We start from the raw sequence: 56383 nt of genomic DNA, 5'->3' as shown, positions 1-56383 counted from the left end.
GGGGGGCTGGGGCCCGGCCGGTGTGACGGCCATGGGGGCCGCCCGGGTCAGTGGCGGAAGGTGTCCTTGATGTCTTCCTTGGCGTGACGCGCCTTGCCCTTGGCCTGCTCGGCCCGGCCTTCGGCGGTCATGCGCTCGTTGCCGACGGCCCGGCCGATGGTCTCCTCGGCGTTGCCCTTGGCCTGCTCGGCGCGTGCCTTGTTCTTCTCCGTACCCGACATCGGGGACCTCCTCGTTGTTGTACCGGATTGGTCGTGACCGCTCTCCTGCTCCCGATCGCCGCCCGCAAACCCCGTCGTGCGGCCGCGGCGCCAGGGGCCATGTGGCCGGTGGTCGCATGGCGGCGGCGTAGGTGTCGGCGATGGGGGTGAGGGTGAGGGTGAGGGTGACGCCGTGGTCGTTGAGGTCGTCGACCGCCGCGGTCGGCGTGAAACCGCGTTCCTCGACCCGGACTGGTCGATCGCCGGATTCTGCGGCGAACGCGTCTATGGCGACGCCGACATCGACGCCGACGCCTTCCTGGAGGCTTTCCAAGTCCCCAACGGGTCAGTGTCCAGCGCACCCGGAGCATCCGCCTTCTTCCTCCTCCACACGCAGCGCCCGGGGTGAAGGTGGCCTCCGAGCGCCTGGATCGGCTGCGCGACTACCTGCACGACTGACCGGTCCCGGCTGCGACCTCAAGCCGATGCGGCCCGCCGACGAGTCCACCATCGAGCTGAAGATCATCACGAACCACCGCACGGACCTTGTCCGTGACCGGACCCGGGCGATCAACCGCCTGCGTTCCACGCTGACCGGCACGTTCCCCGCTCTGGAACGTACTCTCGTCCTCACAAGCACCGGCCCGCTCGTGCTCCTCGACGGCTACCAGACCCCGGCCGCGATCCGCCGCGTGGGCATCGCCCGGCTGACTCGCTGGCTTCGCGCTCGGGTAGTCCGCAGTCCAGAGGAGCTCGAGACGATGGCATTTGATGCCGCCGAACAGCAGCACACCGCAGCCCCTGGCGAGGCGGTCATCGCCCAGCTGGTGCGGACCCTCGCCGCTGACGTACGGGTGTTGAACGAGAAGGTCGCGGAGGTCGACCGCCTCATCGAGGACCGCTTCCCGGGCCCACGACCTTGCGGAGATCATTACGAGCAGGGCATCGGCCCTCTCCTCGGTGCCGAGTTCCTCGTTGGCAGCGACCTCACCTTCTTCCCGACCCCGGACCGGCTTGCTGCCGCGCTGACCAACGTCCGCTACGACCTCAACTCTCGGACCTTCTACAACCGCAAGCGAGCCAAGGGGAAACGTCATACCCAGGCGGTGATCGCTCTCGCCCGCCGCCGGGTGAACGTCCTGTGGGCCCTGATCCGGGACCGGCGTCTCTACGAGGTTGTGCCACCGAGGGTCACGGCGTCGCTCTGATCGTGGTGCTGCCATCCGTCCAGGACTGCCTGCACTTGACGGTGACCGGCTTCTTCGCGAGACCAGACGAGCGTCCGGCGGCGCGGGTACTCGTGGTCCCAGCTGTCGTAGTCCATGACGGCAACGGTGTCCGACAGTCGCCACCGCGAGGAAGCCCACGAGGCTTCAGGTACATCCCTCAGGCCGTCGAGGAGTTCGATGGCCGAGGTGGCAAGACTGTCCATGGGCCATGGCTTCCACGACGCGACGGAGTCCGTGAGGGCATGTGATTCGATCAGATGCGGGATCGACGGGGCGATGGGGAGGTAAGGACTGCCGCCGTCGACGTCGGTGCCCACACTGCCGTCGGTGTGGATCAAGTCCCGGCACGGCTTCGACACACGCTCGCCGGTCCATTCGAAGTACCAGCCTCTTCTTCCCGGGCCCTGCCATGCTGCCGTCTGCAGACCGAAATGGTCGTACTCCCATCCGCGGGCGGTCTCGTACCGGTCCCCGTTCACAACCCAGCTACGGCGTACCTCGTAGCGCAGGCCTCCGAACTTCTGCTCGAATCCCTCGCACCGGATGATGAGATCCATGGGGGCGGGGACGAGTTTCCCCGCGTGGTCGCGCACTTGCCAGAGCTCTATCGGCAGCCCGAACCGGGACGGGCACTCACGCCGGGCTGTGCGAAGCAGGAGGTCTTGTGCGCGCGCGGAGAGCTCGGATGGATCTTCCAGGATGTGCATCCTGAACTTCTTTTCCAAAGGAAGGCGTGACCAGGCTGAGTTGCTCGACACCGTGGAGTGTGGCCATGTGCTGACGGCCGCCGCTTGGGCTTCGGCGACGAAGGCTTCATATTCCGCGCGTAGGTTCGCCGATTGGGCGGCGGTGTCGCCGAGGGCCCGGATGGCGGGCCGAGGGATGGGTTGCTCACGGTTGCTCTTGCCTGTTCGGCGGCGTCGTGGGTCGAGGGGCTTTTGGAGTGTCACGCTTGGCCCGAAGTCGGGGTCAAAGATGGCCGCCGGCGCGGTTGGGATGGCTAGGTCACGTCCCGCTGCCACGGCTCCGTCTCCCGATGCAACGCCGCGGCGAACCGGACTGGCGGGAGGATCGCTGGGGGAGGACCATTGTGGTGCCCCTCCCTAAGGCGATGACGACTAAGGCGGTCACGACCTCCCCATTCATCAGCTCCCCTTCCTGATGTGGGCCGGTCTACGCCGAGGATGCCATCGAGGTGGCGCTTGGGTGCACAGAGGCTTGGGCGCTGCGGATGTCAGCCTCGCCGGACAGAACACCCGGACCATCGTCGTACTCCAATTCGACTACCTCGGCCTCGGCCACGCTTACGGCTCCGCGGAAGACATCCCGGCGCCACCGCGCTCGTCGGGCGCCTCCTGTACGGCCCCGACGCATCGCCCGTGCGCAGGCGGCTGGCCCAGGCACTCGCCGACATACCGGGAACCACGGCCACCCGCGCCCTCACGGACCTGTCGCACGACGAGGACCCCGCCGTCGCGCTCACGGCGGCGTACGTCCTGACCCTGCGCCGCGACGCCCACCGAGCGCGGGGGTACGACGGCTTCGGGCCGTTCCGGTGGCGGAGGCCGGAGGGACGCGAGAGGTCGGAGGGGCCGGTCCCGGGCGGTGAGCTGGGCGGACGGTCGGGGAGCTGGGGCGCATCCGGTGCCGGATCCGGCCATGGGCGCGGGGTGGGCCGAACCTCGCAGGGCCGCGGCCGTGCTGTGGGGCACGAAGCCACGGGCGAAGGAGGCAGAGGGTGGCCGGATTCTCGACGTTCCTGGTGCCGGAGCGGGTCAAGGCGACCGCGGCGGACCAGGAGCTGGGGCGGCGGATGGTGCGGGCCTGGCAGCAGGACGGGATCTTCCAGGTCCGGCGCGATCCGGACCTGGAGGAGCTGACCGACGCGGCGATGTGCGCGGCGCGGGCGTTCTTCCGGCTGCCGCTCGGGCTGAAGCACCGCTGCGTCAACGATCTGTCGTACAGCGGGTACATCGAGTCCGGGGAAGAGCTGACGGCGGGCGTGCCGGACCAGCCGGAGATCTTCACGGTCACCCCGCACTTCGACCACGGCCACCGGCGGGTGCGCAAGGGGATGCCGTGCCACGGCCCGGTGCCGTGGCCGGGCGATCCGTTCCGGTACGCCATCGAGGCGTACCTGTGCGGGGTCGGTGAGCTCGGTGAGCGGATCCTGCGGCTCGTCGCGCTGGGGCTGGGCCTGGGGCCCTCGGGCGCGCGGCAGCTGACCGGGCTGACCCGGGGCGGCTGGCACCACCTGCGGGCCCTGCATTTCCCGGCCCGTACGGGGGAGTCGGAGCGGGGCATCGGCGCCCACACCGACTATGGGCTGCTGGTGATCGCGGCGCAGGACGAGGTGGGCGGGCTGTATGTACGGCCGCCCGTGGAGGGCGAGCAGCGGTCGCGGAACTGGGTGGCCGGGGAGAGTTCGGCCGGGCGGGCCGAGGACGCGCAGGACTGGCGGTTCGTGGAGCCCGAGTCGGGGGTGCTGACGGTGTTCCCCGGGGACATCCTGGAGTTCCTGACGCGCGGGGTGGTGGAGGCGACGGCGCACCGGGTCCGGCTGGCGGAGCGGGAGCGGTACGCGCTGGCGTACTTCCACGAGCCGCACTTCGACGCGCGGATGCGGCCGTTGGGCGGGCGGCGCTCGGAGGAGACGCTGCACTACGGCCGCCACTTCACCGACATGTTCATGAGGTGCTACCCGGAACGGGCGACGACGCGCCGGATCATCCGCGAGGACCGCCTGGCGGCGATGGCCCCGTAGACGACGGCACGCACGACTCCGCGGCTGCCACGTCACAGCCGAACGGCCCGGACCGTGGGGTCCGGGCCGCTCGTCGTCACCAGCTTCGGCGGGCTATCGCCGCGTCAGCGCCACGTGTTGGTGGACCAGAGGGCCGTCTGCCACGTGCCGTCGCCGTCCTTGCGGTAGACGACGAGGTTGCCGTCGTCCTGGAGCTGCAGGTAGGCGCCGGGGTTGCCGTAGGTCTGGGAGGCCCAGATGGCGCCGCCCTTGCCCTCGCCACCGTCCTTGCTGTACAGGACGAAGTTGCCGTCGGTCTGCATGTGGGCGTGTGCGCCCGGGCTCCAGATGTCGGTGAGCCACTGCTCCTTGCCCGTGGCCAGGTCGCGCAGGGTCAGGCGGCCGTCCCTGTCCATGAGCAGGGCGTTGCGCTTTCCTTGCATCCAGGCGCCGGGAGTCAGCTCCTGGCCGCTCTGGAGGCGGGGGCTGCGCATCCAGGTGTTGGTGTGCCAGAGCCCGTTCTGCCAGCCGCTGCTGGTGCCGCTCTTGTAGATGACCAGGTTGCCGTCGGCCTGGAACTGCAGGCGTGCGCCGGGGTTCCCGTACGTCTGGGAGGCCCACAGGGCGCCGCCCTTGCCCTCGCCGCCGTCCTGCTTGTAGACGACGAGGTTGCCGTCGGTCTGCATGACCGCGTACGCGCCGGGGTTGCCGTAAGTCTGGGAGGCCCACAGGGCGCCGCCCTTGCCGTCTCCGCCGGTGCGGTGGTACAGGACCAGGTTGCCGTCAGTCTGCATGACCAGCTTGACCGACGGGGTCGTGTAGGTCTGGCCCGAGGCCAGCTTGGTGCCGGGCTGGAAGGCGATGCTGCCGTCGACCACGGTGGCCGCCTCGAACGCCACCTGACCGGGCTGCACGTTCTTGCCGAGCCACGCGATCATCGTGTTGTCCGCCTTGCGGGCCCACAGGTCCGCAATCCCGTCGCCGTTGGCGTCACCGGCGGACCCGACGGAGGGGTAGTCGCTCTGCTTGACCCCGTAGCCGATGTACACACGGCTGGTCTTGTTGCCCCAGGTCGTGGGGTCGACATTGCCGTCCGCGCCCTTGGCGCCGTATGCGCGGAACATGTCACCGGTGGCATTGTCGCGCAGCCAGAGGTCGGGAATCGCGTCGCCGTTCGTGTCACCAGGGGCGACGACCGTGTACTTGTCCCAGTCGCCCTCGCCGACCAGCACCGGCTCGCGGGCGTCCAGCAGGTTGCCCGAACTGTAGTAGACCCACAGCTGTTTGCCCTGCTTGACCAGGAGGTCGGGGTCGTTGTCGCCGTTGAGGTCCCCGGGAGCGAGGACCTGCTCGGCGTTGTACCAGTGGTCGTCACCGTTCCAGTCGTCGCCGAAGTCGCAGCCGAGCTCGGGGGCCTTGACCGGGCACGTGACGGTGAGCTCCGTCCTGGAGTGCTCGTCGATGACGCCGGCGCCCTTGTTGGCGTAGGCCCACAGGAGGTTCTTCTTCGCCACGTTGTCGTACCCGAACGTGACGAGGTCGTTGTAACCGTCCCACGTCCAGTCCCCGCTGCTCAGGGCTTGCTGACCGGCGAACGTCGCGGTCGCGCCGCCGTTGATCCCGGCCGTGAAGGAACCGTTGCCCACCCCGGCGTACATCGACAGGATGCCGTTGGAGTCCGTGGACCAGATGTCCTTGAAGCCGTCGCCGTTGAGGTCGCCCGGAGCGTCACGGAGGGCGCCGCCGCGGTTGGCGTAGTACTTGTAGACGGCCGTGTCCGAGCGGTTGCCCGCAGCGTCCACGCTCTGCACGTTCAGCACGTGCGGGCCGTAGCTCGGCGGCGTGATCTTGACGGCCTTGCCGGGCGGGGTGGACTGCTGCTCCGGTTCGGTGTCGGACCAGTAGATGAACTCCGCCACATCGCCGACGCCGTTGGTGTCGAAGGTGAAGGCGCCCGGCGTACGGGCCTTGCCGGTGTTCGCCGGCCAGCCGCTCTCACCGCTCGGGAAGTCGGTGGAGGAGATACCGGGCTTCTTGCTGGGCCGGTCGCGGTCCACGGTGAAGGAGCAGTCCGAGGTCCAGGCCGAGGAGGCGCCTTCCTGGTCCTTGGCGCGCACCTTCCACGTGTAGTTGCCGCTGGGCAGGCCGGAGTCGGGCACGGCCCAGGTCGCGAAGCGTCCTTGGAGGGCCGGGACGGACTGGCTCGCGGTCGGGGTGCTCTGCCCCGCCTTGAAGATCTGGAACTCGGCGGTCAGGTTGCCGGCGTCCGGGTCCTCGACCGTTGCGAACAGCGAGATACCCGTGTTGCCGATGCTGCCGCCCGAGCAGGCGGTGCGCGGGCTGGTGCCCAGGGACGAGGGCGTCCTGGGAGGGTTGTTGTACTCGGTCTCCAGCGTCAGCGTCTTGGGGTCGAACCGCTTCCAGCCGTACGTGTCCGACTCGTTGCCGGCGTACAGACCGATGGTGACGCCGGACCAGCTGCCTGCCGCGGCCTGTCGGGCCAGCCCCGTGGCATCGAATTCCAGGTTCCCGGCCGCGCAGTCGGAGCTCCAGCCCTTGGACTCGTTCACCGAGTTGATCTTGGAGATCTGGCCGGGCTGGTTGTTCCAGCTCGTCTTGGACGAGATCGCGCCGACGTGCCACAGCTCCACGGGACGCGCCTGGCAGGACCAGGACCAGGTGTTGCGGACCCGCAGGGTCGACTTGCTGACCTGAGCGCCCTTGATGTTGGACGTGTCGATCTGGAAGAAGGAGCGGGAGAGCCCGTTCGTCTCGGCCTCGTAGCCGACGCGGACGTCGTCCTTGCTGTTCCAGTACGAGTTGTTCGGGTACTTCTTGTAGACCCGGGTCCAGTTCTGCCGCTCGCCCCACGCCCAGGACGGGTCGATGAAGACGGGGTACTTCGTCTGAGCCCCGGTCAGCAGCGCCTGGTCGGGCTTGATCTCCAGGCTGCCGTTGGCCACCGTCGTCGGCATGTGCGCGTCCTTGGCGCCCGCCGGAGGGATGAACGCGTCGGAGGGCGCGGAGGCCCCTCCCGTACCGGCGGCAGCAGCGCCGGCAGCAGCAGTACCGGCGGCGGCCGATTTGGACATCGACTTCGCCGTCGACATCTTCGAGACCCCAGCCGCCTGCCCACCTGCCGGGGCGGCTGTCGTGGAGTCCCACATCAGGGGGGACGGGCTGGTGAAGACCGTCTGCCCGGCGGGATTGACCGCGCTGATCGCGCCCGTTCCGGCGTCCGCGGACACGTTGAGTCCCACCGTGTCGACCTTGAACTTCAGCGACGCGAGCTCCGGGTTGGCGGCCGCGGCGGCCGTCTTGACCACCAGCAGCTCGCTGAAGCCCTCGACCTCGGCCTTCACCTGGAGGTCCACGTCCGGCAGCACGTTCGCGTACGTCGCCACGTTCGCCGCCAGCGTCGGCTTCGGCAGCGCCTTCGGCCAGGACAGCGACAGCGTGCGCCCGTCCTTCACGCCCGTCAGCAGCGGTCCGGTCCCACCGCCGGAGAACGCCACGGACACCGTGGCGGCCTTGGAGACCACGCGCCCGTCTGCGGCGAACACCAGCGTCGGATCCGTCGCCACCCACACACCGCCACGCAGCACCCGCACGGGAGTGCCGTAGCGCTTGACCGACCACTTGCCGGCCGGCGTCGCCCACGTGTCCGACGACTCGGTCCTCGCGGACACCAGCTCGTACGGCCGGCCGGTCTCCTTGGCCTTGGCGAGCGCGAAGTCCTCGGCGCTCATCGACCCGTCGGCGACCGGATCGGCCGCGGCGGCCGCCGTCCCCGCAGAGGCGAGCGTGCCCAGTCCTGCTGCCGCCATTCCGCTCACCAAAACCAGCGAAATGAAACGCGAAACCCCCCGCCCGCCCGGGTAACCGGAACGGGCCTTTCTTATTCTCACGCAAACTCCAACGTTCAGGCTATTGACGTTTCACCCTAGTGGCCGTGCGGCGCATGCGCACCCCCGTTCAGCAGGCCATTTATGCCGCTCGTGGGCCCGGTGTCCGGTTTGATCCGCATCGCTGGAATTCCGGATATCCGCCCCATCGGACTTTCGCTTCGCCAACCGATTACCCCTTCTTCTGCCGGAAGAGCAGGGCCTTGACGAGCCAGGGCTGGAAGGGGGGAGACGTACGGGGACGACGTGCCAGTCGTCCACGCCCCACACCAGCCGCCAGTACCGCGCCTGCCCGGCTTCGAGCTGCCGAGCCGTCCATTGCCGCAGCTCGGCCTCGGCGGGGCGGCCCAACGCCTCGGCGAAGTGAGCCACGACGGCGTCGACGACGGGGTCGGCGTGCGCGGCGTCGACGTCGGCGAGCAGGAGTTCGCCGTCCAGGACGCGGCGGATGGTGGGCAGCCCCTCGGCCAGTACGTCGATCAGCGCGCCGGGCTACTGCAGCAGCACGATTCCCAGCGGTCGTTCGCCCGCCGGGAGGCGGCGTGTCGTACCGGTCGGCAGGTCCACGACGGTGATCCCGTTCCCGCCTACGTCACGGGTGAAGCCGCCCGTGACGTAGGCGGTGCGGCCGTCCGCAGTGACCGCGACGTCCTCGTGCGGCCCCTTCAGCGGGACCGTGCGCTCCGCCCCCTTGGGGGAGCGGACCGTCAGCGAGGCCGCCGCCCCGTCCTGCGCCGCGCCGACCACGAGCAGCGTGCCGTCGGCGGCGAGGGCGGCCCCGTGCTGGTGGACGTCCGCGGTCATCGGCTCGACGGTGACCCGGCCCGTACCGGGGTCGAGCACCGCCAGCTTCTCGCCCTCGAACGGCAGCAACAGCCGCCCGTCGGAGGGCCGCACCACCGCGTAGTGCGGTTTCAGCCAGGAGCCGAGGCCCTGTTCCCCGTACGGAGCGACCACCAGCCGCCGTGCTGCGAGGGTGTCGACGCGCACCGCTGTCACGTCGTAGGAGTCGTGCCCGGTCGCGTACACCTCGCTGCCGTCCGCCGCGACGTCCACGTCGAAGGGGCGGCGGCCGACGGGCACGGTGGCGGTCACCGTACGGGTCGCCGTGTCGATCACCTCCAACACCCCCGGACCGCCGGGCACGTTGACCCCACGTACAGTCGCCGCCCGTCGGGCGCGACCGTCAGCTCCGCCGCGCCGACCGTGCCTTCGCCCACCGCACCGACCAGCAGCGAACGGACCAGCGGCCGGAAGCCGCTCGCACCTTCCCCCGGATCGGAGGATGGCCATGGCCGCACCTTGGTTGGGCCCATTGGGTCTAACGGGCCCAACCAGGTGTGAACTGGCGCGGTTACAGATGGGCCAGGTGCTCGAGCACAGGGCCGCCCAGCTCGGCGTAGAAGTCGACGCGGTCCTGGGCCTGGAGGACCTGGGCGCAGACAGTCAGCAGTCCGGTGCGGGCCTCGGGCCGGTCCAGGACGGGGGGCCAGCTAGGCCCGGATGCGGGCGCCTGCCTCGGGGGTCAGGAGCGCGTACACGTACAGGGTGGCCGCGTCGTAGCCGTACGGGGCACGGCCCCACCCCTCCCAGTCCAGGATGTGCGGGCCGCGGGTGACGTTGCCGTAGTGGAGGTCGCCGTGGGCGGTGGTCCAGGTGACGTCCTCGACCTGGTGGCCGGTGAACTCAGGGATGACGCGGCGCAGGTACTCCTCCCGTACGGCCTCGCGGTCCGACGGCGGCGGGACGTCGGCAAGGCGTCCAGGGCGCCCCCCATCTCCTTCCACCACGTCTCGGGAAGGCCCGGGTCCTCATCGAGGACAGGGCGCGGGGAGACGATCGGGTCGGGGGCGAAGCCGTACAGCTCTGCCCGGTAGGCGTAGCCGTCGGTGGTCCAGTACCGGATGCGGAACAGGTCGGGGCGCGGCACCGAGGCAGGGAGGGTGCGGGAGGTGGACGGGCCGTTCCACAGCGTGCCGCCCTTGGTGCCGGCCTCGGCGCAGACCACGCGGAGCCAGTGCGGGCCGGCGGCGCCCGACAGGGTCCGGCGCCGGTACCCCCACACCCGGCGGCCGGTGGCGCGCAGGCCGAACTGGTCGGGGGCGTGCTGCTGGGCGGCCAGCATCCGGTCGATGGTGGCGGGGGCGGAAGCAAAGCGACGTGGTATCAAGGCGGCGATGCCGGCTGCATCGAGTACCCCAGCCACCGGCACTGAGCGCGGGAATCGGCCTGTCTACCCCTCATCGGCCTCCTGGGCGGCGGCTTCGTTGGCGCGGTCGATCTCGACCATGTGCTCCTCCGCCCAGGTCCGCAGCCCCTCAAGCGCGGCTTCCAGGGACAGCCCGAGTCCGGTGAGTCGGTAGAAGACCCGCGGCGGCACGGTGGGTTCGACCCTGCGCGCCACCAGCCCGTCGCGGGTCAGGCTTCGCAGCGTCACGGACAGCATCTTCTGCGACACGCCGGGCATCCGGCGCCTCAGCTCCGCGAAGCGCACCTCGTCCGGTGCGGCATCGGCGAGCGTCTTGACGGCCATGGACGTCCACTTCGTGCCGATGCGGTCCAGCAACTGCCTCGTCGGGCAATGGGGATCGAACAGATCGCCGCGTACCCCGTGACCGGGGGACCGGGCTCCTCGGGTGGTCACCTGCGGCTCACCACCTTCCCTGAAAGTGCCGTCTAGGAAGCGGACGGTCAGTTACCTATCGTTCTGTGGTAACCAATGGTAACCATCAGGGAGGAGCCGTCATGCCCGTCACCACCGCACCCCACCTGTGCCGCATCGCGACGAACGGCGTCCAACTCAATGTCGCAATCGCCGGGGACGGACCTGCGGTTCTCCTGCTGCACGGCTTCCCGCACACCTGGCAACTCTGGAGCGGCATCATGGGCCGACTGGCCGGGCAGTACCGGGTCATCGCCCCGGACCTTCGAGGCTTCGGTGCCAGTGCACGCGCCGTCGAGGGTTACGACGCAGGCACCCTCGCTGCCGACGCCGAAGGGCTGCTCGACGTGCTCGGCGAGCCCTCGGCAGCGGTGGTCGGCATCGACGCGGGCACCGCCCCCGCCGTCCTGCTCGCGCTGCGCCGGCCCGGCCTCGTCCGGCGCCTTGTCGTGATGGAGGCACTGCTCGGCCGCCTGCCCGGAGCAGAGCACGTCGTCGCGGGCGGTGCCCCGTGGTGGTTCGGCTTCCACGCCGTCCCCGGCCTCGCCGAGACCGTCCTGGCCGGCAACGAGGCCCCTTACATCGACTGGTTCCTCGACTCGGGGACGCACGGGCGAGGAGTACCCGACGACATCCGTGCCGCCTTCGTCCATGCGTACAGCGGGAGTGAGGCCCTGCGCTGCGCGTTCTCCTATTACCGGGCCCTGCCCACCAGCGCGCTGCAGATCCAGGACGCAGTCGCGACGGCTCGGCTGACCATGCCCACCATGGCCGTCGGCTCTCACCCCGTCGGCCGCGGGCTCGAACGCCAACTCCGTCCCATCGCCGATGACCTGGTCGGATACCACCTTCAGGACTGCGGCCACATCATCCCCCTGGACCGCCCCGACGCGTTGTTCGCGCTCCTTGCTCCCTTCCTCTCCGCCGATCTGCCGAAGTGACCGGAGCGGTGCCGAGGCGCGGCCGACCGCCCCCGCTACGTCCTACTTCTCCTCCGGCTCCCAGGCGCGGAGCAGGTCGAGCAGCCCTGCGTCTCCGTCAACGTGCAAGGAGTCGGCCTGGATCCGGTCGTACAGGTAGAGGACCAGCTCACTGGCCGTGCCGTGGACGGAGGCGCCGGCTGCGTCCGAGTCTTCGCCGGTCGCGGTGGTGGGCGCGGGGATGCGGGTGATGCGTGCGCCGTCGCCGTCGACGGCGAGGCGCCAGGAGCGGCCCTCGGCGGCGTGGAAGTCGAAGGCCGTGGGCTTGTGCGGCCAGGCACTCGGCGTTGCGCAGACGGTGAACAGGAACTCCTCCACACCGTCGAGTGCCAGCTCGACCGGCAGCGGCTGCGGGGAGCCCCCGGCGAGCTGGGCGTCGTAAGTGTGCACCGCGGTCTCCTGGACCCGGTGCCGGGCGGTGCCGCCGGCGGTCTGCGGCGACTGCGACGCGGGCCACCACGTCCAGCAACCGCTCTCCGGTCCCGCCGCGCGCAGGGCGCCCAGCAGAAGCTGCGTCGAGGCGTCCAGCCAGGCCACCAGGGCCTCACGCTCCTGCGGCACTTCCAGCGCGGCGCGGGCGGCGACGGCCTCGGCCGGGGGAGCGTCGGCAGACCCCGCGCCGACGATGGCGGCCCAGAAGCGGTCTCCCCCACCCAGGTGCTTCACCAGATCGAACAGCGTCCACCCGGGGCAGGTCGGCACCTGCGCGTCGAGACCGGGCGCGGCGGCGACCACGGCGCGGAAGGCTGTCGACCGTTCATCGATCAGTCGCAACAGGTCAGGGAACTCAAGATTCTTTTCCACGCCGGATGTCTATCACCGCGCTCCGGTGATCGGACAGCGATTTTCACAGTCGCCGCCCCTTGGCCAGCGTCCTCGCCTCCCACCGCTCGGGTGACAAACTGCGCACTGCTGCGAGGACGCTGGTGGTGGCGGTACGCCAGGCGTCGTGCCCGTGGGTGCTCTGGCCTCGCCGTGCGGCCGGGCACCTCGGCGACGTGACGTCCACCCGGGTGCGCGCGGTCATGCTGCCGCTCGATGTGATGGACGCGGAGGTCACGATGGCGGGGGAGGACCGGTCGCGCCTGGAGTTCAGGTGACTCCCGTTCGACCAGCACTCCTCAAGTTCGGAACAACTACAGCCGCTTACTGAGGTTTTCAGGGTGGGGTCGGTGGTGGGAGGGTCAGTTCGGTGGCGGTGAGGCAGCCGTCGATCAGGTGGGGCCGGAGTTGGATCCTGCGTAACTCGCGGCGGAGTTTGCGGTCGAGGTCATCGGGTGTGCCGAAGACGGTGTTGGCCATCGCTCTGCGCACGAGTGACCAGACTGCCTCGACGGGGTTCAGGTCTGGTGCATACGGCGGCAGCCGTACGGTGGTGAGCCAGTCGTGCTCGGCCTCATACCGCTTCAGCCCGGCAGCCAGATGGGTGTTGAGATTGTCCCAAATCACCAGGATGGGGCCGCCGAGCTGGATATGGGCCCTCACCAGCAGGTCGCGGTAGTCCTGCCAGGAGAAGCTTTTGTGGGCGCCCTTGAGCGGGAGATGGTTGCGAGGCCGGTGGATGAGACGGCTGTTCTCACCGGGTTTGTAGCAGCACAGGGCGGCGACCGAGGTCCGGCGGCGGGACCTGCCGCGGACGCGGATGACGGGTGTGTGTCCGCGCGGCTCGACGAGGACGGCCTGCCCGCGTACGTGGCCGCCCCGGAGCGCGCCGCCCGCGAGGTGCGGGCGACCGGCGGCGTCATGGAGAATCCGGCCTCGTCCTCGAAGACGATCCAGCCGCCACACGCCGCCGCGAGCCTTTTTACCCGCGGCCACACCTCCTTCTTCCACAGCTCTACGGCGTGCTCATCACGCTCGAGTGCTCTGCGGGCGGGGCCTGCCAGGACCAGCCATGACCTTTCAGCAGCCGCCACACCGTGGCCACCGACAGGCTCAGCTTCAGACGACGGCGGATCACCGTCTGAACCCGGGCCAGAGTCCAGCATTCGTCGTCGAAGCCGTGCGCTGCCGGGCTGTGATGCGGGCGCCGGCGAAGCTCGAGGGCGAACGCAGTTGCACGGAGACCGGGTGGGGAGCGGCCTGTGCTGGCCGGGCGCGGCGGAGGAGGTGGCGACTGGCGGTGAGGGTGAGCAGCCGTGTGGGCTGCCGCTGGAATCCGGTGATGTCCAGGAGTACTGCGCGTTGTTGGAAGTCGCGGTGGAGGTCGAGCAGCAGGCGCAGCGCGATGACCTCCATGAAAGGCACACCGGCAAGGTGCAGGTACAGGGGAGCTTGAGTGGCCGCTGCGGTGGTGATGGCTTGTCGCAGGGCCGGGCAGGTGTCCATGTCCAGCTCGCCGGTCACCGTGATGACGGTGCCCGTCGGATTGTGGCTTATGGTGACGAGAATTGCGTCGTTCATGGTTCGCCCCGTTCAGGGGTCGAGCCCATCACGGTCGCCCGCCGATGCGGGCAAGGTGGCCGTTGAGCACGCGGTATAGGCCCGCGAGCAGCCGAGCGAGACCGCCCGTGCCCGTCAACTGGCCACCGAACGGGGGCGCCAGGGCGGCACGGGGTCTCCCACCAGACCAGGCTGGTTGTCCCCACCACTGTCCCAGGCGCCCGGGCCCCAGTCCAGACGACGTGCGGCCGCGGTGCGGCAGCGCTCACGTACCGGGCGGATCGCCGAAGCTCGGAAACGAAGGGGTGCGCTGGTCGTGTGCCCTGCCCGGTGCCATGGTGGGGGTAGCGCTGTGACTATTCGCCGCCGTGTCATTCCCCCGGGGGAGCCCTTCCGGTGCCGGCGGCGCCCAGGTCAAGGGCACGACGGAGCAGGCCGTGGTGAAGATCAAGAACGCCTTCAAGCACCCCGTGCCCGCTGCGTCGACCGCATGGCAGGGCACAGGGAGGTGCCAGTAGGTATGCCGATCAAGAACGGTGCCGCCCAGGCCAAGACGCAGGGGCAGCGTGTGGCCGACAGCCGCGCACGGAGGTCGCGTCGAGGGTCGGGCTCTGCGCCCGGGGAGTGAGTGATCTACGTTCTGGTCGGGCTCCTCGCCGTGCGGATCGGTTTTGGCGGCGACAGCTGCGGCAAGGAGGCCGATCGGTCCGGTGCGGACCATCGGCTAGCAGCCTTTCGGTCGGGTGCTGCTGTCGCGGAGGTTCGAGAAGAATCTTGCACTGTAGAGACCAGACCAGCTGAGAAAACCTGGTCGTCGCAGGTCACGGACAGAGGCACGGACCAGATCGGCGACGGCCGGGCGCTGGGCTGGGAGGCGGGCCGTTCCCGCTCGCGGGCGGTCACAGGTTCGTCGACCTGGCGGAGGTGGACGCCATCTTCTTCGACAAGAGGTATTAACTGGGATCGCGGGGGGCCGAGTGCGGCAAGGTCTACGGTCTTCTTGAGCAGGCCCTCGCCGAGGCCGCCGAGACGGCCAAGGCGGGTATCGCCACGCTCGTGGTGCGCCAGCATGAATAGCTGGTCGGCCATCAAGGCCGAGATCGGCTCAGGCGACGTCCGCGTCTCTGTACGGAGCTGACGCGGCCCCTGGCGCGGAAGGCGTACGTCAGGAGCCGCCGCCGCTGACGCCAGGCGCGACGAAGCGCCGGTGCAGGGGGTAGAACTTCGGCTCGGGGTCGCTCTGCACGCCCAGTTCGCCCTTGAGTACGGGGGCGATCCTGGCCTCGATGAACCGGTTGAAGTGGCCTTCCGACTCCCAGATGTCCATCACGTTGAGGCCGCCATCGACGAACCAGGCGGCGTGCAGCACGCACCCGTCCGGTGCGTCCTCCTCCCAGCGCACCTTCTGGCGCACCGCGTCGTACACGTCGGGTGTGATCTCGGGCCAGGAAAAGGTCATCACGACTGCCATGGAGTGTCCTCTCGACCACCTGGACGCGCCGCGGCCGGACGGCACGCGGCATAGCACTGCGAAGCTAAGCCGCCGGCATCGCCGGTGCACTCCGGGGCGTCCATCCGAGAAGGCCCAGGTGTTCGCGTGCAGAACGGGTCACCCCTCTCGGCCAAGCAGGCCGTCCAGTTCCTCCTGGCGCAGCCGGACGCGCCCCGGTGAGCAGGAACTGTATATATGGTCAGGAAAGGGATGTGCGGGGCGCCTGATGGGTGTCTCCTGTGTCCCGCCGCCCTAGAGGTCGACCTCGGTTGCCCCGTTCTGCAGGAGGTGCTGTGTCCCAGACCGGTCCCGTCATCGATGAGTTGGTGGCTTCCGCACTCGAGGCGCCCGGGGAATTGGTGACCCGGCTCCTGGGCAGCACGGACGTGCGTACGGCGCGGCTCGGTCAGGCTATCCGGGACCTGCACGACGTCCCCCGGGAGCCGCCGGACGCCGATGCCTGCGAGGGGGCGCGTGTGATCGACCCGGTGACCCACGACCCGGCGTGGTGAGTGCCCGCAGGGCATCGTCAGGCGCAGTCAGGGTGCTGGCCGCCGACCTGGACGGCACCCTGCTGGGCGGGAGCCCACACGAGCGACGGCGGCTCTTCGACGCCCTGAACAGGGACCCGGACCTCACGGTCGTCTTCGCGACCGGCCGCGGCCTGCCATCGGTCCGGGCGCTCCTGCGCGACGACCCTCTCCTGCCGCCCCCGCGCTGGATCATCGCCGACGTAGGGTGCACCATCGTCGACGCCCCCCGCATGGCGCACGCCAGAGCCCTGGAGGCACGGCTGCGCGCCGGATGGCCGGGCGCCGGACGGGTCCGGGCGGCGCTGGAGGCGTTCCCGCACCTGGTGTACCAGGAGGAGGTACCCCAGGATGGCCGCTGCTCCTTCCACCTTGCCCCCGAGGCCCTGTCCGACGAGCTGATCCGTGCGGTGGAGGCGCTGGGATGCTCCTGGTCGTACGCCTCGGGCCGGTACTTCGACGTCCTGCCGCCCAGAGCCGGCAAGGGACGTGCGCTGGAGCTCCTCGCCCAGACGCTCGGGTGGCCCCGGCAGGCGATGCTGGTGGCCGGGGACTCCCTCAACGACCTTTCGCTGTTCCGCCTGGGCACGCCCGCCGTTGTGGTCGCCAACGCGGAACCCGCGCTGACCGCGCGGGTCCCCGCCAGTGACCGCGTCCACCACTCGGCCCTCGACGGAGCGGCCGCCGTGCTGCAGGGGATCGAACTCCTGGGCCGGCCTCCTGAGCGCTCGGTGGTGGTCGGCTACCACCGCCCGCCCGTGTGCTGGCGCGACGGAGCATGGCGGCCGCCCCCCAGCCCCAACGGCATCCTGCCGACCCTGCAGGCCGCTCTGGCCGACGAGCACCTGGACGCCGTATGGGCCGCCGCCCACGTCGGCGAAGCACCTGCACCTGCCCCGCCCCGGGCTGACGGCGTCCCGACGCTGTCCCTCCTGCCACTGCCCCCCGACCGGTGGGCCGGCTACTTCCACCGCACGTGCAAGGAGACCCTCTGGCCGGCCCTGATGTCCCAGCCTGAGCTCATCCTGCACCGGCGCGCCCACTGGGCCGACTACGAAGCCGTCAACACCGCCTTCGCCCGTCACATCGCCTCCCTCGCCGAACAGGGTGCGACGGTCTGGCTCCACGACTACAACCTCTGGCTCGTACCCGCCGCTCTCAAGGCCGACCGCCCCGACCTGACCATCGGCCTGTTCCACCACACCCCCTTCCCCCACCCCGACGTCTTCCGCCGCATCCCGGCAGCCGACCAGCTGCGCGACTCACTCGCCCGCCTGGACTGGGCCGGCTTCCACACCCCCGACTGTGCCGACAACTTCCACCGGCTCCTCGCCGGCACCGCGGTGCCCGCCCCGCACATCGGCGTGCACCCCCTCGGCATCGACCGCCCCGCCGTCACCCACCTCGCACGCTCCCGCTCCCGGGCCGGGTCTCGACCGCACCACGAGAACGACGGCATCCAGCTGGTGCTGTCGGTGGAGCGCCTCGACTATGCCAAAGCCCCCGTCCACAAGATCCGCGCACTGGACACCCTCCTCGCCGAAGAGCCCGCACTCCGGCAACAGGTCCGCTACCGCCTGATCTGTCCACCACCCGAGCCCGGCATCCACGCCTACGACACGACCCGCACCGCACTCGAGAACGCCATCACCTGCATCAACCAGCGGTGGAGCACTGCCGGCTGGCAGCCCCGTCGAGTACGTCCCCCACACCCTCGACTTCACCGAGGTCGTCGACCACTACCTCGAGGCCGACGTCTTCTGGGTGACCTCACTCGCCGACGGAATGAACCTCACCGCCCAGGAGTACATCACCGCACACCACGCCGCCCACCGCCCGGGCGTCCTGATCCTCTCCCGCCACGCGGGAGTCGCCCGACACCTGGGCACCGCGGCCGTACTGACCGACCCACTGCTTCCGCATGACCTGGTGGACAGCCTGCGAACCGCGCTGGCCATGCCGGTGGACGAACGCGCTACCCATATCGCCCGTCTGGCGGCCCTGCTGGACACCCCGGACCCCGCCGACTGGGCGCGCACGGTCATCTCCGCCATCCGCGCCAGCGCTGCCCCGCAGACGGGGGCGCGCTGAAGGGGACCCTCGGACTTCGTCCGCTCGAGGGACTCCCACCGGTAAGCGCGACAAATGACCGGCCGGTCCCTTTGTGGGTGGCAGTCCCGACTGCCACCACGCCAACGGGTTGGGATGACGATGGGGCCGCCGGCGTCAAGGAGCCCGAGGGCAGCTCCCGCTCGCCCGCCGCCAACCACGCCGCTGCGTCGGAGTCGTTGGCATGCACTGCCTGGATGTGGCTGAAAACAGCCAGTACCGAGTGGGGGCGACCGCGGTGAGCGGCGCCCCGCCCGACCGTCGGGAGACTGCGACTCTGCCGCAGACGGGTCGGATGGCCGCTGCCGTCCATCAGGCGGTCGCCGACGGCACCGCCCGTACGAAGGCCGAAGGCCGAAGGCAGCGGTCGGTGGGCCGACCGACCTGCTGCGCCGAGCGACCCCGGAGGGCTTGGTCCGAGACGCGATCGGCCGCTGAGCCGGTGCAGCCGGGAGGGCGCAGCCCTACGGTGCGCTCGTGCCCGACAGGCTCCCGGCCCGCCTCGGGCCCCCTCAGCTGGCCCGCGGCGCACGGGTGAGGCCGTCCAGGCGGTGCTTTCGTGCCGGACCGCTCCCTCTTGGACGCGGTCCTGGTGCGCCCGAGCTGGTGGCGGAGATCAGCGCCGGCCAGGCTGTTGGCCGGGGCGGTCTTGCCGGTACCGCCGGCGGGAGCCGAGCGCAGGGCGGCACGAGACCGCTGTCGGGGGATGCCCCCCATTCCTTTCCGAGGATCGCAGCGTTGCCGGATGGCGTCACGGCGGCGTTCGAGTGCTCGGCGATGGGGTGAGCCGTCCGCAGCCACGCGCGTGCCGTACCGGAGCAACCCTGTTGCCTGCGCGAGCGTGGTGCCATGGTGATGTGGATCCGCACGTATGACGAGGCCCGAGGCCTGTGGCAGTACTTCGAGGGTGATGAGGAGGGGTGGGTTCTACGGCAAGTGGACTTGCGAGCCGAGGACGGCGCCCCGGTGACCGCCGCCTCCCTGGCGGAGGTTCTACGGTTTCAGGAGCGTGCGGACATCGCGACGATGAGCCGCTACGAGCAGCGGTACGGCCTCGTCGCCGAGGGCAGGCTCACGGGATGGGAGGACGCGCCGCGCGCCGGCGCGATCTCGGCCGAGGAGTTCGAGAGGGTATGGCTGGACGCCCGGCGGACCCTGGGTACCACCGCGCCGCCCCCGGACATGGAGAGGTAACGGCCGCTCCCGCTCCCGCTCCCGCTCCCGCTCCCGCTCCCGCTCCCGCTCCCGCTCCCGCTCCCGCTCCCGCTCCCGCTCCCGCTCCCGCTCCCGCTCCCGCTCCCGCTCCCGCTCCCGCTCCCGCTCCCGCTCCCGCTCCCGCTCCCGCTCCCGCTCCCGCTCCCGCGCTCGCCTGGCCGAGGCCGGCCGGAAGGCGCCCGACTTCTACTGCGACGCCATGGCCCAGATGCGCATGGACCCGTGGTCGCGGGGCCGGGTAACCCTGCTCGGACACGCTGACGCTGCGGAGTGGTTGGCCCGCGCCTGCGATGACTGGGAGATGCAGGCCACGACCGGTTTCGTGGGATGCGTCTCCTCATGTCTGGACGAGCACCTTGGCACGGACCCCGATCGCGTCGCGCTCGCGCGTCACCCCTCGGAGCGGCCCTGCAGCGACTGCTCGCATGGGCCCCGGCCCTCCCGAAGGACGTCGTGAACTCATTCGGAACGGGCAGTGGTTGCGAGGGTTTCCGCGTGGACCTGCCCATTGACCCCCTGCGGGCCTGTGGTCGCGCCTTCACCAGCCTTCTTCGTGGAGGCTCCCGCCCGGACACGACAGCGGGGCGTGCTGATCTCGCTCGGGCAGGGGTTCCCGCCTGGTTGAGGTTGCGTATGGGGAGGAGTCGGAACGACGCTCGGCCGTACATTGCTATGGGAGCCATCCTCATATGCGAGCGTGCCTGACCTGCTGCTACGCGGAGGGCTGGGCCAGGTCCGGGTGTCGGCGGCGCCAGTTCGCGTAGACCGGGCTGGCGGCGCAGCTGTCCAGGTAACCGGCCGCCGCCGTGCGGAGGATGGCGTCGCCGTGGGGTGTCAGTGGGCCTTCGCGATGCCAGGCCAGCACGTGGCGGTACCAGAGCGGGTTTCCCGCGAGGGGGCGGACGGCGACGCCGGGGGTTTCCGCGAAGGTGGCTTGGCAGAGACTGACGGCCAGTCCCGCGCGGACCAGTTCGATCAGCTGGCGCCCCTCGGCCTCGTGTGGGGCGGACGGGCGCCGGCCGGTCAGCGCGCACACGGAGGACCAGTACTCGCGGGTGCGGTCGCCGTCCGGCCGGGGCATCGCCCAGTCGTGATCAGCGAGTTCGGTCAGGGACACGGCCTCCTGGCCGGCCAGCGGGTGCGTCGCGGGCAGCAGGGCGAAGACGGGTTCGGTGACCAGGGGGGTGAGGACCACCCCCTCGCGCGAGGGCAGGAGTTGCTCCGGGTGGTCGCCGAGCACCGCCGCCTCCAGGCGGCCGGCGGCGAGGTCGTCCAGGAGGGTGACGGGGGAGTAGTGGCACCGGGACGTGACTTCGGCCTCGGGCAGCAACCTCCCTATGGCCAGGACGAGGTGGCCGATGAGGGGAGCACCGACCGATCCGACGCGGACCCGGTCCGGGGAGGCCAGGTGGCGGGCTGCGCGGGCGGTGTCGGCGAGGAGGGAGTCGATGCCCGGCAGGACGGCGTGGGCCCGGGCCAGCACCAGCTCGCCGAAGGCCGTGGGTGTTGCTCCGGCCCGGCGCCGGTCGAAGAGGACACCGCCGAGCATCGACTCGATGCGGCGCAACTGCGTGCTGAGGCCGGGCTGGGTCATGGACAGCGCGGCGGCCGCCCGGGTGAGGCTGCCGGCCTCGGCGATCGCGCACACCACCCGCAGGTGCCGTACTTCCAGTTCCATGCCGCGCATGTTATGGAGCGACGACAGCTTTCGGACAGGAGCCGGATCCCATCAATCTTATGTGAAATGTCACACGTTATTTACTGGAGGTTGTGTGTCCACGAGACCCGGATCCAGACCCAACCACCGCCCGACGGCCACGCGCGGGCTGTCGGCCGCCCTGGCCGCCGCACTGCTGCTGCTCCTGCTGGTGGCGCCGACCGCCGACGCCGCTGACAGCCCGTCGGCCTGTGCCCTGCGCGGTACCACCGGCTGGACGGACGAGGGGCACGACACGGACTACTCGGTGTTCCGGCGTCCCGTCGGCACGGTCAAGGTCGGCATGCTTTTCGTGGACTTCCCGGACGCACCGGCCACCGAGGCTCCAAGCGAGGACTCCGCGCAGATCACGGCCGGGGCGGACTGGCTCTGGTACGCCTCGTACGGCAGGACCTGGCTCGCGATCGACCAGCACCAGCGGTGGGTTCGCATGCCTCGTGCCTCCACCGACTACGGCTTCGCGCGGGGCCTGACCCACGAGACGCACGAGGCGTACGTCAAGGACGCGGTGGCGGCCGCCGATCCGTACGTGGACTTCTCCGGCTACGACATGGTGTACGTCGTGCCGACGCGCCACGCGGCGGCGATCTCCTTCACACCCACGTACGTGTACGAGTCGGGCACGGCGGGTGTGGTGGCCGACGGCCGCCGGGTCAAGTGGGCGGTGACCTTCGGCCAGGACATGTGGCACTGGGGTGCCAAGCTGGTCGCCCACGAGACCGCGCACACCTTCGGGTTGCCCGACTTGTACGCCTTCGCGACGGGCAACGACGCCCACCGCTTCGTCGGAGGCTGGGACGTGATGGGCCTGATCGGCGGCCGGGGGCCGCAATTCTTCGCCTGGCACTCCTGGAAGCTCGGCTGGACCGGGGACGGTCAGGTCGTGTGCCGGGCCACGAAGGGCAGCGACACCGTGTACCTCACGGCGGTCGAGTACGGCAGCGGCACCAAGCTGGCGGTGATCCGCACCGGCCCCACGACCGCGTACGTCGTCGAGTCCAGGCGCGGGATCCAGGCGGACGCGGGCTCCTGCTCGACCGGCGCCCTGGTCTACCGGGTCGACGCCTCCGTGCAGACCGGCCAGGGGCCGGTCAGGGTGATGGACGCCAAGCCGGCCGCCGCACCCGCGGGCTGCTGCCGTCCGCTGGACGACGCCCTGTTCTGGGCCGGCGAGTCGTTCACCGATGCGGCGGCCGGAGTGCGGATCGACGTGCTCGCCGCCGACGGGTACGGCGAGACCGTACGCATCGCGAAGTCGTAGGAGCGGCACGGACGCGGCAGTGCCCCCGGCTCCATGCCATGGAGCCGGGGGACTGCGCGGGGTGGGGTCAGGTGCCGCTCTTCGCCGGGTCCTTGAGCCCGATCGTGGCGTAGTCGAGCTGGCCGCCGAAGGACGTGTGGCCGAAGGCGCCGGCGATGTTGGTGCCGAGTAGTAGCGGCATGCGCTCGATGACGGCGGGCGCCGTCGGGGCCTTGGCGAGGATCTCCCCGTCCAACTGTCGCCACGCCGTGTTGGCCTGCGCGGCGTCGGTCATGCCGGCGATCTCGTCCATCCGCTTCATCGTCGCCTCGTCGCGGAAGAGCGAGTGATTGCCGGAGTTCCCCTTCTCCTTGATGTAGCGGCCGTCGAAGAGGAAGGGCAGGAAGGTGGAGCCGGAGGGGTAGTCGGGGCACCAGCCGGTGTAGACGAGGTCGGTGCGGCTTTTGGTGTCACCGATGGTGTCGTAGAAGGCCGACGGGTCGACGGTGTCGATGTTGACCTTGATCCCCGCCCGGCCCAGGGACTGCTGGATCGCCTCGGCAGCCCCCTTGTCCCCGTTGGAGACGGTGATGGTGGTCGTGAGCCCGTCCGGTTTGCCCGCCTCCTTCAGGAGCTGTTTCGCCTTCTCGACGTCACCCGTGGCCGGGATCCCCAGTGTGTCGGGCTGCTTGCCGCCGAAGAGCGAGCCGGGCATGAGTGCGGTGGCCGGGTCGTTGAGGGCCGGGCCGCCCGAGGCGGTCAGCACCGCTTCGCGGTCCAGGGCGTACAGCACGGCCTGCCGGACCTTGAGGTTGTCGAAGGGGGCGCGGCCCGTGTGCATCTGCACCATCTCGGTGCAGTTGGTGGACTCCGCCAGCAGGCGCGCCTTGACGTCGGCCTTGGTGAGCACTTTGGGGGTGCTCTCGGGGCGCAGCTTGCCCCAGGAGACTGCAGAGGAGTCCACCCCCTCGGAGGCGATGAGCCGGTCGTCGATCTGATTGGCCCTCAGCCCCATCACCACGACGAGCTTGTCCGGGTATGCCTTGCGCACCATGTCCGTGGCCGGGTCCCAGTGGGGGTTGCGGACCAGCACCAGCCGCTTGTCCCGGTCGTACGACTCGATCTTGTAGGGGCCCGAGGAGAACGGGCGGCTGTCGTATTGGGGGCCCTTGTCCTGGGCCCTGGGCACCGGGGCGAAGGTGGGCAGGACGGTGGCGTTGGGGAATTCCGCGAAGGGTTTGCGGAGTTCGAAGACGATCGTGTGGTCGTCGGGGGTCTTGACGGAGTCGAGGTGCTGCCCCTGGGCGGGGCCCCGGTAGCCCTCGGCGCCGGCCAGGTAGCGGGCGGCGTAGTCCGGGCCGCCGGGCAGGTCGGGGGAGAAGGACCGCTCGACGTTGTACTTGACGTCCTGTGCGGTGATCGGGGTGCCGTCCTCGTACGTGAGACCCCTCTTGAGCTTGAAGGTCCACGTCCTGGCACCGTTGGAGGAGACGCCGAGGTCCTCGGCGAGGTCGGGGACCAGCTCTCCGCCCTTCGCGCCCGGTTCCGCCTTGTACGTAACCAGCGTGCGGTAGAGGAGCCGGGTGCCGAAGTCCATGTCGCCGATCACCCAGTTGCGGGCCGGGTCGAGGTGGGTGAAGTCCTGGTTGGACAGGACGGTCAGCGTGCCGCCCTTCTGCGCAGTGCCGCCGACTATGGCCCCCGCGTTGGCGAGTGCGGGGTTCTTCTGGTCCTTGTCCTGCTGACTGCTGCCGGAATGGGTGCCGCTGGAACAGCCGGCCATGCCGAGTGTGACGGTCGCCGCCAGGGCGGTGGCGACGGCGTGGAGAGTGCGCTTGTTCATCAGTGGTCACTCCGTGAACAGTCGGGCAGCCCGAGGAGGCTGGAATGTGACCGATAACATAGTTATGTGAAATGGCACCCACAATTGTCGCGCCTCCATAACGTGGAGTCATGGATAAGTGGGGGCTCCACAGCCGCTGTTGGCCGCGCCATGCTGTCGTGCAATGTCACACGTCATTGTGCCCAGGTGGCCGTGAAGGGGACCCATGAACTCTGCGTACGCGACCATCGACCATGACTTCACCGTCCCCCTGGACCACGCGGCCCCGCACGGTCCGACCCTCCAGATCTTCGCCCGTGAGGTCACAGACGTGCGCCAAGCAGGTCGGCAACTACCCTGGCTGCTCTATCTGCAGGGCGGACCCGGCGGCAAGTCGCCCAGGCCGTCGGCCGGTTCACCCGGATGGCTGCCCGAGGCCCTCAAGACCCACCGGGTCCTCTTCCTCGATCAGCGCGGCACGGGCCGTTCCACCCCCGTTACCGCCCGGGCCGCCTCCCGCTTCGATTCACCGGCCCGGCTGGCCCACCATCTCGGCCACTTCCGCGCCGACTCGATCGTCGCGGACGCCGAAATGATCCGCCGACAGCTGTGCGGGGACGAGCCCTGGGAGACCCTCGGCCAGAGCTACGGCGGCTTCATCACTCTCACCTATCTCTCCAAGGCGCCCGAAGGGCTGCGGGCGTGCTACGTGACCGGCGGCCTGCCAGGCCTCTCGGCCGCCGCCGAAGACGTCTACGCCCGCACCTACCCCCGGGTGCGGGACCGCGTCCTTGGCTTCTACGCCCGCTACCCCGACGACGCAGCCCGGCTGCGCGAGATCGCCCGCCTCCTCGCTGCCACCGATGTGCGCCTGCCCGACGGAGACCGGCTCACCCCCCGCCGCCTGCGCACGCTCGGCCTCGCCCTCGGCATGAGCGACGGGTTCGAGCGGATCCACTGGCTCCTCGAGGAATCCCTTGACCGCGAAGCGAAGCTGACCGACACGTTCCTGCACCAGGTGATGACACTGACCGGCTTCACCGACAACCCGCTCTTCGCCGTCATGCAGGAGACCCTGTACGGCCAGGGCGCGGGGCCGACGGGCTGGGCGGCGTCCAGGGCTTTGGCGGCCTTCCCCGAGTTCGCCGAGGACGCCGACCCCTTCCTGCTCACCGGAGAAATGATCTACCCCTGGATGTTCCGAGAGGTCAAAGGCCTGCGCCCCTTCGCCGACGCCGCCGATCTGCTCGCCCAACGCCCCGACTGGCCACCGCTGTACGACCCTCGCCGCCTCGCCGCCAACCGGGTCCCACTCGCCGCACTCGTCTACCACGACGACATGTACGTGGACGCCGGGCTCTCCCTGTGCACCGCGCGCGAGGTCGGCGCCACCCGGGTATGGGTCACCAACGAATGGGAGCACGACGGCGTCACCGCCTCCGGCGGCCGTGTGCTGTCCCGCCTGATGGACCTGGCCGCGGGTCGAGCGTAGGACCCTCGCAGCCCCTTCCCACCCGCCCGCGCAACCCCTCAGCCTGCCACCGACGGGAGAGACATGACCAACCCGCTCCACCGCATGCGGCCACTCCCCGCGGCCGTCGCCCTCATCTCCTGCCTGTCCGCCCCCACCGCGGCCGCTGCCCCCGGCTCGCCGCCCCCGGCCGCCGGCTGCGCCCTCCCCGGCCGGACCGGCTGGACGGACGAGGGCCACGACACCGACCGGACCCAGTTCCAGCCCGCCACCGGAACCCGCCGCGTCCTGACGCTGTACGTGGACTTCCCCGACGCCCCGGCCACCGACTCCACCGAGCCTTACGCCGCTCACCTCGCCCCGGCCGCCGGCTGGATGGGCCGCGCGAGCTACGGCCGTCTGCGACTGGACAACACCTCACTGCACCGCTGGATCCGGATGCCCGCCGAGTCCACCTCCTACGGCTTCGCGCGCGGCCTCACCTTCGAGGCCCACGAGAAGTACCTCCGCGACGCGATCACGGCCGCCGACCCGTACGCGGACTTCTCCCGCTATGACATGGTCTATGTCGTCCCCGCCAGGACGGCGACCGCCATCCCCTTCTCACCGACCTACCTGTACGACCCGGCGGCGCCCGGCATCACCGCCGACGGCACCCGCCTCAAATGGGCCGTCACCTTCGGACAGGACATGTGGCGCTGGGGTCACAAGGTCGCGGCCCACGAGACCGCCCATACGTTCGGGCTGCCCGACCTGTACTCGTTCACCGGCGCCACCCACCAGTACGTGGGCGGCTGGGACGTCATGGGCAACATCGCCGGCCACGCCCCGCAGTACCTCGGCTGGCACTCCTGGAAGCTCGGCTGGACCCGCGACGACCAGGTCGCCTGCCTGCCCGCGTCCGGTCGCCGTACGGTACGGCTGACCCCGGTGGAACGGCCCGGCGGAACGAAGATCGCCGTGCTGCGGGCGGGCGAGACGACGGCATACGTGGCGGAATCCCGCCGTGGCGAGGGCAATGACGCGGCCGCCTGCTCCACCGGCGTCCTCATCTACAAGGTCGACTCCGCCGCCCGGACCGGCGAGGGCCCGGTTCGGATCATGAATGCGAACCCGACCGCGACCCCGCCCACCGGCTGCACCCCGCTGGACCTGGCCGCGTACGCACCCGGACAGAGCTTCACCGACCCCGCGACCGGCGTGCGCATCGACGTCGTCGCGGGCGGACGGACGGGAGACACGGTGCGGCTGAGCAAGGAGTGACTTCGGGCCGGGCCGACCGCCGTCCACCTGACTCCCGGGGACCAACCATGTTGAGTCCCGCCGACACGTCGCACCATGGCTGCGGTGGCCCGGCATGGGAAGCCCGCTTCGTGCGCCGCCGATTCGCCCCGGCTGATCGGCGGTCGGTCATCTCCTCAGAGCCGAATGGCGAGGCCGTCTCTGCCTTCGGGCGCAGGTTGCGGTGCTCGCGCAGGTGCCCAGGAAGCGCCTGGCGGCAGACACGTCCCCATCGGTGGGGTATCCGGGCGCCCATCGGGCACCGCCATCCGACTCGCCCGCCACCACTCGCTCAGCGTCGCTGACGGTCATCGGATGAAGCACGAGCCGCGCTGTCACAACATCGCTCATGGCAGGGAGGAGTATCACGCGGGGCGACCAGACCGCACTTGGATTATCCGACCGGGCAGCGCCCCGCCTCCGGTTGGTGATCGTAGGTACGGAAGGATCGCGGCATGCGCCGTGGGGATGGGCTGTTCGAGGTCGAGCCGGTGGAAAGCAGCAGCCGCAGGGACGTCCGGTGGGGGTGGACAAGCGGTTCAGGGCGTTCGACCCGCACCAGGTCCTGCTGTTGCCCTGTCGCTGGGCGACTGGCTACCCCAGGACCACCTCGTCCGTTTCGTCGCCGACCTGGTCGACGACATGCTGGACCTGGGGCCGGTCCTGGCCGACTACACCGAAAAGCGCGGCTGCCCGCCCTACGACCCGCGGCTGATGCTGCGTCTGCTGATCCACGGGACACGACCGGGGGGTTCGCTCCTCGCGGGCGATCGAGCGCAGGTGCGTCGAGGACGTCGCGTTCCGGTTCCTGGCCGCCGACCAGGGTCCGGACTTCCGCTCCATCTCGCGGTTCCGCCGCCACCTGAACGCCCTCGCGGACCTGTTCACCCAGTCGCTGCACCTCGCGCAGAGGTTCGGCATGGTCAAGATGGGCCGCATCGCTCTGGACGGCACCAAGCTCGAAGCGAACGCCTCCAAGCGCACCACCAACTTGCCTGCGGCACCGACACGTTCATGGCCACGGGACGGCTCGCCCACGACGAGCAGGTACCGCTCGCAGCGCGCGGAAGGATGCCGGTGAACGCCACCTTGAAGGAACGCATGGCCCGCAAGCTGCGGACCAAGCCGGGCAAGGCCGCCTACAGCCGCCGCAAGGCCATCGTCGGACCCGTCTTCGGCCAGATGTCGACCTGCCGGAACGGCCGCTCGACTCCTCCTGCGCGGCGAGGACGGGGCCCGCGGCGAGTGGCGGCTGCTGGCCGCCTGCCACAACCTCCGCAAGATCTTCCAACACGCCGGACTCGCCGCCCTCGCCGGCTGACCAGCCGGGCAGTCACGGGCCCTACCCGGCCGCACATCCGACGGGCAGGGCCCCAACCACAGCCTCACAGGCGTCGGCGGGGCGACCGCGACCGATCCCATCGATCACGATCAGCAGGCCCCTTGCTCGTTGCCGACCCACGCTCCTGGTCAACTCACTTCCACCGATGTGAAGTTCGGCGAGCGTCCGCGGGGTGAGACCGAGGAGGGTGCGTAGCAGGTGGTCTTGCGTGCGTCGTGCTCGCCGATGACGGCGATGGTAGGGCCGGGGTCGGCGTCGACGGTGCACTGGTTTGAAGCCCTCGCCTCGGCGTGTCCCGTTCAGGAAAGGTTCCTTACTGCGCAGGGGAGACCTCAGGAGGGGCCGTAGCGTCCGTTCGGGTGGTGTCACTCCTTCGCTGAGGGCAAGTGCCGCTGAAGGTACGTCGGTCCGTGCTGTGCTGTGCTGTGGCAACGGCCCGAAGGCGGTCGTACGCGGGCCCACCCGCTGTTCGTGGCAGGCCCGCCCCAACAGCGAAGGAGGACTGATGTCGCGCCAATGCAAGGATCGGCGAGGCCGGAGCAAGATCGCCCTACTGTGTGCCTCTGCAGTCTTGTTGACGGTGGCCCTGCTGAACACCTCCGGGGCTGACGCCGCTACGGTCCACTCCAAACCGAACCGCGACTGGGACGCCATCGCACGGTGTGAATCCGGCGGGAACTGGCGGGCGAACACCGGCAACGGCCATTACGGCGGATTGCAGTTCACCCAGTCGAGCTGGAACGCGGCAGGAGGCCGCAAGTACGCACCACGCGCGGACCTCGCCACAAAGGCGGAGCAGATCGCAACGGCGAGGAGACTCGCCGAGGTCCAGGGCATGGGGGCTTGGACCTGCGCACGTCGCCGCTGAAAGGCATGCTCCAAGAGGGGAGCGGGGCCGCCCCGTCGGGGGAGCAACCGGACGCGTCGACGGTCAACGGTTGTTGCCGATCGCGTCCATCTTCTCGCTGGGCCGAGTGGGGTATACGGGCGACGCGCTCGTTCCATCATTCGGTTCGGTGCTGCGGGGCAGGCTCCGAGTGAGGCCCGCGTGGGGGCAGCCAAAGCCCGAGGCACTCATGGCTCGCGTCCAACAGGACCCGAGCCAGGAGAGCCGGCTGGTTGCCCACCTCGGACCTCGCTCGGTGCAGGACCGGACGGCACTCGCGGTACAGAGTCGCCGTCGTGCACCGGTCATGGAGGTGCGCAGGCTCGTGCGGACGCTGGCTCGTGCGGCGGCCGAAGCAGGCGACCTCCTCACCGCTGACGAGGTGAGCCAAGGTTTGGCAAGGACTGCGTGAACGATGGCATCGACAAGCCGGGCGCCGGCACGGCCGGCAAGCATGAGCGCCACGTGCGGTAGGGCGGTCTGCAAGCTCTGACTCCGCCGTCTATGACGGACAGTCAGTCCCGGCACCTGCTCGACGAACGTGGCCTGGGAGCAGTCCTGCTGGCGGCATCGGAACCGGCGGACCTGCAAATCGATGATCATGTCGTCGGCCGGCCGTGGTGTCGTCCAGACGGCGCACGTACCGACTGTGCACCCCCGTCGACCTGGTTCCGCAGCCGGACAAACGGCCCGGCCGGTTGTCGCGGCGGCTTGGACGGTCACCAGTTCGCCGCGGACGGCGATGGCGTCGAGGACAACACCATCAGGCGTCGTGGAACCAGAGGTCTTGGAGCAGCGCGTCAGTCACGAGGGTTCATGATCGCTGCTTCGGTGACCCTCCGTGGCCGTGGCACGGAAGGTGATCCAGAACCAAGCGCCGCCGACATTCGTCCAGGCCGCTCTACCGACGGATCTGCACCGTGATGTGGACGCCGCCGGCGCTGAGGGCCGCAGCTGCGACAGCCCCGATTCTCAACGGACTGGGGGAGTTTGGTGAGCGGCAGGCGGCCGACGGGCTGGGGCCGCCCACTCCTTGGCCTTGTTCTCGTGGGGATGCCGCACTAGACGCCGGATTTACCGGGTTGCAACGGTGATCTCCACGATCTGTGGCCGCTCGTTCGGTCTACGCCCCTTCGGGCTAGTCCGAACGGCGTGCCTCCCGGCGCGGCCGTAGCGTGGTGCCATGAGCTGGGTCCCCAGGTCGGGCGCGGGCCGCGAGCATCAGCCGCTGACGGCGAAACCGGATGATGTCCAAGCCAATGTCGGCAGGCGCCTGGACGCCGTCGCCTAGATCCTGGCCGGCGCCCTGGTCGCCGTCGCGGGGATCATGACCACCCTCGGCCTAACGCGATGTGGTCTTCGTCGCCCTCAACAACGAATCCTGGCCCATCTACGGCGCCTCCCTGTGCGCCATCCTGGCCATCGCATGCAGCGTCGTGGCCCTGCTCCTCCATTCACGCGCCGGGGCAACGTCTGGAAGACCGTGGTCTTGGTGCTGGGGATGATCTTCTACATGACGGCATTGAGCGTGGCCGTCGTAGGCACCGCCGAGGCGGCAGGCGGTGACGGGCGCCCAGCGTTACTCGGCTGATCATCGTGGGGCACAGGCCCGATCTGAAAATGCAATTCCGGCTCCCCATCCGCCCCAGGATTACGCGAACAGCTCAACGAGGCGCCCAGGGAGAAGAACCCGACCACAGCAGGTCGGCGCGGCCCTGGTGAATCAAGCCGAGCAACTCTGAGGCCTCCCCCGAGCGCCCGGTGGGGAATTTCAGGGCTGCGGCGGAGATTTCGTGACCGTCAGTTCTAAACATCCCGTGGAGCCCTCGATGTCCGTTCCCCAGCATGGTGCCCGTGGGGGAAGAACAGCGGATCTGGGACTTGGTGTGGCCTGACGTTGACGGGGTTGTCGTGGACGGTGTGGAGGTGGTTGAGGACGCCGTCAGGATCGATGTGCATGCCGGGCAGCGGGCCACGGTGTGTCCGGCCTGCGGTATGGAGGCCTCTCGGGTGCACAGTACGTACAGACGGCGGTTGGCGGACCGCCCGATCGGGGGCCGGCGCGTGGTTCTCCGGCTGATGGTCCGCCGGTTCTTCTGTGACAACTCCGCCTGCAAGCGGCGGACCGTCGCGGAGCAGGTGGAACACCTGACGACGCCGTATCGGCGCCGCACCCCGGCAGTGGCCCGGATGGTGCAGGCGATCGGGCTGGCCGTCGGTGGCCGGGCCGGCGCCCGGCTCGCCAACTACCTGCCACTGCGTGCGAGCCGGGACGTGATCCTTCGGGAAGTCCGGCGGCTCCCGGACCCGCCGTCCGGCCAGGTCACGGTGCTGGGGATCGACGAGTTCGCGTTCCGCAGGGGCGCCACCTACGGCACCGTCCTCATCTGAGCGCGGCTACCGTGGCAGCCGCGTTGTGGTCACCAAGTACGTCGCGACCCTCCGCGCCGGCACCGCCGTCCTCGAACCGACGCAGCCGATTCCCAGCCCCCGTCGAATCACCACTTGGATCATGCGGCGCCCGGAGAGCCTGAGCGACAGCCAGCGTGACCAGCTTGACCGCATTCTGGATGCCTGCCCCGACCTGGCCAGCGCCCGCGACCTCGCCCACGAGTTCAGCAGGATCGCCCGCGAACGCCGAGGCCAGGACTTCATCCACTGGATGACACGGGCTCTCGACGAGGGGCCACAGCCGGTCCAGGACTTCGCCGCCTCCCTCCAAAACGACTGGGAAGCCGTCGTCAACGGCCTCACGCTGCCCTGGAGCTCCGGCGCCGTCGAAGGTCAGGTCACACGCATCAAGCTCATCAAACGCCGGTCCTACGGACGAGCGTCCTTCGGCCTTTTGCGAACTCTCGTCCTCGCTCAACCGCCATGACCATCTGCCATATTGAAGTCGGCTGTCACTCAGACGATGACGAAGGCCGGCAGACGCTCGTTCTCTAGTGCACCACGGGGAAGGGAAAGCCCGAACCGGGTTTCTATGATCGCCAGGGTGTGACGGTCCCGGTCCTGGTAGGACTCGTCCTCCGGTCGTGCGTACTCGCCGTCGGAGTGCAACACACCAGCCGCTACCAGCTCAGGTAGCAGGAGGTCCGGCTGGTCACCCCACCGCCAGACCTCTTCTCCGATTCCAAAGCTGCTGACGTTCACACCGTCTCTTGCGTAGGAGAACATCGCCGGTGGATGGTCCACGGACGGGTCGAGGTGAACCGCCTCCACTCCGTTCCGGGAAATGCCGGCCAGTCGTCCTGCACCGTCGCCGAGCCCGTACTCAACGGCGAAGGACCACCCACCGTGCGCACCGACGCGCACCACGTCATCGTCGTCCGTCGCCAGGTCGAGAACCATGTTCCATGCCTCAGCGTCCGTGATCGGCGAAACGATGGATCCGCGTGCGCCCCCCATGCGCAACCCCAGCTCCTCCGGCGAGATGCCGCGTGCAAAGACCACGCTGTGCTGCCAGTCATCCTGCTCTATAAGCCACTGAACGCCGCCACGCATGACGCCTACCCTCCCCACAGGCACGTGCTGTGCTTCCGCATCACCCTAGCCGGGGGGAGTGACAGGCCCACATTCACAGGAGGCTGATCTGGTGATCAGCCTCGACCATCACGAAATATCCGCCACAGCCAATCGTCAAGGCCCGCAGTGCCGCCGCGCATGGACTCCCGGCCCAGATCACCGAGACGCTCTGCCCTCCTAGGCTGGCGGGAGCGATGGCCGACAGGGTGATGCCGTCGGCGGTGAGGTTGTTGGACGCGGTGGTGATGAGGCAGAAGGTGGCGTGTCCCTTGATGAGGACCCGGGCGGCCGCGGCCGCCGGGGCGGCGGTGGTGCCCCTGGCGTCCGCCACGCTGCCAGAGCCGTTGCCCCGGTTTACTGGTGGGCGATGGCCACGTGCTGGATGGTGATCTTCTACTTGGGGGCGCCGTCGCCTTCGCCGTTGGCGTTGTCGGATCCGTCGTCTGCGACCTGTTCCAGCAGGTCGATGCCGCTGGTGATCTTCCCGAAGACGCGGACGCCACCGTCGACGTCGTCCACCGGTGCTTCCCGTCATCACCGACTACGCCCTGCGCCGCGGTTACTCCCCGGCCAACGTCCCGCGCGGCTGGCCGACTCCGGACGACCGGCGGGCGGCGGCATCGATGGACGAGCTGTACGGGGTCTGGGACCGGATTCGGGCGTGGCGGCGTCCGGCCGTGCTGCTCGTGCTAGTTGCGGGAGCAGCCCTCGGCAGCGCCGAATGGGTCATCGAGGCGTACCTCCGTCACGGCGGTCTCCCCGCCCGGCTCAGCCGTGCGGGCGAGATCCAGGGGCACCTCGGATGGCACCTCGCATTTGACGACCATGTACGGGCGCTGCAGGGGCGGACCCTGTGCCGCCCCTGCAATGTGCCGTTGCGGGAACCGCTCGCCGCTGCGTGGTGGTTCGTTCTGCCGCTGCTCACCGCGGGCGGCGTCGTGGCCGCGGCCCGGGCACGCAAGACGGCCCTCGTCCTCGTGCCCACCGTGGTCGGACTGGCCCTGGCAGCGCCATACCTGCTCCTGGTCGGTTACGCGGCACCGCGCTTCCTGCTGCCCGCTCCACGTGGGCGGTTGCGGTCCGGAGAGCGACTCGAGGGGTGGTCAGCGATGCAGGGGCAGACCGAGCGGGGGCACGCATTGCGAGCCAGCCTGCTCCGCAGGGGCGACAAGCGCATACTCAATCATCGTCGCGAGGCATCGCTCGTGGCCGGTCGGGAAAGGTTGATGGGGGACATGAGGGAAGCGAACGAGCCGATGATGCCGGAGGCGGTGGACAGCCCCGCGCCGCGGGCCCAGCCGACCGGCGCCTTGGCGCAGTGGCTGCTGCGCCACCGCGTGCAGCCGGTGGGGCCGGCAGCAGGCGAGGCGCACGCCGAGCCGCACGCGTGGTGGAAGGTGATGTGCCTGACTGGAGTGGACTACTTCTCCAGCCTCGCGTACGTGCCCGCGATCGCCGCTCTGGCAGCCGGGGCGGTCTCGCCGCTGGCGACGCTGCTGATCGTGGCGCTGACCCTGCTGGGGATGCTGCCGATGTACCGGCGGGTGGCGAAGGAGAGCCCGCACGGCGCCGGTTCGGTGGCAATGCTGGAGGACCTGCTGCCGTTTTGGTGGGGGAAGCTGTTCGTGCTCGTCCTCCTCGGCTTCGTGGCCACCTCGTGGATCATCACGATCACCCTGTCCACCGCAGACGCCTCGGTGCACGTGGTGGAGAACCCGTTCTTCCCCGCGGCGCTGCACGGTCACGAAGTCGCCCTCACAGTGGCGCTGCTGCTGGTGCTTGGCGGGGTGTTCCTGCTTGGCTTCAGCGAAGCGGTCAGCGTGGCCATCCCCCTGGTCGCCATCTTCCTCGCGCTGAACGCGGTCGTTATCGGCATCGGCCTGGTCCACGTGTTCACCACCCCCGGCGCCTGGTCGGCGTGGACCGACGCCCTCGCATCGGGGGGAGGCGGCTTTGGCGACCTGATGGGCCCGGCACTGCTTGCCTTCCCCCTGCTGGTCCTGGGCCTGTCGGGCTTCGAGACCGGCGTGAGCATGATGCCGCTCGTCGCCGCCGAGGGCGCCGATGCCGAACAGCGGCTGCGCTCCCGGATCCGCAACACCCGAAGGCTGCTGACCACCGCCGCGCTCATCATGAGCGTCTACCTGCTCTCCGCGAGCTTCGTCACCACCCTCCTCATCCCGCACGAGGAGTTCGCACCGGGCGGCGCCGCCAACGGCCGTGCCCTGGCGTGGCTCGCCCACGAGCACGTCGGAGAGACCTTCGGCACCGTCTACGACATCAGCACCATCCTCATCCTCTGGTTCGCCGGAGCCTCCGCCATGGCAGGCCTGGTCAACATCGTCCCCCGCTACCTGCCCGACTACGGCATGGCCCCCGAGTGGGGACGCGCTGTCCGCCCCGTCGTGATCGTCTACACCGCCCTGTGCATCCTGATCACGATCGCCTTCGACGCCGACGTCGACGAACAGGCCGGCGCCTACGCCACCGGGATCCTGGCCATGATGGTCTCCGGAGCCTTCGCCGTCACCGTCTCCGTCGCGCGCCACCGCCGGCGCGCGGCCACCGTCGGCTTCGCCCTGCTCACCGCGGTCCTGCTCTACGCCCTGGTCGCCAACGTCATCGACAAGCCCGACGGCCTCGTCATCTCCGGGTTCTTCATCGCCGGGATCATCATCGTGTCGCTGATCTCCCGCGTCTCACGCACCACCGAACTGCGCGCCGACCGCATCGTCTTCGACCACGACGCCCGCCGGTTCATCGACGACACCCTCGCCCACGACAACGCCATCAACATCATTGCCAACCGCCGCCAGGCCGGCGACGTCGAGGAGTACAGCGCCAAGGAACGTGAACAGCGCGGCGTCAACCCGGTGCCCGGCTCTGCCGACGTGCTGTTCCTCGAAATCGACGTGATCGACCCCTCGGACTTCAGTGACACCCTCACCGTCCACGGCGTCGAGGTCGACGGCCACCGGATCCTGCGCGCCGACGCTCCGGCCGCACCGAACGCCATCGCAGCCATCCTGCTGGCCCTGCGCAATGCCACCGACGTCCAGCCGCACTGCTACTTCGCCTGGGCCGAAGGAAGCCCGCTGGTCCACATGGTCCGCTATTTCCTCCTCGGCCGCGGCGACACCGCACCGGTCACCCGCGAGATCATCCGCAGCCACGAACCCGACCCCGCCCGCCGCCCCGGCATCCACGTCGGCGGCTGACCGCTGCAGCCCGCAACCAGTAACTTCCGCGAGGGAAGACGGAAAGGCAGGCCAGAACATGACGTCAACGCCGGAACGCCCCATGCGGATCAAGATCATCACCCTTGTGCTCTGCGGGGCCGCCATGGTCGCTGCGGGCGCAGTCTTCGAATGGTGGTGGCTGCTCGGAATCGGCGTGTGGGCCCTGATCGTGGCGTTCCTGGCGGAGATGATCTATCGCCCGTAGGTCGGTGCGGGCGGTCGACCGGATGCTGCCGCAACCCGGTCAGGTGTGGATCCCGCTGTTGAGGCGGTTGCGGCTGCCGACGTGCTTCTCGGTGAACCAGTGATCGCCGGCTTGTGAGGCGAGGGTCGCCGCTGGCGGTGGCGGGAACTGCTCGGACGGCGCCGGCTGCCTGGTGTACTGCCCGCATGGCAGATCCAGGGCGGCACTTTCGGGCGGGGATCAGCGCCCAGTCCGCGGGCGCGGAACGGTTGTGTCTGCACCGGCTGGTGATGCCGACCGGGACGCGGGGGCGTCCTCACCTTCACGAGGGGCACGAGTCGGCCATTTTCATCCAGTCCGGGCAGGTCGAGGTCTGGCACGGCCCAGACCTGGCCGAACACGTCGTCGTGCGGGCAGGGGACTACATCCACATCCCCGCCGACACCCCGCACATGCCGGTCAACACCGGGGACCAGGACTTGGTGTGCCTGGTCGCGCGTACGGACCCCGAAGAACAGGAAGGGGTCCGGCTGCTGGATCTTCCGTCCTGGCTGGAGGGCCGCCTGGGCCCCCTGCCGGTCGGGGCCGGCTGAGGCCGGCAGTCGCGGCCGTCCACCGCCAACCGTCCCGCGCGGGAGCACCCGTGCACCAGGGTGGAGGCCGGCTCCCGCAAGTGCCTTGACCAGGACGTCACCGCCGGCGCCTGAGCGTCCTCACGCTCCTCCACCCCGTGCGTAGGAGGCGCAGCCGCCTCTTCTTGCCGGGGCGGGGTCGGCGGGAGGGCACTTGCCGTCTCGACGCTGCGTGAGGATCGATGCCAGGGCATCAGGAGGACCCTCACTGCCGCCGTAGTGGGCCGCCCTGGCGTCGGTGTCCCCCCTGCGGCGCACGCCGAAGCGGCTCATTCCGGCGCTGCTCATCGTTCGGGTTCTGCTACCAGTGATGAGCGGCTTGCCGTGTTCTGCCGTGGGGCGGCGCTGGACGAAGGCGTCGAGGCCTCGGAGTCACGGAAGTTGAGTTCGGTTGAGATCGGCAACAAGCTCGCCGGGGCTGTCGGACTGGGTGATCGCTGTATGCAGGACCCAGCCGGCGCACCCCCTTGGCGCACCCGGAGAAGCTGTACCGCTGGTCCTACCGACGCCAATTGCATCGGATGCGACAGGCCGCGGGCCTTTCGGGGTGCATCCGGCGAGGGCCGCCGGGCCCGGTCGTTCAGCGGCCGAAGGCTCATCGGTACGCGCCGGGTGTCGTGCCCAGCATGGTCCGGAAGCGGCGTCGCAGGTTGAGGGCGGAGGACAGGCCGACCCGGATGGCGATGGCCTCGGCGGGCAGCTGCGTCTGTTCCAGCAGGGCCCGGGCGGCGGCAAGGCGCTGGGCGAGCAGCCATTTGGCGGGGCTGTGGCCGAGCTGTTCGGCGAAGCGCCGGGCGAGTGTGCGGGCCGACACTCCCGCCTGTTCGGCGAGGCGGCCCACGGTCTGAGACCAGATTCGCGCTCGACGAGGTGCAGGCCGGCCTACATGGCCTGACGGCCTTCGTCCGCCGTCTCGATGGGCTCGGCATCGCGTGGGACGTTACAGTCGCGCCATTCCCGTACATCGGCTGAATGGATCATGCCTCGCCCCCTGCGGCGCGACGACGGCGATACAACGACCCCGGCACATTCACACGCCGGGGTCGCCCTTCCGGACGCCACACGTGAGAGTGCGACGACCTATTTACTAGGATATGCCCCTGGCGGCGATCCGGCAGTTAGGACTTTGTCCCGCCGATACGGGCCGGTCGATCGACATGGATTCAGCGCACCTCGATCAAGACCCGACGTGCCTACCGAAGGCCCTCTCGCGCGCGATGTGGCTGAGCTGTTTGAGAGCGTCGTCGCGGGTCATCACAGTCTTCTCGATCGGCATCTGGGCCAAGGAGGCTCGCATACCCGCAGACGGTGCCGCCATCGAGTTCCTCCTGCATGATTCGGTGATCAGGATACGAGGACCCGTTTCCGCAGGAGGGAGAAGCCCGCGCGACCGAACATCTGGCGCTTGATCATCTTGATGCGATTGACATGGCCTTCGACGACGCCCGCTCGTAGTACCTCCGGGCATGGCGTTCACTTGCATTCCAATGCAACGAAATGAGACCCTCTCGTTGCGTTAATTTCAACTCCATTGCAACAATCTTGCGCAGTTGACCTGCGGAAACGCAATTCATGCCGCAGTGAACGTGTTTAGAAATGCAGAAAAGCAACGTAGCTTTTCCTTCATCGGAAACGTCGAGCCGAAGGAAAGCGGTGTTTTCGCCGGTGAGGCGGCGGGCCATGAGGTCGGTCATGGCGAGGTGGATCACGGCTTCGGAGCGGGAGGGGAGAGGCTCGTAGTCGCGGGCCAGGCGGCGGTGGAGCATGAGCCAGCCGTAGGTCCGCTCGACGGCCCACCGCTTCCGGATTGGAGTGAAGCCCCTGGTCCCGGGCTTACGAGCGGTGATCTCCATGTCGATGCCGAGGGTGGCGGCATGTTCGACGAGGTGCTGGCGGTTGCCACCGTCGACCCACACCTTCCGGACGAGGGGGTGCTCGGCGGCGACCTGGTCCAGGAGCCGGGTTCCGGCGACGGAGTCCTGGACGCTCGCCGCGGTGACCAGCGCGGCGAGGAGGAGGCCGAGCGTGTCGGTGACGATGCTCCGCTTGCGGCCGACGATCTTCTAGCCAGCGTCAATGCCCTGGCCGGAGGCGTGCACGCTGGTGGAGGTCTTCACGCTCTGCGCGTCGATTACGCAGGCCGACGGCTCGCCGTCACGTCCCCCGTCTCCCGCAGCAGTTGCCTGAGCAGACCGTTGAGCTGGGCGAACACTCGCGTGCCTCGGCCGTGGCCAGGGCCGCCTCAGTGCGGCTGAGATCGCCGCGCAGGTAGGTCACCAGAGTCCGCAGCCGAGGCAGGTCGGGCGGCAGGACGGACACGCTCAGCTCCCGTACTGCGCCTGCCGCGCCGCCTTGCGCGACGCGCACAAGGGCGAGGCCCCGACCCCGTAACGGCATGTCGGAGCGTGGCTTCTCTGCACTTCTCGTATAACCATCACCGGACACACGACCGGTCCCGCTGCCAGAACGATCAGCAGCAGACAGCACGGTACCGGGGACGGCCCCTTGAGGGGTGGCTGGGCTGCTATTTGCGGAGCCACTCGGCGCACGTCATCGGCGTGATACCACCTCTTGCCGGCGGACCCTGTAGTGGTCATCCAGCTCTCCGCGAGTACCGACGCCCGGCCACAAAGTGCTCACCTGGCGCACCGTCAGCCAGTCCCCCTCGTCCGCCATATTCCGCCCTTACCCCCAGCAGCCGGTGACACGACATCATGAACTGTCCCATAGCCAGGCCTAGTTCGCCCCCCCATCGCTCCTCGGGGTTCCGACGCGGCGATCCGCTTCCCCGGCCCGAACGCCTGGCGCGAGCGGGTGTGGCCCTCGTCATCGAGAACGGGCGGTCAGGGTCTGACCGCCGCCCTACCCCGAATCACGGCGCCGGGGCGTGAGCACCGTAAGTGGGGCGGGATGGGCGGTGACGCGTCCGGAGGCCGCGAGGAGCGCGGCGAGGAGCAGAGGCAGGGAGCAACGGCGCATCCCGTCACCGTGCCGCAGCCGGCCCCCAGAGCGCGCCTGACGGCCCCGCCGCGCCCCTCGGATGGATTACGACGAGGCGGGTGTTCGCGTCGATGACGACCTGATGGGCGGTGGAGTACCGGTGGTTCTTGGACTGCTCGGCGATGGTGTGGTCGCGGGTGGGGACCAGCGTGCCGTCCACGATGAGCACGGTGTCCTTGGTGAACCGTTTGCGGGGCTGAAGCGCGAGCATCGGCCCGAGATGGTCGATGATGCGGTCCGCCGCCGACTTCGATACCCCGAACAGCGGAGCAAGCTGCCGCATCGTCAGGTTCGTGCGCCGGTAGGCCGCGACCAGCAAGGCCCGGTCCTCGAGCCGCAGGCTCCACGGCCGGCCCTTGCGGACCGCGTCCGCACCCTCACGCCGCAAAACCGTCACCAGCTTCCCGAAGGCACGCGGGCTCAGCCCGGTGAACGGGGCTATCCAGAACGGCTCAGACGCCGTGATCACACCAGCCACACCAAGATCATCTCACCCGTGACCAGCAGTTACGGGACAGCCCTTAGTCGACGACCGAAACCCGCCGAAGCAGCGGCGCACCACCACGCCCGGGGCCGGCGACCGCCCCCGAAGCGCCCTCAACTCCTCGCCAAGCGGCCGAAGTCGGCGACCAGTCGGGCGAACCGCAGGCCGTGTGTCATCGGAAGGTAGTGGCCGGCGCCGGGGACGAGCACCAGGGTGGCCCGCGGGTTGGCGGCGGTGAACTGCCGCTCGTGGCGCCGGAAGTGGTCGTGCCGTCCGTTCACCAGCCACACCGGCCCCGGGTAGCGGGCCAGGTCGCCGAGCGGGTCGAGGTCGCGGGCGGCGGCCAGCACGTCGGGGACGACCTCGGTGGCGAGCCCGGCGGCGACGGCCGGACCGGCGACCTGCGGTGGCAGCACGCGCCGCAGGATCCGCGCGCCGAGCGCCTCCCCGCCGTCCGCGAGTGCGGACATCGCGCGGTGGCCCAGCCGGAACGGCAGTCGCAGTGCCGCGTCGGGCCGCGAGGTGCAGCCGGCGGCGAGGACCCCGGCGAAGCGTTCGGGGTGGCGTCCGGCGGCGGCGAGGGCGACGAAGCCGCCGAGGGAGACGCCGACGAGCAAGGCCCGACCGCCCAGCCGGTCGGCGGCCTCGACCACCGCCCCCGCAGCGCCGTCCAGGGTGAACCGCTCGCCGCGGCGGCGGCCGTGGCCCGGTAGGTCCGGGGCCAGCGCCGGGCGGCCGGGCCCGAGGAGGTCGAGCTGCTCGGTCCACATCGCCCCGGACAGCCGGATCCCGTGCACGAACACGACCGGCAGCTCGTCCGTCGTCGCCGTCATCCCCTACCTCCTAGTCAAAATGCAACGCACCGTTGCTTTCTCGGAGCGTAGACGGGGCGGCACCAGAACACAACGCTCTGTTGCATTAGCATGGGCGGGTGCCCAGCCGCCTCCACCAGCCGCGCCGCGCGCGGGAGATCTACACCGCGACCCTCGACCTGCTGCGCGAACAGGGTTACGACCGCCTCGCGATCGAGACCGTCGCCGCCCGAGCCGGCGTCAACAAGACCACCATCTACCGCTGGTGGCCCTCCAAGGACGCGCTGCTCGCCGCCGCCCTGGTCAACGCGGAGGAACTCGACCTGCCCGTCCCCGACACCGGCAGCCTGCGCGGCGACCTGCTCGCCCTCGCCGCCCACATCGCCGGGCTGCTCACCCGGCCGGACACCGCCCGGCTGGTGCCCGCCCTGCTCGGCGCAGCCCCCGAGCGGCCCGAGACCGCCCGCGCCGCGGCCGCGTTCTTCGCCGACCGCCTGGCCCGGGAGACCGTCGTCTTCGACCGGGCCCGACGGCGCGGCGAACTCGCCGACGGCGTCGAGCCCGCCACCGTGATGAACCTGCTGGGGGGCGCGCTCTGGTTCCACCTGCTCCTGCGCGGCGCCCCCGCGACCGCGCCCGACCTCGCCACCCTCGTCGACACCCTCCTGCACGGAATCAGCCCCACCGAGTGAGCCCCCGCCGGGCGGGGAACCGGAACCTCCGCCGTCGCAGCTGGCGGCTGCCTCCTGGCGCGCCCTGATGACCACCAGTCAGCTGACCCTGTTCACCCCCAACGACGCCTTCCCCGAGCCCGAGCACTGTCCACCAGGACGTACTCCACCCCGCCCACGCGCTGGCCCCCGCTCGTGTAAGCCGTGGAGCCGGCCATGGCTGCGAGCTGCTCCTGAGTGATCACCGTTGCTCCTCGTCTGTCCTGCCGCGCTCCCTTTCCCTGGTCGGCTACCCCGTAGCGGGCCTGCGAAAAGGCCTTGACGGGTCCGCACGCCGGTTCACGGCTCAGGGGTGGCCAGCCCCGTCTTCCAGGCCCATGCCGCGATGCCGACACGGTTCGCGGTCTTCAGCTTGGTCTGGATGTTGGCGATGTGGGTCTTCGCGGTTCCCGGCGAGATGAAGAGCTCGGCGGCTATCCGGGCATTGGTGTGGCCGCGGGCGATGAGGCGGACGATCTGGCGCTCGCGGTCGGTCAGCGGATCCGCCGCGCGTGCCTCCGCCGGCGGGGAGGCGGTGGCCGGGAGTGACGGGGCCGTGGTGAGCTGGCGCAGGAGGCGGACGGTGATCTGCGGGCTGATCAGCGCGTCACCGGCCATGGCCGCCCGGACGCCCTCGATCAGCAGGTTGGGCCCGGAGCGTTTGAGGAGGAAACCACTGGCGCCGTGGTGGAGGGCGGTGTGCACGTACTCGTCCAGGTCGAAGGTGGTCACGACGATGACCCGGGTGGGATGCGGGGCGTCAGGGCCGGCGAGGCGGCGGGTGAGCTCAAGGCCGTCGAGCCGCGGCATGCGGATGTCGGCCAGGACGACGTCCGGCCGCAGGCTCCGGGCCAGCTCCAGGGCCGTGGCTCCGTCGGCGGCCTCGCCGACCACGGTCATGTCGGGCTGTGAGTCCAGGACGAGACGGAAGCCGCTGCGGACGTCGTCCTGGTCGTCGGCCAGCAGGATGCGGATGGGGGCGTGGTTCACGACGGGGTCTCCGCCGCCACGAGGTCGCCTGTCGGCTCCGACGCCTGGGACTCCGACGCCAGGGGCAGCACGGCGACGAGCCGCCAACCGCCCTCGCCGCAGCGCCCGTACGTCAGCGTGCCGCCCGTGGCCCGTACGCGCTCGCGCATACCGCTCAGGCCGCGTCCGCCGTGGCCGTCCCCCGGCCGCCGCATGCTCGTACGCGGGCCGGACCGCTCTGCGTGCCGCCCGCTGCCGCCGTCGTCGCACACCTCGACCTGGAGCGCGGGCGCGCCGTCGAGGGTACGGGCGGGGGTGAGGGACACCTCGACCCGCGAGGCGCCGGGGGCGTGGCGGCGGACGTTGGTGAGGGCTTCGACGACCACCCGGTAGGCCGTCGAACCGGCGGTCCGCGAGAGCCCGTCCGTGGCTCCGGGCGCCACGTGAAGGTGCGCCACCGGGGCCGCGCCCGCGGAGGAGAACTGCGCGACGAGAGCGGGCAGCCCGTCCACCCCGGGCAGCGGCTCGACACCGCTGGCGCCCGGCGGCCGGGCATCACCGCAGTCCGCTTCGTGGAGTGTCTTCACCATCCGGTCCATCGACGCCAGCGCGCTGAGCCCGGCCGCCTCGATGCGCTCCAGCGCCGACAGCGCCTGGCCGGGATCCGCCTGCGCCACGAAACGTGCCGCCTGCGCCTGCGCCACGATCCCGCTGACGTCGTGAGCGACGAAGTCGTGGAGGTCACGGGCGAGTTCGAGTCGCTGGGAGCGACGGGTCTCGACGACCAGGCGCTGCCGCCGGTGCTCCATCAGCCGCGGATAGCCCCCGATGACAACCGCACCCAGTACGGGCAGGGACCAGAACGCCGCCGCGCCGGCCAGCGAGAGCAGCGTGGGCTCCGGAAGCAGGGGCAGGGTCCACGCCGCCACCGCCGCACCCGCCGGTACGACTGCCCCCACCGCCTGCCGCAAGGGGACCCAGCGGGCCGCGACGACGAGAAGCACCAGCAGGAGGACCACTTCCACCAGTCGCGCCCATGACGCGTCGGGTTCCGTGGGCGGGGTCGCGACGGCGGTGGTGGCCAGGGACAGGACTCCGGCGAACGCGAGGGGCGGGGCGAGGCGTTCGCGCGAGTGGGGCCAGCCGGCCAGGACCCACAGCAACGTCGTGGCGGTCGCGATCGCCGACGTGGCCCCGTAGGGCCCCGACAGGCCGCCGTGCACGACGGCGATGGCCCCGAGCGCCGTACACCCCGTCACAACGGCGGCCGCGGTCAGGATGACGTCTCGGTGCCCGAAGTCCTTGATCTTCCCCACGTCTTGATCCTACGGGTGGGGTGCAGGGCCGGTCCCTCTGCCGAACGGCAGAGGGACCGGCCCTGCCGGGGCGGGAGATCCGCTGATCGGCAGATGGTCCGCCCGCCGCCACCGCGGCGAGGGTGGAACCCGTCACCGAAACCACGGCCGCCGTCGGGCGGTCGCCGATCAAGGAGCCCTGTATGCCCGCCCTCCTCTCCACCCCGCGCCGCCGGATCGCCGCCGGGGCGGTCGCCGCCGCGACGGTTTTCGCCGCGCTGAGCGGACCGTCCTCCTTCGCCTCGGCCACGGATGCGGCCTCCGCATCCGGCTCCGCACCGGCATCCGCGTCCGCGAACAAGCCGGGCGGCCCGGCCAAGGTCAGCGGGCAGGGACGGATCTTCTACACCTACGCGCCCGACGACGACATCGTTTCACGGTGGATGCGACCGCGGCGCCCTTCAGCCGCCCCGTCGACACGTTGCCGAAGGGCATGCCCACCGACGCCCGGGGCACGGTCACCATCTCCCACTGGGTGGCCGAGACGAACGAGACCCGGACGGCGGAGGCGGCCGTGGACTGCCTGGTCACGGGCGGCGATACGGCGACGCTCACCGCTGTGATCACCAAGTCGGTCGACCCCGAAGAGATCGGCACCCGTTACGGGTTCAGCGTCAAGAGCGGAGGCCCGGGCCGCGGCCGGTTCTCCTTCGGCTGGGGCGTCGGCAATCTCGACGTCGTCGACGGCAAGCCCGTCATGCCCAGGGTCGGCACCTGCATGGCCCCTGCCCCCTTCGCACCGGTCACCGAAGGAGGCTTCAAGGTCACGCACGCGGACCTGCCCGCACTGCCGGCCGGATGGCAGCCCGGCGCGGGCCGGTGACAGCACGGAAAGACGGTCCGGAAAACGGCACGGAACAGACAGCAGAGGCAGAGGATCACAGACGTCATGGCACTTCCGACGACGACCCGCCCCCCGTCCACGAGACCGGACCGGCCGGTGGTCTCCCGTCCGATCCGGTGGGCAGCGCACGCTGCCGCCCTGAGCCTGGTGCCTTCGGGCCTGTGGCGGTGCGCGGTGGCCCTCGGCATGCCCTCCGGATTCGGCGAGGGAAATGAGCTGCACGAGGGCAACTTCCCGGGGTGGACGTCCCTCTACCTGATCGCGCTGAGCGTGTTCGCCGAATGCCTGGGACTGCTCACCCTGGGCCTCATCCGGCCGTGGGGCGAGAGAGTGCCCCGCTGGATACCGGTTCTCGGGGGCCGGCGGATCCCCGCCCTGGCAGCGGTGGTCCCGGCCTCGGGGGGAGCGGCGGTGCTCACCGCGATCACGACCCTGGCGGCGTGTGGCGGGTGGAACGAGGAGATGCGTGCCGCCGATGCACCCAAGGGCGCGTCCGCCTGGCTGATGACCGCCTGCTACCTCCCGCTGCTGGCCTGGGGCCCGCTCCTGGCCGTGGTCACGATCGCCTACTACCGCCGTCGGCGCAGGGAGGAAGACTGACGGCGGCGTACGGGCCGGTGCCGACCCCAGCGAGGGGGACGGCACCGGCCCGCGGTCGGGGGGACCTCAGCCGGTACCGCCGGCCTCGCCGTGCAGCCGCTCCCAGGCCGCCGTGAACATCTCGTGCAGCGGTGCGGTCGGCAGGATCCGCCCGAACGGGGAGCGGATCCGGTTGCTCCACAGCGGCCGCACCAGGTGCGTCGCCAGCTTCGCGGTTTCCAAGGGCAGGTGCGGGGCCTTCAGCTCGGTCCAGTCCCCGGGCAGAAACACGGTACGGCCCGCCCGTGCCCGCTTGGCCTCCACCACGGCGCCCGTGCCCAGGAGTTCCGTCCGGACCTCCGCGTGCCGCGCTGTGGGAACGTTTCGTTCTTCCGTAGATCCAGCTCGATCTCCGCGGTCTCCAGCACCTCAGCCAACCGAGCGGCTTCCTCCCGCAGGCCCTCCACCCGCACTCGGGCTGCCGCCTCCCGCTCCTCCAACATTCCCAGCACCGACGCCGCCGCGCACCCCTCGGCCATGAAGCGGATACAAGACGCCGCATGCCTCCCTCACCCCGAGCGAAATCACGCCTCACATGGAGAATCAAGAGATCAAGTTCGGTTGAGATACGGCTTCTGGGGCAAGCGGCAAAGTAGGTACGGCTACTCATGTGCGACTTGTGAGTGTCGCCTACCTTCGCGAGGTGACTACGAATTCGACGGGGCAGTCGCACACGTTCGGCCGGGGACTGTCCTGCTGCTTGCTGTTCACTGTTCTGCCTGTCGTCTGGCTCCTTGCCGCTTCAGTCCTGCCGGAACGGGTCTCTTGGTTCCCGTTCTGGGTGGGGGCCGTGATCTGGAACGGAACGGATGGTCAAGGCGGGATCAGCCACTTGTTCAACTGACAGCAGCAGGGCCGGGTGCCGTGGACGCGAGGGGGCCAAGGGACTCGATGACGACCCTGAGGGGTTGAATGACAGGCTGACCGGCTCGGGAACGGCCTTCTTCGGCGGCCGGCACCAGGCCCCGGCGTACGCAACAGGCGGTCCGCGTCCTCGGTCCGCTGCGAAGCTGGGGCTGCTCGCGCGTGGTCGGCGCGGGGATGCGAGAAGGGGGGGGAGGGCTTTGGTGGGGGCAGCTGGTGTCAGCGTCGGGCGTCAACTCTCGGCCGCGCATGTCACGCGGGATGCCGAACGCTGTGCTTCTGATGCCGGGCGGTGGCTGGCCGTGGCTATGGTCGGTTCAGTCCGCGTCGACAGGGCGTGCGCGGGCGAGGCCCGGTGACCAGAGCGCTCTGGCGGCAGTAACACCGGGCCGCCCAACCACCCAACGGACCAAGATCCGGCGTACGAACGGAGCTGGCGACGAGGCTGCCCGGCGTGCTCCCTCTCAGCAGCGACAGTCAACTGGCCGGCTACATCGACTCCGTGATCGATCTGCTCCTGCACGACGCCCCCACCCGCCGCCCCTAGCGCTGCGACCGCGCACCTTTGCCGGGTTGCCTTACCGGCGGAAGTGGGCGTGGTGTTCGTGCAGGAAGGCGTCGAGGGTGCGGGGCGGGCGGCCGAGGATGTCGTTGACGGTGCTGGCGGGGGTTTCGGGTCGGGCAATGGCGAGTTGCTGGATCTCCGTCACGTGGTCGGCGAGCCAGGTGGGCATGTGGGCGTTGTGGACGAGGTCGTCGCGCAGTTCGTCCGGGGTGAGGTTGATGTAGTCGACCTGATTGCCGGTCAGGGTGGTCAGTCGTGAGGCCAGTCCGGGGTACGAGACGGCTTCGGGTCCGGTCAGGGTGTAGGTGCCGCGGGCGATGTCGGGCCCGGTGAGGGCGGCGGCAGCGACGTCGCCGATGTCGCGGGCGTCGATGTAGTTGCAGGGCGCGTCGCCCGTCGTGCCGAGGATGACGCCCTGGGCGACGGTGGGGGCCAGGCGCAGGAGGTTCTGCATGAAGGCGTAGGGGCGCAGGATGGTGTGGGCGAGGCCGCTGGCGCGCAGGTGTTCCTCGACGGCGTGGTGTCCGCGGGAGATGGCGACCGGGGAGTCGGGTTCGGCGGCGGGTGCGGAGATCTTGACGATGTGTCCGATGCCGGTGTGGGCGGCGATGTCGATGACGCGGGTTTCGAGTTCGACCTGTGCGGGGCTGTTGGCCATGGCGAGGAAGAGCCGGTCGGCGCCCTTGAAGGCGGTGCGCAGGGAGTGGGGGTCGGTGGCGTCGGCGTACTGAACCTCGACGGACGGTTGGTGTGCGCCGGTCATGCCGGGGATCGGCCTGTGCGGGGTACGGGTCAGTGCGCGGACGGGTGCGCCGAGTGCGCGGAGGCTGTGGAGCAGGGCGTTCCCGGTCGCTCCGGTCGCTCCCATGACAACGATCATCGTGTGCTCATTCCTTTTCCTTGATGACTTCCCGGCGGCGGGTGCTGCCGGCGTGGCTCGGTCGGGCTTGGGTTCGTGGGGGCGGGTGGGCCCGGTGCCGGGGTGGGCTATGCCGGGGATGCTGTGGTGGTGCTGCGCCAGCGCAGGGTGACGATGGTGGTGGCGAGGGCTGCGGAGACGGGCAGGTCGATGCGTAGGCGCTCCAGCCACGGGGTGGCGGGTACAGGGGTGTGGGCGGGCAGCCATTGGGCGGTGAACCATCCCAGCAGGGCCGCCGCGCCGGTGGCGGTGATGACGAGTGCGGCGGTCAGGGCGACGCGCGGCGTGGTGGTGGTCCACCGTCGGGGCTGCCCGCCGTGCCGCAGCCAGGTGCCGACGAGGAAGGCCACCACGGCGGAGGTGCCGGCGAGGGAGGTGCAGGCGGCCACGGCCAGGTCCTGCTGCCCGGTGACGACTCCGGCGGTACCGGCCATCAGCGCGGGGGCGGCGTAGGCGGTCAGTACCTCGCGCCACAGGGTGAACGGCCGGGATGGCCGGGAGGCTGCGTGGTTTCGGCTGGTTCTGTCCTTCGTTGCGGGCATGCTGGCCTCTTTCTCGTTCGTGTGAGGGAAGCGAAGGTGCGCGGCGGGGGCGGCAGGCCTGCACCGCCCCAATATAATTAGGTGGCTAACTATTACCTCGTAAAAAGAGGCCCTACCCGGAGGGCGGCGCCAAATCAGTAGAGAGTCGGATCAGTCGGCGGCCAGAGCCGCACTGCCCCGCACGACGCGGGCGAGCAGATCCAGGAACACTGCACGCTCCTCGACGGAAAGCCCGCCCACCATCGCCTCGAGCCGCCCGAAATGCTCGGACGCCATGTCGCGCAAACGCTGCGCCCCGCGTGCGGTCAGGATGGCCACCGTGCCCCGGCCGTCCTCCGTGGACGGGCGGCGGGCGATCAGGCCCTCGCGCTCAAGGCCGTCCAGTAGGCCGGTGACCGTGGCCCTGGAGACATTGAGGTCGGCTGCAAGGTGCGAGGGGGATTTCTCCCCGCCGTGGTCTTCGAGGTCGGCGAGCAGGCGGTAGCGACCCGTCGACAGGCCGAACCTGGCGAAATGCGACTCGGCCGCCCGGCCAACCCTCGCGCCCGCCGAAATCAGCCGCACCGCGACCAGCACCGCCTGCGGATCGACCTCCAGGCCGTAGTGCTCGACCTGCCGCCGGGCCTGGTCCAGCGTGGGCGCCTCGCCGTCGATGCCGTCCCTCGTCATGCAAGTAATATGGCGGCTAATCACTGGGCCTGTCAAGGCACCCCCGTCTTCGGGCGGGGCAGGCAATCTGGGGGGAGGGGACGCTGCACGGTCAGCGACTGTTTGGACGGGAACAGCAGGCCGAGCGCTGTTTCGTCGATCTGGGGTGGAACGGCTTCGGATGTATGGGCCGTCTCCTGGACGGTGGAGTGACCTGGCTGGAAGTCATGCGCCCGCATTGCAGCATGCCCATGGATGCGCTGTTCATCGAGCCGCGGCGTCGGTGGTCGGCATCCGCCCATCTTCGGTGAGCTGTGGGGAAGCGGAGCCTCTGCTCCATCCGTTCGTGTGTGCCCGGTCGGCGTGTCGGGATGGATGGTCCTGGTCGTGGACAGCCGCATGGTGCGGGGGATTCGCGCTGGGGGTGTGGGTTTCCGATCGGATTTCTGTCGGCGAGGTCATGCCGGCGGCGGGTGTCACAGGGCGGTACTCATGCAGGTCGCGTGCTGTCATGAAACCGAGAGATCGCAGTTTCGCTGTGCGTCCGTAGGATCGGTGGTGTGAGGGAACAGCAGGTGGGCGCGTATGCGGGTGGTCCGCTCGGGGAGTTGGTCGGTGCGTGGCTTTCCTTTGACGAGGGGCTTCGCTCGGGGAGTGGCTTCGACGTGGAGGCGTATGAGCGGCTGCGGCGGGTTCTGCGCGGGTGTGCGGTGGCGTGGGCGGGTTGTGACGCCGTGCCGCGGGAGGGGGTGAACGTCCTCGTTGACGTGTTTCCTGCCACCGAGGCCAACGCCCGGCTGTACGAGGGGGAGGTGGCTGACCAGGTCATGGAAGCGGCCTACGAGCTCCACGCCCTGGTGGTGCCTGCGTCGCGTTGCGGGATCCGAACGGCCGGCGGTAGTGGGAAGCCGGGTGATCGTGCGTCGTCGGCTGCTGCACCTGGTCGGCTCCGGGTCTGGTCGCTGCTACGCGGCGCTTGATTGTCCATGGGGCCGCAGGTAGCTGCCGTCGGCCCACGCCTACGAGATGCGCCAGTGCCGCGTCCGCAGCCGCTCCAGCAGCGTCCAGCCGGCCTCGCGGTCGGTGACGGATGCGGCGGTGACCGTCACGGCCAGCAGAAGCCCGAGGGTGTCCACGACGATGTGCCTCTTGCGGCCGTTCACCTTCTTCCCGCCGTCGAACCCCCGGCTGGCAACCGGCACCGACGCGGCCCCTTTCACCGACTGCGCGTCGATGCTCCCGGCGGTCGACTCCGGATCACGGCCCGACGCTTCGCGGACCCGGCCGCGCAGCCGGTCGTGGAACTCGGCGACCAGGCCCTTGTCCCGCCAGCGCCGGAAGAAGGCGTAGACGCGGTCCCATGCGGGGAAGTCCGGCAGGGCGCCGCTCTCCAGGCAATGCCGCCCGCAACCAGGTAGCGCACCGCGTCGACCAGCTGCCGGTGGCAGTAGCTCTCCGGCTGCCCGCCCCTTCCCTCAAGCCAGGCGGGCACGGGCATCGCGTCGCGTACGACTGCCCACTCCGTGTCGGTCATGTCCGAGGGGTACCTCGGACGCCTGTGCGGCCGGTCCCCGGCGTGCCCGAACCGGTGAGCGAGGCAATCACACGACAGGGGCGCGGAGTTGGATGGCAATGTCACGGAGACGGAAGACTGCGGCACCAGGGGGCCTCCTGTTGCTCGACTGGATTCGACACCCACGAGCTGTACGGGAGGCCCCACTTTCATGCCCTGCCGACCAGGAGATCGCCCAACCGAGTCGGCAGACTCGAACTCACGATCACCAAGATCGATAGGGCAACCGCGCGCACTCAGCGCACGAAGTTCGTTACTGTGCCGTGGTTGTCGGGAGAGGTCAGGCCCCAGAGGATCAGTCCCACGATGATTGCCAGCAGGATCAGTCCCGGCACGTTCTCGGGCCCCCAACCGACGGGCTGCCGAACCGGTGGGGCGGGTGTGGCGTCGTCGCGTGCAGCGTCGGAGTCGGCGCGCTGCCAGGGCGCGACATCGGCCTCACCCCGGGCGATCCGCGCGGCCACGTGGCGTACGTCAGCCGCGTGGTAGGTCGGCTCGCAGGCCAGGTCCGGAGAGGGCGCAGCCGAGGTACGTACGCTGTTGGCCCGCGCCACGGCTGTGATGCTGATCGGCCTGATCTGCGGCCAGATCTCCCGGACTTCGGCCTTCGTCAGCCAGCCTTCCCCATCCTGATGCTCCCGCTCGTCCGCTGCCCCCATTCGAATTCCGCCCCCTCGCTCGCCGATCACCCTCGGCTTGATACCCAGACCGCCGAAAGATCACCCGGCTGGCAGTCACTCGAACTCACGCCCACCGTGATCGGCATGGCAACGGCTTCTCACAAGGAGGCAGGGGTCGCCCTGCTTCCCGTCGTCCGGCCTCAGGTCGACTGGCGGGCTCGTCACAGGACAGGACAGGACCTGATCGGGGAGACATACGACGACGTCGCCGTCGTCGTCGTGCGCTGGTTCCGCGATAGCGACGGTGACCTCACAGGCGTCTTGGTAGACGCCGGCGGGCGGCTCGAAGGCGGCGGCGTGATCTGGTTCTTGGCCCCGAAGACCGGGGACCGTGCCCAGCGACATCACGAGGGCCGCGCAGAGCTCCGGCCTCTGCGAGACCAAGAACGAGAACGTGGGCGACTGGCTCGGCGTCCGCCTGGTCGCTCCCTGACGGTAGCAGTCAGTCTCCTTCACTCCTGTCGTCGACTTCCGGGGGCTACCGACCGGTCGTCGACCTGCAGTGCAGCAGCACGCTGATGGCCCGCCGCATCGCCGCGGGCCGCACGAGCCTGGACCGCCTGCCCTCACCCTGCTGAAGGTCACGGATTCAGCCTGACCCGCACCTCACCCCTGTCCCGGTCGACCTGCGCGGCGTGACCGGCTGGAGTACACCCTGGATCGTCTGCCTCGCCCGCCGCGCCCCCCGGGCGGCCGCATCCGTAAGCGCTCGCGGTGGGGAAGGAGGTCACTTCGGCGGAAGTGTGGCGGCGGCTTTGCGGCCCAGGTGCAGCCAGTCGTTCAGGACGGGGTCGTCGAGGACTTCTCCTGCCACGATGACCCAGCCCTTCGAGATCCGGCCGCGGACCTCGAAGGGCCGCGCGCCGGGCCGGGCGAGAGCCTGTGGGGTGTCGTCCGTGGCGACTCGTACCAGTAGTTCGTCGCCGACCACGCCGACCACCGTGTTCCCCTGCACGGTGAAGACGAGTCCGCCGAACATCTTCTTCGCGGTGATCTCCTCGGTCTGTTCCACAGTTCCCGGACCCGTTCCGCCAGTACCTCGTCGTAAGCCATGGCCGCACGTTACCCACGCGTCACCGGGCCCGCCCGCCCAACCCCACCACAAGCGATATAGGACATTTGCTGTCCTATACGCCGGTTACGGTCGTCTTCAGCGGGCGCAACCTCCCCAGCCGACCCCCGCCGTAGGAGAAAACCATGGTTGAGACACATGCCGGCAGCGCCGTGAGCGGCAAGGTCCTGTCGCATGCGATCTGGGCCGAGGACGGAGGCGAGCTCGCGAAGTTCTACGCCGCCGCCCTCGGCGCGCAGGTCTCGGAGCCGTACCGGGACGAGCACGGCAACGCGGCGGCCTTTCCCGTGTGGGTCGGCAACATGATGTACGTCTTCTGGTCCGCCACGACGTTCAAGGCCCCCACCTGGCCGCAGGATGAACTCGCCTTCCACATGGACATCAGCTTCGAGGACGTCGAGGCAGCCGAGAAGCGGCTCCTCGAGCTGGGCGCGACCAGGCCCGCCCACCAGCCGGGCGGGGACCACTGGACCGTCCTGCTCGACCCCTCCGGACAGCCCTTCTGCATCAGCAGCACCCGCTGACAACCCCGGCCGCTTCGAGCGGCCGCTCTCATCAAGACGGCGGCCCCCGCAGTGCACGCACGCCCCAACCGGCGGAGAAATGGAACCGTGGGGTGCCTGGCGCATGCCGGCCCCCGCGCTCCCACCCTGGTGGAAGCCGCACCCACCCGACCATGGAGGATTTATGCCATTCGCTCCCTGCCTCAGTGTCAAGGACACCGCGGCCAGCATCACGTTCTACACCCAGCTCGGCTTCGACGTCGATTCCAGCACCGCCAGCCCCGGCGACGACATCCACATGCTGCTCTACCAGGGCGGATTCTGCGGGATGCTCTACAGCAACGCCGACCTGAAGAACTGGCTGCCCAGCCTGGCCGACACCCCCATCGGCTTCGCCGGCATGTTCTACCTGGGCGTGGCCGACTTCGACGGAGCCCACGACCGCATCTCCCGGCACGCCGAGATCATCAAGGACACCGACACCGACCACACCGGCCAGCGCATGTTCTACTTCCGCGACCCGGACGGCTACGTCATCGGAATCAACGACAAAGCCGCCCTCCAGGCCAGCGACCTCGGCAAATACGCCTGACCCGGGCTCCGGACACCGAACGGTCTCGGGCGCGCGCCGGCACCACGCCCCGCCCTTCACCACCGCGGCCTCCGGCCAGGGAACCAACCATGACCAGGCACCTTCAGGCCCCCTGGCCCGAAGCGTGGTCCGGCGAGGGAACGGCGCGGTCCGGCTCCCCCGCCCGGGGACTGCGCCCGCCGGGGCGTCCGGCTGTGTCCCTGCGGGCGGCCCGCCCGCCGTCACCCCGCATGAAAGACAGCACGAATGAATCCCGACGATGTCGCGTCATACGCACTGGACCTGCCCGAAGCCGGTGAGGAAGAGCCATGGGGCCCGCAGCGGCCCGTCTACAAGGCCGGCGGCAAGATCTTCGCCACCCTGGCGGCGGCCAACGCCTCGCAGCCCGACCGCCTGAGCGTGAAATGCGAATCCGCCCTCGCCCTGCACCTGTACGAGCAGTACCCGGCGGTACGCCCCGGGTACGGGTACCAGGGCCCCCGGTGGCACTGGATCACCGTGCACCTCGACGGCACGGTCCCGGACGAGGAAATCGCCGAGATGATCAGCCACTCCTGGCAGTGCGTAGTCGACGGCCTGCCCCGCACCGCGCGCGACCGGTTGCGCAGGCTCCACCGCGATCGGGCTCAGCCCGATTGTGTGGCGGCGCCGGGCAGCTGTGCGGATTCCGATCCCGAACACGCCCGCGTGCCGGTTGGCAGGACCAGACCGTCGAAGACGACGAAGGCACCCCCGGCAAGCAAGGCCTCACGGGCAGGTCCGCACTCCGTGGTCTGTTCGCGGAGCATGCCGTAGCTCCTCGCGAGTCACGCTTCGGCCCGGTGACAGGTCACGGTGCGGTCCGCCGCCGGGACGGAGCGCCGGAGGGTCCAAGAAATGGTTTGCCGACCCGGTGGCTGTGTGTCACCGTTCGGCCTGGACCGGCAGTTGATCATCGGCGGCCGGTCGATGTCGACATGTCGGCGGCCTCTTGGGGATCCACCGGAGAGGTGACGAAACGATGGGAACCGGTGCCGTGGGGAACAGTTACGAGGACGAGTGTCGCCGGTCGTTGGCCGAGGAGCAGGCGAAGAGCCTTGCCGGGACCAACGACTGGGAACATGTGGACAGGGAGCGGGTCCACCAGGACTGGGACGTCCTGTACCGGGAGATCACGGCTTTCCTGGACGGCGGCTCCCTGCCCGGAGACCAGCAGATCCAGGAGCTCGTCCGCAGGCACTTCGACATCGTCTCCCGGTTCTACACCCCCTCCAGGGAGGCTTACGTCGGCATGTCGCTCTTCTACGCCGAGGACGAGGCCATGAGGGCGTTCCACGATTCCTACCACCCCGGGATGGTGGAGTTCCTGGGCGCCGCGATCAAGGTGTTCGCCGAGCAGGGGAGCGGGTTCGCCCCCAGCGCAGGGGCCGAGGCTTCGGCATAGTCGGGCGACACGGGCCAGGACATGCATGGGCGGGTGCGCCCGGACCGGGGTCCGGGCGCACCCGCCGAGGGGTGGGGCGGGGTTCAGGCCCAGGGGCTGCGACAGCCCCTGGCTTGATCTTTGACCTGTGCGACGGGGCCGCGGAGTGGTCGACTTGTTCCGTGACGTGGTGGGGCGCGGGCCGGGTCGGTGACGACGGAGCAGGTGAACCCGGTGCGGTGGTGGAAGTCGGACGGTGCCCCTGAGTACAGCCTTGGGCATCTTCAAGCGGTAGGGCCCCGATGGAACGGAAGCCTGTCGCGGTCCGGCCGCCGACGGGCTTCCGTTCTCCCCGCCGCCACAGCCAGCCGGATCTGACTTGCCCCTCCCGTAACGTGAGGCCCTACGGTCCCAGGTCATGAAGATCATTGTTCATGACACGGCCTCCTCCATGCTCGATCTCCTGCAGCGCCCGCTGGAGGAGCGGCCCGACGCCCTGCGGGACATGCTCAGCCCTCTGCACAGCGTGATGTCCACGGTGGGCGTGGACGTGGTCCAGATGCACAAGATGGGCAGCGGCTTCCGGGTCGACCGCGAGGACCCGCGCTACCTGACGGCCCTGCGTCAGATGCGGGACGCGGGAGTGTGGCACCGGATCGAGGACTGCCTTGCCGCAGCATGGGAGCGGCTGAGCGGCGCGGTGCCCGGAGCCAAGAGCGCCGAGACCGTGCATGTCGTGCTGGTACTTGGCGACCCCGACGACGACCTGCTGACGGTCCGCAACGCGGGCTACCTCGGTATGGGCGGTATCCCCGGGGCGATCCAGCTGACGATGTGGCCCACCGAGACCAGCCTGGCGAAGATCGGCTACGTCGCCGCGCACGAGCTCCACCACAACGTGCGCTATGCCAACGTGGTCTGGAACCCAATGACGGTCACGGTCGGCGAACAGGTCGTGGCCGAGGGGCTGGCCGAGGCGTTTGTACGGGAACTGGCGGGCGAGCCGGCCATGGGCCCCTGGACGACGGCGCTGTCCGGCCCGGATCTGGACGATGTCTGCGAGAAGGTCACGGCCGGGATCGATGTGGCCGGGATGCAGAATCTGCCCGCGTACGTGTACGGCGACGCCACTGCACAGCACATGGGGCACCAGCCTGTCGGACTGCCTGACTTCGCCGGATATGCGGCCGGCCTTCGGATCGTGGACGCCCATCTGGCAGCCTCCGGCCTCACCGCCGCCCAGAGCACGGTGCTGCCCGCACGCGACATCCTCGCGAACGCAGGTGTATCGAGCAGCGCGTGACTTACATCGCTCTTCGCCGTCACCCACAGCCAGAGGTCCGCCAGCCGGCCGGTCGGCCGGTGGCTGGGGAGGTCGAGCGAGCAGGTCTTAGGCTACGTCCGAGTATCGGGCGGCCGATTTC

General features: G+C 69.9%; 52 protein-coding genes and 8 pseudogenes. 30 read left to right on the top strand and 30 right to left on the bottom strand.

Translation table 11 applies throughout. The features are described 5' to 3' along the window. Window positions 1-47 precede the first annotated feature (47 nt). Window positions 48-221 (bottom strand): CsbD family protein, encoded by a 174-nt coding sequence (locus AB5J51_RS01795; protein ID WP_136226870.1) that lies wholly within the window; start codon window positions 219-221, stop codon window positions 48-50. A gap of 172 nt (window positions 222-393) precedes the next feature. Here AB5J51_RS01795 and AB5J51_RS01790 point away from each other — a divergent pair, with 172 nt between their 5' ends. Together AB5J51_RS01790 and AB5J51_RS01785 are read left to right on the top strand one after the other, a co-directional pair. Then, the gene (locus tag AB5J51_RS01790) at window positions 394-609 is read left to right on the top strand and encodes a hypothetical protein (RefSeq protein ID WP_168724407.1); all 216 of its coding nucleotides are present in this window, start codon (window positions 394-396) and stop codon (window positions 607-609) included. Window positions 610-685: 76 nt separating this feature from the next. Then, window positions 686-1408 carry a transposase gene (locus AB5J51_RS01785; protein ID WP_369776507.1) on the top strand — a complete coding sequence of 241 codons (723 nt, stop codon included), beginning with the start codon at window positions 686-688 and terminating at the stop codon, window positions 1406-1408. On the opposite strand, the gene AB5J51_RS01780 is transcribed toward AB5J51_RS01785, so the two are convergent. Continuing rightward, window positions 1369-2136 carry a hypothetical protein gene (locus tag AB5J51_RS01780; RefSeq protein ID WP_369776506.1) on the bottom strand — a complete coding sequence of 256 codons (768 nt, stop codon included), beginning with the start codon at window positions 2134-2136 and terminating at the stop codon, window positions 1369-1371. The two genes, AB5J51_RS01785 and AB5J51_RS01780, sit on opposite strands and share 40 nt — an antisense overlap. Window positions 2137-2760: 624 nt before the next feature. Here AB5J51_RS01780 and AB5J51_RS01775 point away from each other — a divergent pair. Further along, window positions 2761-2937: pseudogene (locus tag AB5J51_RS01775) on the top strand (MerR family transcriptional regulator); the annotation flags it as partial. A 230-nt stretch (window positions 2938-3167) separates the two neighbouring features. After that, window positions 3168-4193 carry a 2-oxoglutarate and iron-dependent oxygenase domain-containing protein gene (locus tag AB5J51_RS01770; RefSeq protein WP_053789018.1) on the top strand — a complete coding sequence of 342 codons (1026 nt, stop codon included), beginning with the start codon at window positions 3168-3170 and terminating at the stop codon, window positions 4191-4193. A gap of 104 nt (window positions 4194-4297) precedes the next feature. Here AB5J51_RS01770 and AB5J51_RS01765 read toward each other — a convergent pair whose 3' ends face one another. From AB5J51_RS01765 to AB5J51_RS01750, 4 genes and pseudogenes are all read right to left on the bottom strand, one after another. Further along, window positions 4298-7999 (bottom strand): DNRLRE domain-containing protein, encoded by a 3702-nt coding sequence (locus AB5J51_RS01765; protein WP_369776505.1) that lies wholly within the window; start codon window positions 7997-7999, stop codon window positions 4298-4300. 570 nt (window positions 8000-8569) lie between these two features. Then, a pseudogene (locus AB5J51_RS01760) lies at window positions 8570-9261 on the bottom strand (YncE family protein); the annotation flags it as partial. Window positions 9262-9570: 309 nt separating this feature from the next. Next, on the bottom strand, window positions 9571-9864 hold the full coding sequence (locus AB5J51_RS01755) for a phosphotransferase (RefSeq protein WP_369776504.1): 294 nt from the start codon (window positions 9862-9864) through the stop codon (window positions 9571-9573). A 446-nt stretch (window positions 9865-10310) separates the two neighbouring features. Next, window positions 10311-10721 (bottom strand): helix-turn-helix domain-containing protein, encoded by a 411-nt coding sequence (locus tag AB5J51_RS01750; RefSeq protein ID WP_053789021.1) that lies wholly within the window; start codon window positions 10719-10721, stop codon window positions 10311-10313. A 101-nt stretch (window positions 10722-10822) separates the two neighbouring features. Here AB5J51_RS01750 and AB5J51_RS01745 point away from each other — a divergent pair, with 101 nt between their 5' ends. Then, on the top strand, window positions 10823-11680 hold the full coding sequence (locus tag AB5J51_RS01745) for an alpha/beta fold hydrolase (protein ID WP_369776502.1): 858 nt from the start codon (window positions 10823-10825) through the stop codon (window positions 11678-11680). A 42-nt stretch (window positions 11681-11722) separates the two neighbouring features. Here the strand turns inward: AB5J51_RS01745 and AB5J51_RS01740 are convergent, their stop codons facing one another. Further along, window positions 11723-12523, bottom strand: coding sequence for a maleylpyruvate isomerase family mycothiol-dependent enzyme (locus tag AB5J51_RS01740; protein ID WP_369776501.1), 801 nt, complete (start codon window positions 12521-12523; stop codon window positions 11723-11725). A gap of 59 nt (window positions 12524-12582) precedes the next feature. On the opposite strand from AB5J51_RS01740, the gene AB5J51_RS01735 reads away from it, so the two are divergent. Further along, entirely contained in the window at window positions 12583-12819 is a 237-nt protein-coding gene (locus AB5J51_RS01735) for a hypothetical protein (protein WP_369776500.1), read from the top strand. Window positions 12820-12877: 58 nt separating this feature from the next. Here AB5J51_RS01735 and AB5J51_RS01730 read toward each other — a convergent pair whose 3' ends face one another. From AB5J51_RS01730 to AB5J51_RS01715, 4 genes are all read right to left on the bottom strand, one after another. After that, window positions 12878-13363 carry a transposase gene (locus AB5J51_RS01730; RefSeq protein ID WP_369780196.1) on the bottom strand — a complete coding sequence of 162 codons (486 nt, stop codon included), beginning with the start codon at window positions 13361-13363 and terminating at the stop codon, window positions 12878-12880. Between the two features lie 193 nt (window positions 13364-13556). Then, complete coding sequence (locus tag AB5J51_RS01725) at window positions 13557-13679, bottom strand: winged helix-turn-helix domain-containing protein (protein WP_369776498.1); 123 nt, start codon at window positions 13677-13679, stop codon at window positions 13557-13559. After that, on the bottom strand, window positions 13676-14122 hold the full coding sequence (locus AB5J51_RS01720) for an STAS domain-containing protein (protein ID WP_369776497.1): 447 nt from the start codon (window positions 14120-14122) through the stop codon (window positions 13676-13678). The genes AB5J51_RS01725 and AB5J51_RS01720 overlap by 4 nt, the downstream gene beginning before the upstream one ends. Window positions 14123-15266: 1144 nt before the next feature. After that, window positions 15267-15572 carry a hypothetical protein gene (locus AB5J51_RS01715; RefSeq protein ID WP_369776496.1) on the bottom strand — a complete coding sequence of 102 codons (306 nt, stop codon included), beginning with the start codon at window positions 15570-15572 and terminating at the stop codon, window positions 15267-15269. 314 nt (window positions 15573-15886) lie between these two features. Between AB5J51_RS01715 and AB5J51_RS01710 the strand changes: the two genes are divergently transcribed. From AB5J51_RS01710 to AB5J51_RS01695, 4 genes and pseudogenes are all read left to right on the top strand, one after another. Next, window positions 15887-16105 (top strand): hypothetical protein, encoded by a 219-nt coding sequence (locus AB5J51_RS01710; RefSeq protein WP_136226881.1) that lies wholly within the window; start codon window positions 15887-15889, stop codon window positions 16103-16105. Next, a pseudogene (locus AB5J51_RS01705) lies at window positions 16099-17754 on the top strand (HAD-IIB family hydrolase); the annotation flags it as partial. The gene AB5J51_RS01710 and the pseudogene AB5J51_RS01705, both read left to right, overlap by 7 nt. 43 nt (window positions 17755-17797) lie before the next feature. Then, a complete protein-coding gene (locus AB5J51_RS01700; RefSeq protein WP_369780195.1) occupies window positions 17798-18214 on the top strand; it encodes a trehalose-6-phosphate synthase in 417 nt (138 codons plus the stop codon). An 867-nt stretch (window positions 18215-19081) separates the two neighbouring features. After that, window positions 19082-19426 carry a hypothetical protein gene (locus AB5J51_RS01695; protein WP_369776495.1) on the top strand — a complete coding sequence of 115 codons (345 nt, stop codon included), beginning with the start codon at window positions 19082-19084 and terminating at the stop codon, window positions 19424-19426. Between the two features lie 733 nt (window positions 19427-20159). On the opposite strand, the gene AB5J51_RS01690 is transcribed toward AB5J51_RS01695, so the two are convergent. Next, window positions 20160-21125, bottom strand: coding sequence for a LysR family transcriptional regulator (locus AB5J51_RS01690; protein WP_053790896.1), 966 nt, complete (start codon window positions 21123-21125; stop codon window positions 20160-20162). 94 nt (window positions 21126-21219) lie between these two features. On the opposite strand from AB5J51_RS01690, the gene AB5J51_RS01685 reads away from it, so the two are divergent. Then, window positions 21220-22425, top strand: coding sequence for a M6 family metalloprotease domain-containing protein (locus AB5J51_RS01685; protein ID WP_369776494.1), 1206 nt, complete (start codon window positions 21220-21222; stop codon window positions 22423-22425). Window positions 22426-22492: 67 nt separating this feature from the next. Here AB5J51_RS01685 and AB5J51_RS01680 read toward each other — a convergent pair whose 3' ends face one another. Beyond that, the gene (locus AB5J51_RS01680) at window positions 22493-24247 is read right to left on the bottom strand and encodes an ABC transporter substrate-binding protein (protein WP_199828205.1); all 1755 of its coding nucleotides are present in this window, start codon (window positions 24245-24247) and stop codon (window positions 22493-22495) included. Between the two features lie 205 nt (window positions 24248-24452). Between AB5J51_RS01680 and AB5J51_RS01675 the strand changes: the two genes are divergently transcribed. From AB5J51_RS01675 to AB5J51_RS01650, 6 genes and pseudogenes are all read left to right on the top strand, one after another. Beyond that, the gene (locus tag AB5J51_RS01675) at window positions 24453-25718 is read left to right on the top strand and encodes an alpha/beta fold hydrolase (RefSeq protein WP_136226913.1); all 1266 of its coding nucleotides are present in this window, start codon (window positions 24453-24455) and stop codon (window positions 25716-25718) included. A gap of 63 nt (window positions 25719-25781) precedes the next feature. Then, window positions 25782-26960: a M6 family metalloprotease domain-containing protein gene (locus AB5J51_RS01670; protein WP_369776493.1), complete on the top strand. Its 1179-nt coding sequence runs from the start codon at window positions 25782-25784 to the stop codon at window positions 26958-26960. A gap of 491 nt (window positions 26961-27451) precedes the next feature. Beyond that, window positions 27452-28299: pseudogene (locus AB5J51_RS01665) on the top strand (transposase). A gap of 601 nt (window positions 28300-28900) precedes the next feature. After that, entirely contained in the window at window positions 28901-29188 is a 288-nt protein-coding gene (locus tag AB5J51_RS01660) for a transglycosylase family protein (RefSeq protein ID WP_234382963.1), read from the top strand. Between the two features lie 1863 nt (window positions 29189-31051). Continuing rightward, window positions 31052-31597 carry a transposase family protein gene (locus AB5J51_RS01655; protein ID WP_369776492.1) on the top strand — a complete coding sequence of 182 codons (546 nt, stop codon included), beginning with the start codon at window positions 31052-31054 and terminating at the stop codon, window positions 31595-31597. A 25-nt stretch (window positions 31598-31622) separates the two neighbouring features. Beyond that, the gene (locus AB5J51_RS01650) at window positions 31623-32084 is read left to right on the top strand and encodes a transposase (protein WP_369776491.1); all 462 of its coding nucleotides are present in this window, start codon (window positions 31623-31625) and stop codon (window positions 32082-32084) included. A 29-nt stretch (window positions 32085-32113) separates the two neighbouring features. Here the strand turns inward: AB5J51_RS01650 and AB5J51_RS01645 are convergent, their stop codons facing one another. The 3 genes from AB5J51_RS01645 to AB5J51_RS01635 form a co-directional block, all read right to left on the bottom strand. Then, on the bottom strand, window positions 32114-32710 hold the full coding sequence (locus tag AB5J51_RS01645) for a DUF6461 domain-containing protein (protein ID WP_369776490.1): 597 nt from the start codon (window positions 32708-32710) through the stop codon (window positions 32114-32116). A 73-nt stretch (window positions 32711-32783) separates the two neighbouring features. Continuing rightward, a complete protein-coding gene (locus AB5J51_RS01640; RefSeq protein ID WP_369776489.1) occupies window positions 32784-33062 on the bottom strand; it encodes a hypothetical protein in 279 nt (92 codons plus the stop codon). Between the two features lie 62 nt (window positions 33063-33124). Next, on the bottom strand, window positions 33125-33250 hold the full coding sequence (locus tag AB5J51_RS01635; RefSeq protein WP_369776487.1) for a hypothetical protein: 126 nt from the start codon (window positions 33248-33250) through the stop codon (window positions 33125-33127). A 737-nt stretch (window positions 33251-33987) separates the two neighbouring features. Between AB5J51_RS01635 and AB5J51_RS01630 the strand changes: the two genes are divergently transcribed. The 3 genes from AB5J51_RS01630 (at window position 33988) to AB5J51_RS01620 (ending at window position 36747) form a co-directional block, all read left to right on the top strand. Further along, window positions 33988-35949, top strand: a complete 1962-nt coding sequence (locus AB5J51_RS01630; RefSeq protein ID WP_369780194.1) for an amino acid transporter — start codon at window positions 33988-33990, stop codon at window positions 35947-35949. Window positions 35950-36007: 58 nt separating this feature from the next. Beyond that, window positions 36008-36175 (top strand): hypothetical protein, encoded by a 168-nt coding sequence (locus tag AB5J51_RS01625; protein ID WP_159047295.1) that lies wholly within the window; start codon window positions 36008-36010, stop codon window positions 36173-36175. A gap of 185 nt (window positions 36176-36360) precedes the next feature. Continuing rightward, on the top strand, window positions 36361-36747 hold the full coding sequence (locus AB5J51_RS01620) for a cupin domain-containing protein (protein ID WP_369776486.1): 387 nt from the start codon (window positions 36361-36363) through the stop codon (window positions 36745-36747). A gap of 634 nt (window positions 36748-37381) precedes the next feature. On the opposite strand, the pseudogene AB5J51_RS01615 reads toward AB5J51_RS01620, so the two are convergent. The 4 genes and pseudogenes from AB5J51_RS01615 to AB5J51_RS01600 all read right to left on the bottom strand — a co-directional run. Further along, window positions 37382-37705 (bottom strand): annotated as a pseudogene (locus AB5J51_RS01615) (helix-turn-helix domain-containing protein); the annotation flags it as partial. A 733-nt stretch (window positions 37706-38438) separates the two neighbouring features. After that, window positions 38439-38998, bottom strand: a pseudogene (locus tag AB5J51_RS01610) (transposase); the annotation flags it as partial. 810 nt (window positions 38999-39808) lie between these two features. Next, a pseudogene (locus AB5J51_RS01605) lies at window positions 39809-40264 on the bottom strand (transposase family protein); the annotation flags it as partial. A 119-nt stretch (window positions 40265-40383) separates the two neighbouring features. Continuing rightward, window positions 40384-41103 carry an alpha/beta fold hydrolase gene (locus AB5J51_RS01600; protein WP_136226922.1) on the bottom strand — a complete coding sequence of 240 codons (720 nt, stop codon included), beginning with the start codon at window positions 41101-41103 and terminating at the stop codon, window positions 40384-40386. A 98-nt stretch (window positions 41104-41201) separates the two neighbouring features. Between AB5J51_RS01600 and AB5J51_RS01595 the strand changes: the two genes are divergently transcribed. Beyond that, window positions 41202-41774 (top strand): TetR/AcrR family transcriptional regulator, encoded by a 573-nt coding sequence (locus AB5J51_RS01595; RefSeq protein ID WP_369776485.1) that lies wholly within the window; start codon window positions 41202-41204, stop codon window positions 41772-41774. 318 nt (window positions 41775-42092) lie between these two features. On the opposite strand, the gene AB5J51_RS01590 is transcribed toward AB5J51_RS01595, so the two are convergent. Further along, complete coding sequence (locus AB5J51_RS01590) at window positions 42093-42782, bottom strand: response regulator (protein ID WP_369776484.1); 690 nt, start codon at window positions 42780-42782, stop codon at window positions 42093-42095. Further along, window positions 42779-44077: a sensor histidine kinase gene (locus tag AB5J51_RS01585; protein WP_369776483.1), complete on the bottom strand. Its 1299-nt coding sequence runs from the start codon at window positions 44075-44077 to the stop codon at window positions 42779-42781. The genes AB5J51_RS01590 and AB5J51_RS01585 overlap by 4 nt, the downstream gene beginning before the upstream one ends. A 418-nt stretch (window positions 44078-44495) precedes the next feature. On the opposite strand from AB5J51_RS01585, the gene AB5J51_RS01580 reads away from it, so the two are divergent. Both AB5J51_RS01580 and AB5J51_RS01575 read left to right on the top strand, forming a co-directional pair. Then, complete coding sequence (locus AB5J51_RS01580) at window positions 44496-44939, top strand: hypothetical protein (protein WP_369776482.1); 444 nt, start codon at window positions 44496-44498, stop codon at window positions 44937-44939. A gap of 66 nt (window positions 44940-45005) precedes the next feature. Then, a complete protein-coding gene (locus AB5J51_RS01575) occupies window positions 45006-45560 on the top strand; it encodes a hypothetical protein (RefSeq protein WP_121014497.1) in 555 nt (184 codons plus the stop codon). Window positions 45561-45626: 66 nt separating this feature from the next. On the opposite strand, the gene AB5J51_RS01570 is transcribed toward AB5J51_RS01575, so the two are convergent. The 4 genes from AB5J51_RS01570 to AB5J51_RS01555 all read right to left on the bottom strand — a co-directional run bounded on the left by AB5J51_RS01570 (window position 45627) and on the right by AB5J51_RS01555 (window position 49158). Further along, the gene (locus tag AB5J51_RS01570) at window positions 45627-45830 is read right to left on the bottom strand and encodes a hypothetical protein (RefSeq protein ID WP_369776481.1); all 204 of its coding nucleotides are present in this window, start codon (window positions 45828-45830) and stop codon (window positions 45627-45629) included. Between the two features lie 1211 nt (window positions 45831-47041). Continuing rightward, entirely contained in the window at window positions 47042-47908 is an 867-nt protein-coding gene (locus AB5J51_RS01565; protein WP_369776480.1) for an NmrA family NAD(P)-binding protein, read from the bottom strand. Between the two features lie 107 nt (window positions 47909-48015). Continuing rightward, complete coding sequence (locus tag AB5J51_RS01560; RefSeq protein WP_369776479.1) at window positions 48016-48489, bottom strand: hypothetical protein; 474 nt, start codon at window positions 48487-48489, stop codon at window positions 48016-48018. A 150-nt stretch (window positions 48490-48639) separates the two neighbouring features. Beyond that, window positions 48640-49158, bottom strand: a complete 519-nt coding sequence (locus AB5J51_RS01555) for a MarR family winged helix-turn-helix transcriptional regulator (RefSeq protein WP_369776478.1) — start codon at window positions 49156-49158, stop codon at window positions 48640-48642. Between the two features lie 539 nt (window positions 49159-49697). On the opposite strand from AB5J51_RS01555, the gene AB5J51_RS01550 reads away from it, so the two are divergent. Beyond that, window positions 49698-50117: a hypothetical protein gene (locus AB5J51_RS01550; RefSeq protein WP_369776477.1), complete on the top strand. Its 420-nt coding sequence runs from the start codon at window positions 49698-49700 to the stop codon at window positions 50115-50117. A 39-nt stretch (window positions 50118-50156) separates the two neighbouring features. On the opposite strand, the gene AB5J51_RS01545 is transcribed toward AB5J51_RS01550, so the two are convergent. The 3 genes from AB5J51_RS01545 to AB5J51_RS01535 all read right to left on the bottom strand — a co-directional run bounded on the left by AB5J51_RS01545 (window position 50157) and on the right by AB5J51_RS01535 (window position 51399). Then, window positions 50157-50339, bottom strand: coding sequence for a transposase (locus AB5J51_RS01545; RefSeq protein ID WP_369776476.1), 183 nt, complete (start codon window positions 50337-50339; stop codon window positions 50157-50159). A gap of 14 nt (window positions 50340-50353) precedes the next feature. Continuing rightward, complete coding sequence (locus AB5J51_RS01540; protein ID WP_369780193.1) at window positions 50354-50635, bottom strand: hypothetical protein; 282 nt, start codon at window positions 50633-50635, stop codon at window positions 50354-50356. Window positions 50636-50946: 311 nt separating this feature from the next. Further along, window positions 50947-51399: a hypothetical protein gene (locus AB5J51_RS01535; RefSeq protein ID WP_369780416.1), complete on the bottom strand. Its 453-nt coding sequence runs from the start codon at window positions 51397-51399 to the stop codon at window positions 50947-50949. Here AB5J51_RS01535 and AB5J51_RS01530 point away from each other — a divergent pair. Further along, a pseudogene (locus AB5J51_RS01530) lies at window positions 51343-51823 on the top strand (DUF3052 family protein). The gene AB5J51_RS01535 and the pseudogene AB5J51_RS01530 sit on opposite strands and share 57 nt — an antisense overlap. Before the next feature lie 294 nt (window positions 51824-52117). Here the strand turns inward: AB5J51_RS01530 and AB5J51_RS01525 are convergent. Then, window positions 52118-52402, bottom strand: a complete 285-nt coding sequence (locus AB5J51_RS01525; protein WP_369776475.1) for a TfoX/Sxy family protein — start codon at window positions 52400-52402, stop codon at window positions 52118-52120. Window positions 52403-52587: 185 nt separating this feature from the next. Between AB5J51_RS01525 and AB5J51_RS01520 the strand changes: the two genes are divergently transcribed. From AB5J51_RS01520 to AB5J51_RS01500, 5 genes are all read left to right on the top strand, one after another. Continuing rightward, window positions 52588-52986, top strand: coding sequence for a VOC family protein (locus AB5J51_RS01520; RefSeq protein WP_133899479.1), 399 nt, complete (start codon window positions 52588-52590; stop codon window positions 52984-52986). 163 nt (window positions 52987-53149) lie between these two features. Next, a complete protein-coding gene (locus AB5J51_RS01515) occupies window positions 53150-53557 on the top strand; it encodes a VOC family protein (RefSeq protein WP_369776474.1) in 408 nt (135 codons plus the stop codon). A gap of 246 nt (window positions 53558-53803) precedes the next feature. Then, window positions 53804-54352 carry an MmcQ/YjbR family DNA-binding protein gene (locus AB5J51_RS01510; RefSeq protein WP_369776473.1) on the top strand — a complete coding sequence of 183 codons (549 nt, stop codon included), beginning with the start codon at window positions 53804-53806 and terminating at the stop codon, window positions 54350-54352. Between the two features lie 205 nt (window positions 54353-54557). Next, on the top strand, window positions 54558-54980 hold the full coding sequence (locus tag AB5J51_RS01505) for a TipAS antibiotic-recognition domain-containing protein (RefSeq protein ID WP_053789082.1): 423 nt from the start codon (window positions 54558-54560) through the stop codon (window positions 54978-54980). A gap of 397 nt (window positions 54981-55377) precedes the next feature. Beyond that, on the top strand, window positions 55378-56262 hold the full coding sequence (locus AB5J51_RS01500) for a DUF2268 domain-containing protein (protein ID WP_369776472.1): 885 nt from the start codon (window positions 55378-55380) through the stop codon (window positions 56260-56262). Window positions 56263-56383: the final 121 nt, after the last annotated feature.

It is taken from the genome of Streptomyces sp. R33 (genome assembly GCF_041200175.1).
GTDB lineage: Bacteria > Actinomycetota > Actinomycetes > Streptomycetales > Streptomycetaceae > Streptomyces > Streptomyces katrae_B.
Note: the sequence above shows the minus strand (reverse complement) of the source record. Positions and strands in the feature narration are given on the sequence as shown.

Bases quoted from the DNA above. Each gene is read 5' to 3' on its own strand.
- AB5J51_RS01695 (WP_369776495.1), top strand. From the start codon at position 19,082: ATGGTGATGTGGATCCGCACGTATGACGAGGCCCGAGGCCTGTGGCAG.
- AB5J51_RS01630 (WP_369780194.1), top strand. From the start codon at position 33,988: ATGATGCCGGAGGCGGTGGACAGCCCCGCGCCGCGGGCCCAGCCGACC.
- AB5J51_RS01520 (WP_133899479.1), top strand. From the start codon at position 52,588: ATGGTTGAGACACATGCCGGCAGCGCCGTGAGCGGCAAGGTCCTGTCG.
- AB5J51_RS01540 (WP_369780193.1), bottom strand. From the start codon at position 50,635: ATGCCCGTGCCCGCCTGGCTTGAGGGAAGGGGCGGGCAGCCGGAGAGC.
- AB5J51_RS01715 (WP_369776496.1), bottom strand. From the start codon at position 15,572: ATGGCAGTCGTGATGACCTTTTCCTGGCCCGAGATCACACCCGACGTG.
- AB5J51_RS01505 (WP_053789082.1), top strand. From the start codon at position 54,558: ATGGGAACCGGTGCCGTGGGGAACAGTTACGAGGACGAGTGTCGCCGG.
- AB5J51_RS01670 (WP_369776493.1), top strand. From the start codon at position 25,782: ATGACCAACCCGCTCCACCGCATGCGGCCACTCCCCGCGGCCGTCGCC.
- AB5J51_RS01560 (WP_369776479.1), bottom strand. From the start codon at position 48,489: ATGCCCGCAACGAAGGACAGAACCAGCCGAAACCACGCAGCCTCCCGG.
- AB5J51_RS01625 (WP_159047295.1), top strand. From the start codon at position 36,008: ATGACGTCAACGCCGGAACGCCCCATGCGGATCAAGATCATCACCCTT.
- AB5J51_RS01510 (WP_369776473.1), top strand. From the start codon at position 53,804: ATGAATCCCGACGATGTCGCGTCATACGCACTGGACCTGCCCGAAGCC.
- AB5J51_RS01655 (WP_369776492.1), top strand. From the start codon at position 31,052: ATGGTGCCCGTGGGGGAAGAACAGCGGATCTGGGACTTGGTGTGGCCT.
- AB5J51_RS01720 (WP_369776497.1), bottom strand. From the start codon at position 14,122: ATGAACGACGCAATTCTCGTCACCATAAGCCACAATCCGACGGGCACC.
- AB5J51_RS01620 (WP_369776486.1), top strand. From the start codon at position 36,361: ATGGCAGATCCAGGGCGGCACTTTCGGGCGGGGATCAGCGCCCAGTCC.
- AB5J51_RS01690 (WP_053790896.1), bottom strand. From the start codon at position 21,125: ATGGAACTGGAAGTACGGCACCTGCGGGTGGTGTGCGCGATCGCCGAG.
- AB5J51_RS01780 (WP_369776506.1), bottom strand. From the start codon at position 2,136: ATGCACATCCTGGAAGATCCATCCGAGCTCTCCGCGCGCGCACAAGAC.
- AB5J51_RS01680 (WP_199828205.1), bottom strand. From the start codon at position 24,247: ATGAACAAGCGCACTCTCCACGCCGTCGCCACCGCCCTGGCGGCGACC.
- AB5J51_RS01500 (WP_369776472.1), top strand. From the start codon at position 55,378: ATGAAGATCATTGTTCATGACACGGCCTCCTCCATGCTCGATCTCCTG.
- AB5J51_RS01765 (WP_369776505.1), bottom strand. From the start codon at position 7,999: ATGGCGGCAGCAGGACTGGGCACGCTCGCCTCTGCGGGGACGGCGGCC.
- AB5J51_RS01600 (WP_136226922.1), bottom strand. From the start codon at position 41,103: ATGACGGCGACGACGGACGAGCTGCCGGTCGTGTTCGTGCACGGGATC.
- AB5J51_RS01515 (WP_369776474.1), top strand. From the start codon at position 53,150: ATGCCATTCGCTCCCTGCCTCAGTGTCAAGGACACCGCGGCCAGCATC.
- AB5J51_RS01785 (WP_369776507.1), top strand. From the start codon at position 686: ATGCGGCCCGCCGACGAGTCCACCATCGAGCTGAAGATCATCACGAAC.
- AB5J51_RS01675 (WP_136226913.1), top strand. From the start codon at position 24,453: ATGAACTCTGCGTACGCGACCATCGACCATGACTTCACCGTCCCCCTG.
- AB5J51_RS01795 (WP_136226870.1), bottom strand. From the start codon at position 221: ATGTCGGGTACGGAGAAGAACAAGGCACGCGCCGAGCAGGCCAAGGGC.
- AB5J51_RS01575 (WP_121014497.1), top strand. From the start codon at position 45,006: ATGGCACTTCCGACGACGACCCGCCCCCCGTCCACGAGACCGGACCGG.
- AB5J51_RS01565 (WP_369776480.1), bottom strand. From the start codon at position 47,908: ATGATCGTTGTCATGGGAGCGACCGGAGCGACCGGGAACGCCCTGCTC.
- AB5J51_RS01745 (WP_369776502.1), top strand. From the start codon at position 10,823: ATGCCCGTCACCACCGCACCCCACCTGTGCCGCATCGCGACGAACGGC.
- AB5J51_RS01555 (WP_369776478.1), bottom strand. From the start codon at position 49,158: ATGACGAGGGACGGCATCGACGGCGAGGCGCCCACGCTGGACCAGGCC.
- AB5J51_RS01645 (WP_369776490.1), bottom strand. From the start codon at position 32,710: ATGCGTGGCGGCGTTCAGTGGCTTATAGAGCAGGATGACTGGCAGCAC.